Source organism: Exiguobacterium sp. s142 (assembly GCF_018618455.1).
In the GTDB taxonomy this organism is placed as follows: domain Bacteria; phylum Bacillota; class Bacilli; order Exiguobacteriales; family Exiguobacteriaceae; genus Exiguobacterium; species Exiguobacterium aurantiacum_A.
This window is the reverse complement of sequence record NZ_JACSMB010000013.1, coordinates 1-57,671: the sequence shown is the minus strand read 5'-3', so window position 1 is coordinate 57,671 and position 57,671 is coordinate 1. Positions and strand designations below refer to the sequence as shown.

Here is a 57,671-nt window from a genome sequence, read left to right as displayed (position 1 = left end):
CAGTGCCGGGACGCTCTATCCGATCCTGCACGGCATGGAACAAGACGGCCTGCTCACTCGGACGAACGAGTTGGTCGACGGTCATATCCGCAAGAACTATACGACGACCGAAAAAGGGCTCGTCGTCTTGGCCGAAGCCCGTCAAAAAGCGCACGAACTATTCAAAGAGATCAAGGAGTGAAACCAATGGCCAATCAACGTGTGACGTTCAAGACGTTACTGGAGATTTTATTCGTATCGACCCGGCTCGGCTTGACGTCGTTCGGCGGACCGGTCGCCCACCTCGGCTACTTCCACGAGGAATACGTAAGGCGCCGAAAATGGATGGACGAGCGAACGTATGCCGACCTCGTCGCCCTCTGTCAGTTCTTACCTGGCCCTGCGAGCAGTCAAGTCGGGATCGGCATCGGCATCGTCCGTGGCGGTATCCTCGGCGGTATCACCTCGTTCATCGGCTTCACGGCACCGTCCGTCATCGCCCTCATCTTGTTCGCCCTTTTAGTCTCAGGACTCGACGTCTCGGACGCGGGCTGGCTGTACGGCTTGAAAGTCGTCGCCGTCGCCATCGTCGCCCACGCCATTCTCGGTATGGCCGGCAAACTGACACCGGACGCAAAGACGCGGACGATCGCCTTCTTCGCGCTCGCCGGTGTGCTCCTCTGGCAGACGACGTATAGCCAAGTGCTCGTCATCCTCTTCGCCGCGCTCGCCGGATTCTTGCTGTTCAAGCCGCAAAACCTCGACGTCAAGTCGGCCTCGTTCCCGCTCTCGAAACGGCTCGGGGCGACGCTGCTCGGTCTGTTCGGAGCGTTACTCGTCATCTTGCCGCTCTTGCGCGAGACGATAGAAAGCCAGTCGCTCGCCATGTTCGACAGCTTTTACCGGGCCGGTGCCCTCGTCTTCGGTGGTGGTCACGTCGTCTTGCCGCTCCTCGAGCGCGAGCTCGTCCCGGCCGGATTCTTGAGCGAAGAGGCGTTCCTCGTCGGCTACGGGGCGGCCCAAGCCGTCCCGGGTCCGCTGTTCACGTTCGCATCGTACCTCGGGACCGTCATCAACGGTGTCCCGGGCGGACTGCTCGCGACGTTCGCCATCTTCTTGCCGGCGTTCCTGCTCATCCTCGGGGCGTTGCCGTTTTGGGATGCACTCCGGCGCAACCCGAAAGTGGCCGGTGCGCTCATTGGTGTCAATGCGGCCGTCGTCGGGATTTTGATCGCCGCGTTCTATCAGCCGATCTTCACGAGCACGGTGAACGGCGCCGTCGACTTCGTCTTCGCCGCCCTCTTGTTCGTCATGATCGCCTATTGGAAACTGCCGCCTTGGGCACTCGTCATCGCTGGCGTCATCGGCGGGACGATTATCGGAATGTTGTAACGTGACTAGGGACTTCGTGTCCCTTTTTTTGTTCCCTGTTATTCTCCACTTCGCAAGCTAAAATGTTAATCATTTGAAACTTTTTCAAGTCCAGCGCTCGCTATACTGGAGTATGGATCCCTTTACAAAAGAGGGAAACGTTCCGCTCGGACTTGAGAAAGGAAGTGGGGTCATGCAGCCCTTACACCATAAAACAACGTATATGCCAGGTCTCGACGGCCTGCGCACGTTCGCCGTTTTTGCAGTCATACTCTTTCATTTGAACGCACCATACATACCCGGCGGCTTTCTCGGCGTCGACTTATTCTTCGTCCTGTCCGGTTATTTAATCACCGGCATCTTGCTTCGTGAGCAAGCTAAACACGGACGGATCAATTTGAAGCGATTCTATGTCGCCCGGTTCCGGCGCCTGTTGCCGGCGCTCGTCTTCATGCTATCGGTCGTCATGGCGTACGTCACGTTGTTCGAGCGCGGACTGCTTGATACGGTACGCCAAGATACGCTCGCCGCGCTCGCCTACGTGAACAACTGGTGGTATATCTTCCACGACGTCTCGTACTTCGAGAGTTTCGGCAAGCCGTCACCGCTCCAAAACCTGTGGTCGCTCTCGATCGAGGAGCAGTTCTACTTGGTCTGGCCGCTGCTGTTGATCTTTGGGCTGACCGTGAAGAAACGCTTCCTCCAGCTCACCGGCATCGTCTTACTCGCTTCAACCGTTTGGATGGCAATCAGCTTCACACCCGGGACCGACCCGAGCCGTGTCTATTACGGTACCGACACGCGTCTGTTCGCGCTCCTCATCGGGGCGTTGCTCGCGTTCGGTTGGCGTCCGGATGCGTTCAAGCGCGAGATACCAGCGCTCGGTCTTCGTATTTTGAACGTCGGTGGCGCCGGAGCGCTCATAACGCTTGTCACGGTCATGATGACAGCGAACGCTTATGATGCGTTCCTCTATTATGGAGGTTTCTTGCTCGTCGCCGTGGCGTCAGGTGTGTTGATTGCCGCGACGGCCCATCCGTCGACGCTCTGGTCCCGTCTGTTTGGAAGCGCTTGGCTTCGGTTGATCGGGACACGGACGTACGGCATCTACTTATGGCACTATCCGGTCATCATCTTGACAACCCCGCTTGAGCGGATCAGTTCGTTCAATCCCCTTCTCGCACTCGGTCAAGTCATGCTCACGCTGCTCATCGCTGAAGCGTCTTACCGCTACGTCGAGACACCGATTCGCCGCGACGGGTTCCGCCATGTCATCCGCAACCTGATCCCGACTCGCAACATCAAACCGGCTCGACTGTTCGCGATCACAACCGCGACGGTCTTGTCATTCGTCCTCGTCGGGAATTTGACGATCCTCGCGTTCACGGATAACTCGGACCGGCAACACGAGCTCCCGGTCGTCAAAGCACCGAAGCCGAAGCCAAAAGAAACGACGACCGAACGGCCGGTCGAGTCATGTCCGCCCGCCCTTGCCATCGGCGACTCGGTCTTGCTCGGCTTGAACGAGTATCTCGGTACCACGTTCCCGAACATGACGATCGACGCCGAAGTCGGCCGCCAAGTCCGTGACGCGCAAGACGTCGCCGCGGGCTATCGTGAATTTGATGCCCCCGGCCATGTCGTCTTCCTCCATCTCGGGACGAACGGAGCTTTCAAGATGGAACAGCTCGACACGTTGATCGGTATGTTTGAATCAGCCGATCACGTGTACGTCATCAATACGCATGTCCCGCGCCCGTGGGAACGCGAAGTAAACGAGTTGCTCAAGCGCGCGAGCGAGCGGCACGATTTCGTCACGCTCATCGACTGGCATGAAGCGTCCGCCGATAAAGCCGACTACTTTGAGAGTGACGGTGTCCATTTGAACATCGATGGCGCCGAGGCGTTCGGGAAGTTGTTGTCTGAAGAGATCGGCTGTCACGACGAACAAGGACTTAGCAACCGCTAAGTCCTTGTTTTCATGGGCGCCACTTCCAGCGCATATAGTTGATCAACAGCTTGATATAGGCGAGCTGTTCACGGATGACATACTTCGCTTTCGCCGCAGCCGGCGTCGGGGCATAGAGCGCGTCCGTCTTGAGCCCGAAGTAGAGCCTCCCGACGAGCCGAGCCCGGCGCACATGGAAGTCGTTCGTCACGACCGTCAGTCCCGTCTCGCCTGCCCACACGTCGCGGCTGAATAAAAAGTTCTCGTACGTCGACGTCGAGTCAGCTTCGATGTGAATGCGCCCCGGGTCGACGCCACGGTCGATCAATTCCCGGGCAATGACGCGCCCCTCGGCCATCCCTTCGTCCGGACCTTGCCCGCCGGAGGCAATTAGTTTGACGTGCGGATATTGGTGCGCATATGTAGCCGCCACGTCGATTCGGTTTCGGAGCGCCCGTGACGGTGCCGTCCCGTTCACTTTCGCCCCTAAGATGAGGACGTACCGGTACGTACCGTCCGCTTGATGTCGTCGCATAGGGGTCACCTGCCTTGATTTCAAGTATAGCATCAACGGCTTCTTCGATTGACTGATACGTTTTTGTTACAGTAGGTAAAGCAAATATATGGTAGAATGAGTATCGGATTAATTTGAATTTGAAGGAGTCGCAACAATGCAAAACTTGAATCCTACGCCTCGGAGCACACGACAGCGGCACGAGACGCGACATATCGTTACAAAACGAGTATTCCATAGTTTGCTAATCATAGGCTTCTTAGCCTTTCTTATAGGCGGCGCCTATGTGACGCTCTCTTCGGAGAAACGCGAAGTCTCTGCCATGGAGAATCGCCAACTCGCCAAAGCGACCGCCGACCTCACGTTCGAGAACGTCATGTCCGGCGCCTATATGAAGAGCGTCGAGACATATGTCACCGATCACGTTTTTAACCGTGACAGCTGGATCAGCTTACATGCGTTTTTATCGAAAGACTTGTTCCGGCAGACCGTGAAGAATGGGATTTATGTTTCGGCTGACGGGACGATGGAATCTCCCATGAAAGAGACGATCGATACGAACATGCTCCTCGATGATCTGTCGGCGTTCACGACATCGATGCAGTCGTCTGGCGTCGACGTCTACTTCGGGCTTGCCCCGAACAAAGCTTCGATGGTCGAAGTCGAACCGAACATGCCTGACTACATGGGCAACGAGGCACCAACAATCTTTAAAGAAACGCGTGACAGCTTGGCTACGGTCGAGGGAATGACGGTCATGGATTACCGGAAGCCACTGAACACGGCAGACAAATTGAGTGACGTCTTTTATAAGACCGACTACCACTGGAATATAAACGGCGCTTATCTGGCTTACATCCAAACGGTGAAGCAGATTGCTGCCAAACATCCCGAAGTCAGTGATCCGCTCAAGCCAGGCGAACTCCGGACGAAGGCGCACGACCGCCCATACTACGGCTCGTACGCCCGTAGCACAACGCTCCAATACGTCAAAAACGGTGATACGTTCGAATGGATGGAACCAAAGGCCGGATTCACGCCCAGTTCGATTTGTTACAACCGGGCCGAACCGTGTAACGGTAATTTGATCAACAAAAAACCGCTCAAATCAGAAGAAACGTACACGGAGATGTACTCGCTCTTCTTACACCGTAACTGGCCGATCATCACAATGGACCAAGAGGCGCCGAAGAATGATACACGGACACTCATCTTGAAAGATTCGTACGCAAATCCGATGCTAACGCTGTTGCCGGAACATTTTGGTCATCTGTCGGTCATCGATATCCGCCATTTCAATGAGTCATCGATTGAAACTTATGTGAAGGATAACGACATCGACGTCGTCTTGTTCATCCACAACGTCAACCTCGGTGAGTTCATCCCGCTCTATCACGACAAGTTGAATGAGTAAACAAAAGAGAGACGAATCATCCCGAATAGGATGATTCGTCTCTCTTTGTTGTGCGCTCTTCCTAGCCGTTCCTTAGAACAAACAGGAATTAGAACCGGAAATAGATGAACGGGTTGAAACTGCTCGCGATAATATACGACACGGCGAAGATGAAGATTGTCGCCATAAATCCGAGGCGCATGAAACCGGCCATGTAGTTGACCCATAGTTTCTTGCTCTCCTGTTCGAGACGGAGCACTTTTTCCCCAAACACTTTCGGGAGCGGTGTCGCCGCAATCATCGCAATCAGTAAGATGACCCCGTATTGGACGAAGTAGAACATCGCCTCACTATCCCATACCGTCGCTCCATTCAAGTTGAACATAGCCGCCAAGTACGAGATGGCGTACGGGAAGTCATCCGCTCGGAAGAACACCCAACCGATGATGACGACGAACAACGTGAACGCATGGGCGAGCGGTGCCGGGAGTGCTTTGAGCCACGCCCCGAGGAACGCCCGCTCAAGCATGATAAAGATTCCATAGTAGGCACCCCAGGCGATAAATGTCCAACTCGCACCGTGCCAAACCCCGGTCAGAATCCAGACGACGGCGAGGTTACGATAGAGCTTCCACGCACTGCCACGGTTCCCACCAAGCGGGATATAGACATAGTCACGGAACCAACTACCGAGCGAGATGTGCCAGCGGCGCCAAAATTCAGACACCGACTTTGAAATGTACGGATAATTGAAGTTCTCAAGGAAATGGAAACCAAACATCCGTCCTAGCCCGATCGCCATGTCGGAATATCCAGAGAAATCAAAATAAATCTGAAGCGAGTACGCGATAATCCCGATCCAAGCGAGGCCCATCGACATCTCCCCGGCATCTTGCGAGAAAATTTGGTCGGCCACGTAGCCGGCGTTGTTGGCGAGGAGCATTTTCTTAGCGAGGCCGATGACAAACCGTTGCACCCCGCTCGCAAAGTCGTCCATCGTCTCACGGCGATCATTGATCTCGTCAGCGACCGTCTGATAGCGAACGATCGGCCCGGCAATCAGTTGTGGGAAGAGCGAGATGTAGAGCGCGAGATCGAGCGGGTTGCGCTGGACTTTCCCATCTTTTCGATACACATCGATGACGTAACTCATCGCTTGGAACGTGAAGAACGACACCCCGATCGGTAGAGGGATTTTGGGATCGGTCAGCTCGAGACCCGTGATGGCGTTCACGTTCTCGATAATGAAACTCGTATATTTGAAGACGGATAACAGCAACACGTTTCCAGCGACCATCGCCCCGACGAGCCATTTCGCCTTCTTCTTGTCGTCACGGTTGTTGTCGACGAGCAGACCGAACGCATAGTTCATGACGATCGATGCGAGCATGACCGTCGTATAGATCGGTTCTCCCCACGCATAGAACAATAGACTGGCAATCAGGAGCACCGTGTTCTTCAAAAAACGCGGTGCGACATAATAGAGAATAAGAACAATCGGTAAAAACCAGAATAAAAAAATCGTCGAACTGAAGAGCATGAGTTCCCTCCTTTCTCATAAAAAATAAAAGGCTGCCCCGAGGGACAGCCTAAACCCATCAACGCGTGAAGCGTTCGACGATTGCGTCGACGATGCGGCGTGACGCCTCCCCGTCCCCGTATGGGTTAGACGCTTTCGCCATGCTTTGGTGCGCCGCCGCGTCAGACAAGAGTTCGTCAGCGAGGCCGAAGATGACTTCTTCTTCAACGCCTGCGAGTTTGAGCGTTCCGGCTGCGACACCTTCTGGACGTTCCGTCGTGTCACGAAGGACAAGGACCGGTACGCCGAGTGATGGTGCTTCTTCTTGTACGCCACCTGAATCTGTCAAGATCAAGTGTGAGCGTGATGCGAAGTTATGGAAATCGAACACGTCGAGCGGCTCGATCAAGTGGACGCGGTCGAGATCGTTTAAAATCTCACCGGCCAGTTCCCGAACGATCGGGTTCATATGGACCGGATAGACGACTTCGATATCGTCATATTTTTCAATCAAGCGACGGACAGCACGGAACATATTGCGCATCGGTTCACCGAGGTTCTCCCGACGATGTGCCGTCAACAAGACGAGGCGCTTGCCTTGTGACGTGATTGAGTTCAACAGTTCATTGTCGTACCCGTCTTGAACGGTCGTCTTCAACGCATCGATTGCCGTGTTGCCTGTGACGAAGATGTCTGCTTCTGTCTTGTTCTCACGAAGCAAGTTCTCAGCTGACGTCTCAGTCGGTGCGAAGTGTAGATCAGCCATGACGCCAGTCAATTGACGGTTCATCTCTTCCGGATACGGCGAGTACTTGTTGTACGTGCGTAGCCCTGCCTCGACATGACCGATGGCAATCTGGTTGTAGAACGCCGCGAGTGACGCCGCGAACGTCGTCGTCGTGTCCCCATGGACGAGGACGATGTCCGGTTTCGCTTCCTTCATGACTTCATCGAGTCCGTGAAGGACGCGTGTCGTAACGTCGAAGAGCGTTTGATTCTTCTTCATGACGTCTAGGTCATAGTCTGGTGTGATTTTGAACAATTGCAAGACTTGGTCGAGCATCTCCCGATGTTGGGCTGTGACGACGACGATCGGTTCGATCCCTTCACGGTTTTTGAGCTCCAAAACGAGTGGAGCCATTTTGATGGCTTCGGGACGCGTGCCGAACACGGTCATAACTTTAATCATAGTGATTCTCCTTTTCGGGGGTGACGCGGCAAAATGATCGTCTCACCGATATCGTGCTGGTCGACGATCGTTGTGCGTTGCTCCATTTTTTGCTGTTTGAACTCCGATTGACGCTTCGAATCAAGCGTACGGAACCATTTCAAAAACTTCATGTACTCGTCGGCCACATCGTCGACGAGTCCGTACTCACGGATCTCACCGTATTCAAGCCAGATCGCCTGCGTACAAAACTGCCGAACTTGTGACACCGAGTGACTGATGAAGAAGATGGTCTTTCCTTCGTCTTTGAACTCGTTCATCTTGACGAGACATCGGTCGGTGAACGTTTGGTCTCCGACCGAGAGCGCCTCATCGATGACGAGGATGTCAGGGTTGATATTGATCGAGATGGCGAAGCCGAGTCGTGCCTTCATTCCGCTCGAGTACGTCTTGACCGGTTGATCGATAAAGTCGCCAATATCGGCAAACTCGATAATTTCCGGGGTGATCGCTCTGATTTGATGCTTGTCCATGCCGAGCATGAGGCATTTCAGTTCGATGTTCTCCATCCCGGTCAAGTTTCCGTTCAGCCCAGACGAGATGGCGATGAGCGACGGTTTTCCGCGCAGCTCGATCTTGCCGTGCGTCGGCGGGATGACGTCCGACAGAAGGTTCGACATCGTCGATTTCCCCGAACCGTTAATCCCGAGAATCCCGACGACTTCCCCAGGCGGGACTTCGAACGTGACGTTACGGAGCGCATAAAACTGCTTACCGTTCGCCCGGTTGAACAACACTTCTTTCAGCTTATCACTTTGTTTCCGGTACAACGTGTACCGTTTTGATACGTTTTCAAACTTTACTTGGTAGCTCATACGTCACCGCTCCTTAAATATAGTCAATGAAGTAGCGACGGAAACGAACGTGGATCGCCGAACCGATTAAGAACGTCACGAGCGTGAAGCCCCAGAAGTAGAGGCCGTAGCTAAGATTTTGCATGAGCCAATCCGTTCCGAGGAACATCGATCGGTACCCTTCCACCAAGTAGTAGAGCGGGTTGATCATGAGAATCGTTTCAAGCGTTCCGGTCGGTTGCCAAAAGATAGGTAGTAAATAAAGCATCATCCGAATAATTTGTGACAGCAAATTTTGAAAGTCGCGGATAATCGTGGCCAGTGCCGACGTCAAAAGTGAGAACGCATAAAGGAACGCGAGCGCACTGAGAAGCAGGTACGGCAAGAACAGGATGTTCCAGCCTTCACTGATGCCAAACGCCATCATCAAGATGAACGCGATCACGACCATCGCTACGTGTCGGTATAGTTCCGACAAGATGACGTACGCCGGGATTGTGCTGATCGGGAAGCTCATCTTTGAGACGAGTGCAATCTTCGAAAAAACGGATCGAGAACCACTGACGATGGCCGGTCCAAAGAAGAACCATGGCACAATTCCGGAGACGAGCCATGGAAGGAACGGGACATCACCAACGTCTCGACCCGCACGAAGACCGAACCCGAAGACGAGCCAATAGATGCTGATTTGAATGATTGGCGTCAAGATTTCCCACAAGTATCCGAAGTACTGCATCGAATAGCGACTTTTCGTTTCATATAGAGAGAGTCTCACAATTAAATAGAGACTCTCCCATAGTTCGATGAATACTTGCTTCGAGGCTTTGATCATAGTCGACACACAGGTTAAGCCAACGTTACTTTTCCGTTGACGTATTCGTACAAGTTTCCGTAGTTTACAACCGCGAGGTCGCTGTCATCAGCCTTCACGATATTACGTGTATCAAAGATCATCGGGCGACGCATCGCTGCGTTCAACTCGTTGAAGTCGAGCGCTTTGAACTCGTTATGGTCAACGAGGACGAGGACGATGTCCGCATCTTTGATCGCTTCTTCTTTCGAGACGAGATCGAAGTGTTTCGACGATGAGACTTCAACGTGTGAATCGTGGACGGCGACGTTCATGCCTTGCTCGAGCATCAATTCGATGATCTCAACAGCTGGGCTTTCACGCATGTCATCAACGTTCCCTTTATACGTTACGCCGAACGCAGCGATTTTTGCGTCTGTTTGACCTGACACAAGTTTTTGAACGTTTTCGACGACGTATGCCGGCATCGAGACGTTCGTGTCACGTGACAACTTGATGATTTTCGCGAGCTCTGGTTGTTTCGCGACGATGAAGTACGGGTCGACCGCGAGACAGTGTCCACCGACACCTGGTCCTGGGCTGTGAAGATTGACACGCGGGTGTTTGTTCGCCATTTCGATCACGTCGAGGACGTTGATGTCGAGGGCGTTACACACTTTCGCAAGTTCGTTCGCGAGTGCGATGTTGACGTCACGGAACGTGTTTTCCATCAACTTCGACATTTCAGCCGTCTTCGCGTCCGTCTTGATGATTTCACCTTTTACGAACGTACCATATACTTTAGCACCGGCTTCAGCGCATTCTGGCGTGATGCCGCCGACGATACGGTTGTTGTAAACGAGTTCATGCAGAATTTGTCCTGGGAGGACACGTTCTGGGCAGTGCACGAGGAAGATGTCTTCACCTACGATGAAGCCTGCTTCTTCGACAATTGGTTTCACGAAATCATCCATCGTACGCGGCGCGATTGTCGACTCGACGATGATGACGTTGCCTTTTTCAACATATGGCAATACTTTACGTGTTGCATCCAACACGTATGTGAGGTCACAAGACTTATGCTCGTCATCGTTGTTCGGTGTTGGAACGGCGATGATGAATGCATCCGCTTTCTCTGGCTCGAGCGAGGCGCGGAACTTGCCTTTGGCGACGACTTCTTTGACGACGTCTCCGAGGCCCGGTTCTTCGATGTGGATTTCACCACGGTTCAATTTATCGACGACTGACTGATGGATGTCTACGCCGAGTACATCGACACCGTATTGTGCGAAGACTGCAGACGTTGGGAGTCCAATATATCCTAATCCGATTGTACATACTTTCATAGTTGAGCTTACCTCCATAGATGTTAGTGACACTGGTCACTGAATATTGCTTAACATTTCACTTTATTTAAGAATTCATCAAAAATCAAACCCATTATACTCCTGATGTGAATTGAGAAGCAATTACATTTTAATGACAAAACGGGATTACGACGACGCAACCGCTCGCACGGTCGTACTAAGCACATATTCTGTGCTCAAAGAAGCCGCCCGCACATCCCCTAAACTATAACAAACTTCAGGCAACAATGACCAATTCGACACCGAAGCCATGTTAGCGAACGTCAGACGACGGAATACTTCCGGACTGACAGCTTCGGCAAGCTTACCTCGAGTGAACGGACTAAGCAAGTAAACACGGAGAATCGTGTCTTTCGGATATTCCGAGACGAGTCGTTCGACGTTCTCGAGCTTTTCCCCGAGTACTAGTCCAACCGTTGCCGCGTGTTGGTTCAAGATGCTGTATGAAAAGTACGGCAGATCGCTCTCGACGACAAGTTGATGAATGGCCCCGCGCTCCTCAGGATGATCTTTGAAGTACAGGCTCATCATCGATGTTTGGGCATCAATCTTGCGCTCGATGAAACGGCGCGATGCGTCGTTCGCGTTCATAAGCAAATCGCTAAGCGACTTGATGACGGCGAGGCGTTGTCGAATCGAGAACTCGCGGCTCAAACCTTGCCGAGATACTGAATTGTCTCTCACTTGGCGGAAATAGACGGCGTCCGTGCCGCTCGGCAACAGCGTGACGGCCGGTTGATAGGTCGAGAAGAGCGTCGAGAAATACACGACGTCTTCCCCGCTGCGAAGCGACGGCTCGTAACGGACTTGTTTCGCATACACCGCTGGGATGAGCTTGCAGGCGTTCAGCGTCAACAGCTGTGCCATTTGTTCGTACGACCAGTCACCTCCGGCGAGTCGCTCGAACTCACGATGGAGCGGCGAGACGAGTACGTTGCCCTCGGGATCGAAGTCTTGTATATCGGCGATGACGACCCGGTCCGGCAACGCCTCGTTTAATAGTCGTTCCAAGTAGGTCGGGCTGAACGTGTCGTCCTCGTCCAAGAACGTCACGTATTGACGCGTCACCGTCTCGAGTCCTCGATTTCGGGCGATGCTTACGTTCGCTTCGTCTTCAAGCAGACGATGCACGGTCACGTCACGGCCAAACTGCCGACTCGCCTCAAGCAACGTTTCGTTCTTGTCTCCATTGAAGACGAGCACCCATTCGATGAGCGAGGCGTCAAGCGTCTGGGCCTCGAGCGAGGCGAGACATGTCGCGAGCAGCTCTTCCGAGTCATGAGAGGCCACGATGACACTGATTCCCCGTTCGACCGGATCGTCAAACCATGGCGGGAGTTTAACCGGTTCGAACGTTTGCTCGACGAATCGGTTCCACGCTTTCTTCTCGGCTACGATTTCAGCTAACAGCTCATCGTAGTGACTCATGATGGCTTACATTCCTGCTCGAGTTTCGTGACGAGTTTACCCGCGAACGGGATTGATTTCGCCCGATTGACCACACCTTGCAAACGCTCAACTTGACTCGTCAACGATTCAACTTGGCCGGTCAACTCTTCGACTCGCTGCTTCTCCTTCATCGCTTCTTGTTTCCACTTGTCCGTATTCGCTTTCGCTTGGCGGATTTCTCGTTCAAGCTCTTTCATTTTTTGGACGGTGTTCTCTTTGCCGCGAATATGCTTCGCGCCTTCTTCAAGCACGTCTTGCTTCACCGTTTCGATTTGGTCTGTCAGTGCATGTAACTGTTCCCGCAAAAATGCGTTCTCACGTTCTACATATTCAACTTGTTGACGGTCCATGACGATTTCCTCAGCTTTCTATGACCCACGACCCCATCCTCACTTGGACGGTGTGTTGATTGTTTTGGAATTTAATCGCTAACTTGACGAACTTGGCCTCGACTTCTTTCGGCAAACGGTGGCGGAGCGTGTTCGCGCCGGGACGGAGTTCATGGCTGAACGCCGTCTTCTTCAAATTCTTTTTCGCATCGTATTGCATGACGTATAGTTCGATCGGTGTCGTCTCGTCAGACACGAGTTCGATCGTTCCTTCGATGTTTATATAAGGGGCGCTACCGAGTGTCGCATCTTTTTGGAACTCTGTCGATGGCGGCGCACTGAAGCTCTGGTTGAACAATTGTACGTAGCCGTTCTCCCCGCCGAGCGGTTTGACTTCGATATGGGTGGCAAATCCTTCTTCACGCATGTTGAACAGTTCGGCGTTGAACGGGATGAAGTAGTGATAGATGAACGGCTTGATCGTGACACTGCGCGGCTTGTGTGCCTCCGGAATCATCAACTCGACCGTCTCCGGTTCGATTTCCGAACCAGACAGGCGGGCCGACCAGTTTTTAGCCGTCCAGTCGTTCCAAAGTGAGACGTAACCATGGTCTGGCGTCTCGCTCGGTTGGAAAGCCTCAGTCACGCCCGATTCGACACCGAGCAATTCATTCATTCGCTTCACTTGAGTGGATGCGGTCGCCTCAAGCATGAGCCGCCAGTTGAGCGGCGTCTGTACGACCGTCGGCAGCAGCGGTGCATCACTCCAAGCGAACGTCTCCTTGACGAAGTGGAGCGGCTTCGTACCAAATAGCTCCTCGAGCGCAACTTTGACGAGATGACCTTGGCGGCGCAGTTCGTATGGCGCTTCGAGGATGTGACGCAAGACGTCGCGATCGAAGAGCGGTTGCAACAGCGTCATCTCACCCATGAACCCACGCCGTGCGTAAGCATGGAAATGTTCGATTTTCAAATGGAACCAGACCGCTTCGAGCCGGCCGTTCCAATCGCGTTCCGGTTCTGCGTCGAATAGGCGGTCGAGCATACCTTCAACTTGTTCGCGTTCCGCTTCACCAAATCCTTCGAATGCACGAATCGCTTTACGTGATAATTGTTGCTTCGCTTCGTGCTCATCCATGTTGTCTTTCAAAAACACGTGTTTCCCGTACAACCAATCCGTCCCGTGTTTCCCAACCTCGACATAGTCAAGGTCGACGGCTCTACCGGTCGGGATGCTCTCATAGGCAGTCAAGTTGCCGTCTGTCGCCTCATAGGAAGCAGCGATCCGTTTAGAGAGCGACAATGCGAGTGTCGCCTCCGGGGCAGCCGTCTCGGCGAGCTCGATGTCGTCGAACAAGTCGCGTGCGACACGCGCCTCGTTCCCTCCCATGTCAGGTACGTGCAGCGTCACGTTTTTTCCGGCTTCGAGATAAAGTTTTGTGAGCAACACGTCGAGCGCTGACCCGGCGAACGGGATATTGACGGCTTGCATCGGTACGTTGACCGCGTTTCGAAGCGCCGTCATCCACGAGTCGACAAAATCGTCGCGGAGTTGTGGCGTACTTTGCGGAAGTTCGTCCCACGTGTCGATCAATATCGCTCCGTCACGCACCGTCAATCGTTCGCCCGCACCGAGACGTTTGACCCCTTCGAAGCGAGTCCCGTCCCCAAACACATGCCCAATGAGGCGCATCTGAGAGACGGCCTCTGCGCGAACGGCCGTTTTCCCGGCTAGCTGTGCCACTTCTTCAAGTGACGTCCCGACGACGACCGGACTTTCTGAATAGTAGACCGGGATCAAGTTATTGAACGGGACGGCGACGCTGAACTGTTCGTCTAACGTGAACGAGATGTTCATCCCGTTCGGTTCGTCTCGTGACTGATCGTACATACCGAGACGAACGTCGAGCGGCGTCTCCGAGACGATGTGTGTCAGACCGTCGCGGCGCTCGAAATCAAGCGTCTGACCAGTCGATTCATATATAAAATGGCTCATAGCGTATCTCCTCAAAATAATTTCAAAACAAGCAAACCCGGAATGACCGGGCTTGCTTTTAGTGTTTCCGATTCAATTCTATCAAAAGGAGCTGTTCAAGCTTCGGTGCGAGCGTCTCGATGGCGAAATGATGATGTGCGTAAGCCATATAGTCTTGTGTCGCTGCGAGTAGCTTGGCTGAATCATCGCGGAACGATCGGATGATGTCGACGCCGTCTAGCACGTTTTCCATCAGCACGTCGTCCGGATAAATCGTTTCACTCCCCGTCCAATGGCGGATGATCGGGAACGTTCCCGACGTCATCGCCTCTGCTGGCGCAAGATGGAAGCTCTCGAGGTCACTCGTCGATAAGATGAAGCCGATTTTCGTCAGCCATTCCGGAACATCATCACCGTGACCGTCGAAGACGACACTGTCCTTGAACGTCGGTTCCTCAAGTCGTTCGAGCAGACGATCGTAATAGGCGCGCTCGTCTTCCCGTTTGTTGATCCAGTAAATCTCGTTCGGATGATGCCCTTTGATGAACAGCTTGTAGCGCGTGTCTTCCTTGCGGAGCGTCTCGAGCATGTCGAGCGCGAGATCAAGTCGTTTCAACTTCGGATTGACCCCGATCATACCGAGGTGGAACGTCAACTCGTCCAGCTGTTTCGGTTGGATGAGACGCGTCCCGTCGACCGCGTTGTAAATCATCGTCATCTTATGGCGCGGGATCCGGAACAAGCGGTACATCTCTTCGAGCATATACGGCGACACGAGGATGATCCGGTCGATGTTGTGAAGGTTGTACTCCCGCGGGAACGGCGTCTCTTTCTCTTGGCGGTGGATGCGCACGATCATCGTCTGGTGTGGCTTTTTATGGTGCGAATACCAGACCGCGTTACCGAGACCCCACTCACAGAAGATGATATCGGCCTGGTCCAAGCACGCCTTACTGTGATTCACGTCATGGATTTTGTGACCTTCCCACTCGTCAATCAAGACGTTGAAGCGCGGATGGCGCTCAAAGTAGTCCATGAACAGACGCAGGAATTTGAAATCGTGTCCGGCGAAGAGCAAGTTGATCTTCTTCATCCCCCACAGTTCATCGTGGAGACGTTTATACGTGTTCGTGAACGTATAATACTGCGCCATCTCATAGAGGCGACTCGCCGCATCACGATAGACACGTTCATCTGTGAGCGCGAGCTTCGCCTTCTCGATGAACTCGTCTTCCGAATTGACGAATAGCGGATAGTCCGCACCGAGGATGAGTTCGTGCATCGGGTTACGGTTCAACAGCACCGGTTTTCCGAGCGATCCGTACTCGAGAAGTTTCGTCGACAGTTCAAGACTCGCGTCGAGCTCCGGATGACGCCACGACACACCGATCGCACTCGAGTCGATCAACGTCTCGACATCGGCGCGTGGAATCCCTTTCAACCAATGGACGCCGTCATCCGCCTTCAAGCGGGCGAGTACGTTTCGTTTAAAGTTCGGGTTGTTCGGGTCTTGATTAAACTTGTCGCCGGCGACGTGGAGTTCGGCCGGGTAGTCGGCCCGAAGCTTCGCGAACGCGTCGAGAATCTCCGTCGAATACCATAGCGGGGCGAACTTGCCCGTATAGACGAGGCGATCGTTCGGTTTCGTGAACGTCGGCGTCTCGTCTTTCACGTTCGGGATCATCGGGTTCAAGATGAGGAACGGCCGGTCCGTCGGCAGGAACGATTCGAAATACGTCTTCATCGCCTCGGTCTGACAGAGCATGCGCGCCGAACGCGACGCGATCTGCTGCAAGCGGGCGAGTTCTTCTGCCGACGCCTGCGTATGGTCGTGTGTGAAGTCGGTGATATATGTCCACGTCTTCGCCATCGTCCGTTCATACTGTGACAAGTCGTAGGCAAGCTGGAAGCCACGGATGAATGACATGTCGTAGCCGCCTGTCGTCATCAACTCGTCAATCAGCCCGGCCGCTTCGTCGGCTTGGAGTACCCCGCGCTCGTAGTACGGCGCGTCTTGTCTGCCTGAATCTTTGGCGAACACATCGATGAAGCGGACGTTCGGCAACTCACGGATGCCGGCCGTCACTTCCGGTTTTGTGATCGAGCGCTTCAGCAGCACGTCGACTTGAATCGATGGGTCTTGGTTCAACATCGAGACGACGGACGTCAGCCAAATGGCCGACCCGTCGATCAAATTTAAATTGACATCCCCATAGACGAGGACGCGAAGTGGTGTCGTCATAATTGTACCTCCTGAGCGACCGCTTTTGGCATATCGCTCCCTGCTTTCACGTATTGATACGGGTCTGTACTGAAGATCCGTTCTCCGGACTGAGCGAGCTCTTTGAGCGTCTCGTCTTGTTTTAAGACATCGAGCGCTTCAAGGACGCTGTAGAAGCGGAGCACATCCGGCTTCATGATCGAGCGCGACGGGGTCGCGTCGAAGACGTAGCGGTACGTGCCGTCCGAGTCAATTTTTTCGAGTCCGTCTTTCCAGACGAAGTAATCTTCTTTCGTCAAGATGTTCGAGTCCGCGTAACGCGTCGCGAGCATGTAGTCAGACACGTACGCCGGTCCGTAATAGTCACTCGGACGGATGAACGCCATCCAGTCGAAGCCTTCAAGAATCTCAGACAAGGCGTTATATTGCGTCAAGTAACTGAGCATGAACGTCGAGATGTCCTCGGTGTTGTAAGCTTCATACAAGTCAAGATGCCCCTCGAACTTGTCGAGGAAGACGACGAGGTGTTTATGCTCGTAGTCTTGCGCGCGGAACGTCTCGACGGCGCGGTCCATCTCGTCGGCTGAGCGGACGAACGCGACGAGCGCGACTTCCGGGTGATCGACACGATACGGCAGACCGATGTTGCCGACGACTTGGGCGAGACGTTGTGTGTACGTGTGGTACTTGAGCACATGTCGCATGCCGCCCATGGCGACGTCTTCATAGAAGCTGTCGTCCGTGAGCAGTTTGCGGAACGTCTCTTCGAGCATCTCGTCGCCTTCGTCTAGGAAGACGTAATCCCCGAGCATCTGCTTGACGCCGACAGAGCGCGTACTGACGACCGGCGTCGCACAAGCGAGCCCTTCGAACACGCGGCGTGAGAACATCGTCGGTGAATCGTTCACCGAGTTGACGTTCAGCATGACTTTGAAGCCTTTATACGCTTTAGCGATTTGGTTGTACTTCAAGCTGCCGCGGATGGATTTACGGAACTGCTCCGGGAATTGGAGTTGATCCGTCTCACCGCGTTGGTTCATTTCATAGTTCCGGTCATAGATGACAAGGCCATACTTATCAGCCGCCGCGAACAAGCGATCCATATCGATACGGCGCGATTCGTGACGGTTTGCGTAATACGAACCGGCGAACGAGGCGTACGGTTCACGTGTGCCCGGCAGGCGGATCGGATTATGCTCTTTCGGCTGCGCCGCGAACGGCAAAGCGCCGACCCGGTCATGTCCGCAGTCTTCTTTATAGTTATCGAGAATGTTAGCGTCCGTCGTGTAGACAAAGTCGAACCGTTTCGCCGTCTCGATGAAGCGGTCATAGTGAATCGGGTCTTCTTTATTCCAAAACACGGTCGGCACGTTGTTGACGCGGCACCAGTCGAGGAGCGCATCGAGCTCTTCCCACGTGTTCGTGCCATATTTGACGATTTTCTTCTCCCACGTCTTGTCGTTCCCTTTCCAGGCCGATTCGACCATGAGGAAGTCCGGTTGACGGTCGGCGAGAACAGCCGGCCAATCGTCCGGCGAGAACGTGATCAGTTCACATTCAGGGCGATACGAGGCGGTCGTGAACTCATCAAAGATGGCTGCGACTTTCATCTCGTGAAGCTCGCGTGGTTTCGCTTCAAACAGACGGGCCTCGCGTGGGTCGATCCACTCTGGCACTTGCGTCCGGTCCGTGATGATCTCTTCGGTGACGCGGATGTTCGTGACGAGCGTTTCGCCAGTCCCGTCGACGCGGAGTGCGAAGCGCAGGTAGCGCACGTCTTTCCCGAACTCGAAAATCTTCTCGCTGCCGAGTTGTACTTGCTGCATCGACAACCGCTCAGTCAACGAATACGAGATGATGTAGAGGACGACACCGGTGTTCGCATCGAGTTCACCGTCGACCGTCACACGGTAACGATGGTTCGGTCGGACCGTATACGGTTTCTCTTTCGGGAGGACCGTGAAGCGGTTGTTCGTTTCCATATACGACACGTAGCGGCGCACGTCCGGCTCGACATCGAGGACGAGACGGAGACCAGACGGATCTTGTTTTAACTTGATTGATTCCGGTGTCGGGATCGTCCAGAACGTCGGGTCAAGGTCGAACGTCTCGGTACGGCGTACACTGTTCTCACGGATGACGCCGAGCTTCAAGTCTGAGAGTGTACCGTTGCCGTGGAAACGGATGAAATAGCGAACCGAATCATGGCTCGGTGTAAGGCTCAAGACGTTACTGAAGCCGAGCGGGACCTCGATGAGCTGGTCGCGTTCACCGTGGGCATACGTCGCGACGAACAACGTCGCTTTCGCCAGCTCTTCGGCTTCTCCTTTTAAATAGAAACGATAGACGTAATCGTCCATATCAGCGAGCGAAAAATCGATACCGCGTTCGGTGTCGACGTGAGGGAGCGCCGTCTCGAGCACACCGTAGTGCTCGTATTGGTTCCCTTGCCCGCTGACACGAATGAGTCCGCCACCGATCTCAACGATTCGGCTAAGCGGCGAGATGAGTTCGAGCGAATCCACATCTAAAGGAATCATCGCGTCAAAGTCGGCGTCTGCCACCGCACTGCTCATTCCTTCGACGTTCCAAAGCGATTGTCCGTCAATCAGGAGCGATTGAATCAAGACCCGACCTTTTCCTTGCGTTTGAATCACAAAGCGTGTCTTCGTCTCACCGTCTACAAGCGAGACCGTCGTACGGACACCGTCTCCGACGCGAACGACACGTTTGCGTTCTTCGTCGCTATAAATCATGACGAGCAACGTGACTTCGATGTCACCGCTCTTCTCAACGTTTAAACTCGCGTCAAACTCGCGGATTGACGGGTTGAGTTGAAATGAGTTCGCACCAGGTACCGTCCGAAACGACGAGGCGCGCTCACCGTATGATAAAAATTGTTTTTCAGCCATCGTAGAAACGAGCGCCGCACCGTCAACTTCATAGTTCGCAGACGTCCGAGCGTGCCAAGACGGGACGACTTCGACGAACTGTCTCGTCTGCACTTGCGTCTTCGTTCCTTTCATCAACCGACGGCCGATTCGTTTGCCGCGTTGCATGCCTAAATAGACACCACGCTTCACTTTTCGTTTCCAACTCATGGGGGGTTCCTCCAAATTCATAATGGCATCGTTTTCTCTTTAACCGATGCCCTGTTATTTGAAACATCTCGTTTCGACACCCATTGATTATAGCAAACGCTCAATTCAAAAGGCAAAATCATCTGTTTGACAAAACGGAGACAAAAAAAGGACACCCAGTGGATGTCCTTTCGAAAATCATTATTTGACGTCTTTGATACGGTCTTCAACAGTTGGTGTGACTTCGCCTTGCTTCACGAGATAGTCACGCATGATCTCCCAGTCGATGAGACCAAGGTCGTTGACGCGTCCTTCTTCATAAGCCTTCTTGAACTCGAGGTAGTTGTCGCCACCCTTCGCTGCGAAGAAGTTTGTGGCAATCTTGTAAGTTGCTGCCGGGTCGATGTCGACATACGTCTCGCCTTGGAGCACTTGCGCCTTGACGACACGGCTGTTCGCCGGTTTCGAGCTATCGAACTCAAGCTTCATGCCAGACATGTGGAGGAAGCCGCCGCTCTCGATCGGATAGACGCTGACACTACGTTCAAGTGCCGCGAGCAACTCACTGCCTTGAAGCGTCATGACCGCGAGTGTGTTTCCGAATGGAAGCGTCGTGAGCACTTCGCCTGTCGTAATTGGGCCTGCATCGATTTTAGCACGAATACCGCCCGCGTTTTGAATCGCCGCGACGACTTGTGGGTCGGCTTGTTTCGCACGTTCGAGCATGCCGTCCGTGATCAAGTTACCAAGAGCCGTCTCATTTTTACGAACGCTCGGCTTCGTCACGTCACCTGCGTCACGCAAGTTTTCAAACTCGGCAGTCGCTGTCGCGCCGATTTCAGCGTTCTTGATGCCGTCGATTTCAGCCGCGAACGGTGCGAGGAGTCGGGCTGCGCCTGGGTCTGGTGCATACGTCTTCACATCGATGAGCTTACCGGCTTGTGAGACGACTTTTCCGTCTTTATCGAAGACGAGGTCGAGTGTACCGAGGAAGTCACCGTATTGATACGCTTGGACGACGACGGTCGAGTTACCACCTTCTGTGATGACGACCGGTGCGTCAAGACGTGAGTGTGAGTGACCGCCGATGATGACATCGATGCCGTCGACGTTTTTCACGAGTTCGAGGTCGTTGTCGATTGCCGGGTTGTCGTCGTAACCGAGGTGCGAGACAGCGACGATTTGGTCGACGCCCATGTCTTCGAACGCTTTGACGGCTTTTTTCGCTTCGTCGATATAGTTTTGGAATTGAATCGGTCCTGGGCTCGCGATGTTCGCCGTGTCTTCCGTCGTCAAACCGAAGAATCCGACTTTCTTACCGTCGACTTCTTGGATGATCCCTTCATACAAGCGACCGTTGTAAGGCTTCGTCGCGATCTCATCACGGAAGAGCGACTTCACGTATTGATCGTTCGAGTAGTCGACGTTCGAGCTGACGAACGGGAAGTTCGCGTAACGGACGAATTGTGCCAACTCTTTATGGCCTTGCTCTGTGCCGAGGTCGAACTCGTGGTTACCCGGTACCATCATGTCGTACTTCATATAGTTCATGAGCTTAAGATCGACTTGTCCTTTGAATTCGTTGAAGTAGAGCGAGCCTGAGAAGACGTCACCCGCGTCAACTAAGAGGCGGTTCGGGTTAGCGGCACGGAGTTCTTTGACTGCCGAAGCACGGTTCGCCGCAAAGTCGAGCGACGCATGCGTGTCGTTCGTATGCATGAACGAGAGTTCGAAACCTTTTACTTCGTAAGGAACGTCGAGCGTCACCGTGCGGCCTTTGTGCGTGTACGATGCCGTCGCCGTGAATTTCCCAATCTTGTCAGTCGATAAGTTCGTCCACTTCACCGGTTGGCGTAGAACGCGGTCGACGAATTGGATTTGGAGTGTGTTCAATTGCCCAGTCAACTTCTCGCCGTGCTTGAACGTCCACTCACCCTTCGGTGCGATGATCGCTTTCGGATAGTTGATGACGCGTACTTTCTTCTCGAAGTGTTGGTTCTTCCACTTGATGTAGCCTTTTACCGTTTGATATGTACCGAGCTTGTCCATGTTGACTGTCGATTTGTACCAATAGATCTTGTTGCCTTGGTATGTCTTGTCGAGCGCTGCGTCAAGATCCCCGTTCTCAACGAAAGCCGCCTTCAACTTGATCGTTTTTTTGGCCGGGGCTGCCTCTGTCACGACCGCTGGGGCGATCACCGATGCCGTGAGCGTCGCCGCGAGCATCCCTTGATAAAACTTGCGTGTCTTCGAATTCAACATGCACTGTTCCTCCTCTATTATGTATAAGTCGACCGAACCGAAGTCATAACCGCCATTTCGTCGCCACTGCCAGATGTCTGACCTCAAGCCAATGGAAGCGATTACAAAACACGTACAGACTTCACTTTTAAAGATACGCAATCTCATAGAATAACACAATTACTTTTCTGTAAATATTTCGTTATTTCTTTTGAATTTTGAAAAAAAGGACACCTATTGGCATCCTCTCACTCATTCTGATATTTCACCTTCCTCAAGCTCCAACACCGGTCCTTCACCCTTCGGCATCTCAATCGTCCGCGAGCGTCCGTCCGAAAGAGAATACGTGACAACATAACTCGCATCATTCTCAACCACGTTCGAGAACGTAACGTTCGTCCCCGACTTCGACATGTGGAACAACGTGACGAACGATGTCCCTGCACCCGTTTTCGTCGAGACGACTTGGTGACGCGGCACCCACTCGAAGTCACGGTAGGCGATAAAGCTCGACTCTCGTTTCATCGCACCAGACGACGCGACCGGAAGCTGAACGACTTGGAGAGTGCGTCCCTCTTTGTCGCGGAACGTCATCTCACCAGTTTGTTCCGCGACCGGTTCTAACCCGACACCGAGGTGGAAACGTTGGGTGAACGAGGCACGCGAGTCCGACCGAATCGTATCGGCGACAATAACCGTGCCCGCTTGATCATGGGCGATACTGCGCGTATGGTGCATATCCTGCCCAATCAACTCGCTGTACCCAAGTGCTCGTTGTAACCCTTCCGTCTCCTCGACCGAGACGATCCCGCTCTTACCGATCGTACTCGGATGAAGCGTCAATTGCCGGGTGCCAGTGTTCACCGTGTTATGGGCGTTGACGTGCACCGCTGCATTTCTCTGCGGAAGCGTCGTGTACCCGAAGCGTCCCGTCTCGACGATGAAGTCACGGCCGTAGCCGTACAAGTCGATGCTCAAGTCGTCTTGATGCTTGTGCGCCGTATTATGGAAGCCGGCCGTCATCATGAGGGAGATGGCATCAGCGAACGGCTCCTTCTCACCCCAATGTTCACGTAGAATCGCGTATTGGGTATGGAGCTGTTTCGTCCGTTCGAGCGGGCGTTCCCCTTCCTTCCCGCCACTGACCGCATACATGAGATGCGGATAATTGCGCAGCGTCGATATCATCGACATCGTCCGCGGCTCGCCTGTCGTGTCCCCAAACAGCGGCAGCGTCCGGTTCGGCTTGACGAGATGAGTCAGCGTCTCCGGCATCTGTCGGACGGCTTCGAGCCGTGGTGACGTCGTGAAGGCGTTCGCCTCGATCCAGCGATTGAAGCGGTACAGCATCTCATACGTGTACACTTGATAGCCCGGCGAATGCTCGAGATGGACGTTGTCCGGACTCAACGAGTGGTCGAGCTGCTCGGTCAGACGCAACGCGGCGAGGTCGCGCCACTCCGATGACCGTTCGAGTTCCGGGAACGTCTCGGCGATATCGGTAAGCGCCATGTCTTGGAAGATGCCGTGATTATGGCGCGGACGATAAAATGACGGCGTCGATAGGATGTCACCGTGACCTTCGACCGTGCGCAACACGAGCGCGCTGAACGCCGGGTCGTTGTTCAGACGCGACTTTTTAAATTGATTCCAAAAGTTGATCAAGTGGAACGTCCGGATGGCCGTCCCTTGCTGATGGTAGGCATTCGGATAACGCTTATACTGCGCCGTCGGATACTGCTTGATCCACCCTTCGACGAGCTGTTTACCGTATGCCAAATACTTGGCATCTTTCGTGTAATGGTACGCCATAGTCACTTGGTTCAAGACCATCCAGTACTGGGCCTGGAACATGAACGACGTCGAGTCGCCGACTCGAATGTCACGCTCCCAATCGAACGTCGCGATGTCCGGGACGGCTTGTCGACCCGGTGCCGCACCGAGACGCCAACTGCCTTTGAGCGCCGAGTCCGCTTGCGATACCGCCTGCGCCTCGGTCAAGAAACCATAATAATATGGCACTTCGCGCTTCACCGAGCGCGCCGTATAGTTGTGGAGCAGACGGTCGTACTGACTGTCAGCGACGACCGCCTGCGTGAGGAGTGCCGTCTTGAGCGGGATGTCCCGTTTCAATCCGTATGTACGGCGTCCATTGACCTCGACTTGATAGTACCCGCCCGAGACACCGACGACGTCATAGCGCTTGTTCGGCGCGAGCAATGCGATCGGCTTCATCGACTTATCCGGCATGAGCCGATAGACGGTCGTGTCTTTCGCGACTTCTGTGAAGAAGGGACGCGCGCCGGCCTCGGCCCCGACAGACGTCGCCGCCATGACGAGCGCCGTCGTGAGAAGCGTCCCTTTCATTAATGTGTTCATCGAATACCCCATTTATCTTTTTTTACCATCATAACACGTACATAAGGAAACTTTTTCAAAATGAAGGGAACCATTTTTTATTTCCGTTTCCAAATAACTCATTTCCATCTTCTGACAAAAGGGTCTGTTTGCATATCCGGTCGTTGCTATACTGAAAGAAAATGCGTAAAGGAGTCCAGTCCCATGAAACGATTTATCATCTTCACCTTGATCGCTACACTCCTCATCGGCGTATTCCCGCCGGCCGTCTCGGCGAAGGCAACATATGTGACCGTGAAGCAAGTCGCCCTCAAGCAATCGGCGTCGACGAAAGCGAAGACGCTCGTCACCATACCGAAAGGCAAGGTCGTCACCCACTTGTCCGATAAAGGCAGCTGGTCGAACGTCCAATACGGCAAGCAGAAAGGCTACGTCGCCAAGCGCGACATCAAGAAGCAGACCGCCGCGCCGAAACCGGGGGCGGGCACGTTGCCGGCACCAAGTTATGCGTATACACAGTTCGCCTCTTACAAAGGCGGTTCGGTGATCAGCATTTATGGGAAAAGCTATAAAATCGACCCGCCGCTGCTGCCGTTCTTCAAAAAAAACATGGCCACCCTGCAGACAATCTTCGGACTGCCGATCATATCCGGAAATACCGTGACCGGCTATAAAGAGCTGAAATTTGATTTGCGCGGCCCTAAAGCTGCCCAGATTCAGATCGATGCCACGGCGGCGAGCCGCATCCACACGTTCGTCGTCCCGATTGACGCCTTCCCGAACCTGCCCGTCACGATCACGGCGGCCGCCCCGGTTCGCCAGCTCGCGACGTATGGCGCTAGACCGTATGAGAAAGGGTTTTACGGGGAAAGCGATTTGCGCTTGAACGGAACGTTCCGGCAAGTCGACTTGACAGGTCGCGCCACCCTCACCGGTAAAGCGACGATCGACCGCCTCGTCCTGCGGATGGGCGACCTATATCCGTCCGCCCACAGCTACACGGCCGACGTCCAAATCAATGGGACGATCACGCACCTAGAGAGCCTCTACCCGGACGCCCAAGTCACACTCGGAAAAACGACCGTCGTCCGTAACCTTAAAGGTGTGGACGCCAATCAGCTGCTCGACGGTCAATTCGGCCTCATCCGCGGGACAAGACCGCAAGCGACGCTCGTTCGCGGACGGTGGATGAATGACCCTGAGCGGCGAATCAGTTCTTGGACCGAGATGATGGCGAATCGAACCATCGATGACAAGACGCTACGTCAATGGTTCACGCAGCTCGGTTTAAAACACGTCACGGACGACGCCCTCCCCTCATACCGACTCGCATTCGAGACAAACGCGAAAGCGACCAACACACGCATCGAGATGGGGACGCTTGAGTCTTGGCAGCGGCTCATCCTCGACGTGAACGCCTCACTCGGCACAACGACGTATGATCACCCGTTCGTCTTGGCGAACGACAACGACATCCTCGTCCGTCACGATCGCCCGCTTCGTGATTTGAAGACCGACCGAACGGATCTTTATCAATACGAGTTGATCGGGCTCATCGGTCCAACGGGTCAGTTCGAACAGATTGCCTTCAAGCGGACGCATTCCAATCCGAAATTGCATCAGTTCGGCACCCTTGACAGTCAAATGATTCTTGAACCATACGAGGCACCCGGTCTGTACCGTCACGTGTCCATCCAAAACGGAAAGCGGCACATCGTCTCCGTCGAAGTCGCCGATGTCGACGGACGTCTCGGCATCGTCAAAGTGAACGGACAACCGTTGCATGCTTTTCAAAAGCCCGCACCAAAAGTCGAAGTCAAACTGAGCAGCGGGTACATCTTCATCCGCTCGTCGGACCAGGCATGGCTACAACACGCTCAACAGTTCAAGACAGGCGGGACTTATGATGAACCGACCCAACTCGCGGTGGGCAACGTGTCGGATGCCGGCGATTGGAACAAAGGGACATACCTCGCGGCCGGCAGTTACGGATTGAGCAAAGGAAAATCGATTCGAATTCAAGCGTATGGCTACACAGATGTACTCGTCCGAACCCCTTAATTTCTATGCTTTCGAAACGCAATTTCGTAAAATTATTCAATTCCTTGTATTTGGAATTCATAAAAGAGTAAACGTCAATTAATCCAAAATCACAGCCTAAAAAAACAAAAAAAGAAGCGACAAATTATGGATATAAATGTATACTGATGTGGAAGAAACTGATAGAAAGAGGTGCGGTCATGACAACTTTTCTCCCTTGTTCCGAGCGATTCACATATAAACGAAATTTACAACGGCTCGCGGAGATCGATTTGCACCAGTCAGCCACATCTGAATTCTCGTTCACGCTGCGCGTCAGTGAGCAAGCGAAATTGGCCGAGCCATTCCAACAAATCGATTCACTCGACTCGGCAGCGCTTTGGAAATGGTTCCCGAACGTCAAAGCCAAATACGATACGCAGCGCGACTGCCTCAAAGCGGCGACGTCTTGCCTGTCTGTCATGGTCATCAATTAATTTTTCAAACGAGGTGCTTCACGCGCCTCGTTTTTCTTCACAAGAAAACGCCTGCCCGATTTCAATTCGGACAGGCGTTTTTCGGTTTAGCGGACGGTCACATACACCGTCTGCGTACGCCCTTTCGGCGTCGTGAATTTGATGGTCAGGCGTGTGCCTGACTTTTGTGCCGCGATCGCGACCGGTGTCGATTTCGATGTCACCGTCTTCGTCGCGATCAGCGTCGTTCCGCGACGGACCGTGATCGTGCCGTAGTCGACGTTCGAGTTCACCGTAAGCGTGCGCATCGTACTCGTCGGGGCGGCGACCTTCATGACCGGGGTAAGACCCGCCTTCACGTTCACCGTCTGGACGAAGCGATAGACACCGCGTGTGCTGACGAGCGTGATCTTCGCCTTGAGCGGTTGCGGTGCCAAGCTCATGACGACACGGCCCGTCGATGAGCTCTTGCCGCTCGTGATTTGTTTCGTCCCGTTCTGCAACGTGACGCGACTGTTCGGGAGCACCATGCCGACCCACGTCTTCTGTTCATCGTGGAGACGAATGTTGCTGAACGTCACTTGCGGAAGGGCAAGGCGTGTGTCGAGCTTTTGCCCGCCTCGTGTCAAGCGGACGAGGACGATGTCGCCCGGTTTTGCCGGCACCGTGAAGCGTGTCGGTGAGACCGGTGTCGCCGTCGTCAACTTCCCGTTGATGAAGAATTGGAGCACAGCGCGCGTGTCACGGCGAACACTGACGACCGTATGCGTCGCCGTCATCGCGACGTCCGTCACTTGGAGGATGGTCGGACCAACTGCGGCGACACGATGTTCGAGCGTCTTCTCCCGGTCACCGGCTTTGGCGACGACTTTGATGACGTCCCCGTCTTTTAATGGCGTCGTCAACGAGACCGTCTTCCCATTCCCGACGTGTTTTCCGTTGATATAATGTGTGAACGTCGTCAATTTTGCCGTCGAAGATATCGTGAGTGTCGTATCTCCTTCGTTCGGCGTGCCGGCTAGACTGAATACCGGTTCGGCCCGTTCATAGACGACGAGCTTCTTCTCGGCTCCTTCCGTCCCGGCCGGCGCGTACTGGATCTCGACACCCTTGGCGATCGGGTCGACCGTATCGGTCACACGGGCGATACCGTTCGCGTCCGCTTGTATCGTGTCATAGTAGCGGTGCGCATACTCGATGACGTACAAATCGATTTTCCCATTCGGCACCGTCTTGAAGACAACACCTGCCTCCGCTGAATCGCTCACGACCGTGATCGTGTTCGCTTCCGGATTCGGCGTCGGCACGACGAACGGTTTCCGATAAACGTATGTCCCGCTCGAATTCGACGTCACCGTGAGCGGTGTCCCCGGGAGCAGGCGCTCCGTCTGCATACGGAAGACACCCGTCGCGTCAGCACTTGCCGTGTATGTCAACACGTCAGTCTCTGACTTCAACACACGGACGGTGACACTTGCCCGCGGCGACGTCTGTCCGACAATTTCACCAGCAAGACCAAATCGATTTAAACTGACCGTCCCTTCATCTGTCGTATTCAAACTACCGCTAAATACTTTCCCCAGATAAACAAAATCGTAATAGACGGTCGTCGCATAGCTCCGATTGAACGGCGACGTCAACAGCTCATAACGGCCATTTTTCTTCGCTCGTTCAATCGAGATCGACTCGGTCGTCCCGTCCAGGTAAGTCGCGCTCAAATAGACCGGGTAGTCACGCTTCGTATAAATCGTCGTGTCCCCTTCGCGATTTTGGCGCTTGTCGACGACGAGTTCGAGTTTCGTCGGAAGCTTTTTGTAATCCGCCATCGGCATCGTCTGATCCGTGAAACTGAGGACGTCATTATAGACGCGCGGCACGGTGTCCGTTTGGTACGTCTCGGTTTCGCCGGTCGTCACATCGTGCACCGAGTAAGCTTTTTGTCCGGTCCAGTGCAGCGCCCCCATCGACATCGCATATTCAGTCCGTGAGTGGTTTCGTGTCGTCAAGGTGACCGCACCGGTCGTTTCATTGTAAATGTAGTGGGCCTCGTTCGAATAACCTGTCATATAGACAGTCGTCTTTTCGAACGTGAGCACTTTGTTAATCGGGTTCAGTTGGCGAGGCAACGTCCGTGTGAAGAGCGTCGCGCCCGTCTCGACCGACACGTGGTCGACCGTCTCGAGGTGGCTCGACGCGGCGAGCACCGTTTTTCGATCTGTCGACAACGACACGTAACGTGTACCAAGGTCTTTCTCCCAAATCACGTCGCGGTCGAGTGTTGTCATGACGGTCTTGCCGTCTTTGTACCAGAGCAAACGATCATTTTCAACATCCGCCCCGAGCAATTTGTCGTCTTCATCGAACCAGAAAGCGGTGACGCTGCCATCAAAACCGATGAGGTAACTCGTCGTGGAACAACCCGAGCAACTTCTCAAGATGACGACGTGGTCACCATCAATACTTGCGAAGCTATTGACGTCATGGTAACGCATAATGTCTAGCGTCTCCTCGAGCGGGATGCGCTCGCCGGTCGCAGGCTCATATAGCGCCGTCCAGTCGTTTAGTAAGACGTAAGGGCTGTTTGAGATCCGGTGGTGCCCTGGGATCGGCTCATTGGTCGTCTCGGCGTTCGCACTTGGCAAAGCGAAGCCGGAGGCAACCAAGAAGAGAACCAACAAAAAGGTAATTCGTTTCACGTATGTTTTCCTCTTTTCTTAAAATTATGGGAAATGATATTTTTTATTACAAAAAAAGTATAATTGCTTTTTTAGAAAAGGGGAATAGTTTTTTGTGCAAAGCACAGAAAAAACCGGCAGTGCCGAAGCACTACCGGTTTACAAGATGGCTCTGTCCGAAGACTTTGCTCTATTTAACCCTAAGGGAGGGTCAACGATTAACGGACGACTTTTACGTCGAACGATACTGGTGAAGAAAGGAGGTTCCCGTTCTCATCAGTTGTGATTTGTGGTACGACGATTGTAGCTGTACCTGATACGCGGTCGCCTTCGATTGTGAGGAACTGACCATTGTACGTAAGACCAACCAAGTTTGTAACAACTGGTGAGATCTCAAGATCTACTCCGTTTGAAAGAACAGAAAGTTGGTTGTTCGTCAAGTCGTAACCCATTGTCTTACCGAACTGGTCAACGACCGTTACAGCAGGAGCGAAGACAAACTTACCGTTTTCAGCTTTACCGAAGAGAAGGTTATCAACATCCAAAGCACCGAACTCAGATGCGTCGATTGTGCGCATCGCTGTGTTGACTTGTGCTTTCGTTGCTACAGAATCAGTGTTTGTGTAATCCACTGAAATTGTATCAACTTGAACACCGTTCACGATTGCTTTGATTGTCGCTTTACCAGAAGTAGCGAACTTAGTTGCAGCAGCGTCTGTGAATTGAAGCGTTCCTTCAGTTGTAGCATCGAAGAAAGCAGCGTGTGCAGTTGAAGAGTATGTGACTGCATACTCAACGTCAGCAGCGCCAACAGTTGAGATGACGTTGCCATACTTGTCAAGTCCGCGAACAACGTAAGTTACTTCATCGTCTTGATCAGAGATTGCACTAGTGTCTACATCAGCATCGAGTGCTTTGTTAGCTGATGTGAGAACGAGGTCGTAAGAAGCGACTGTTGCATCGAATTCAGATACTTTAACAGCGACCGACTTCGTGAATACAACTTTACCAGCGTTGTCTTTGAACGTGACTGTGACAGTAGCAGAACCGTTGCGACCCTCTTCTTCAACTGACACATCACCGTTAGCGTCGAGTGATACTGTCGCCACGTTAGTGTTGCTCGATTTAACTTCAAGTGTACCAACTTTGTCACCAGCTACGCGAACATCTCCATCTGATTCGATGACTGCAGGGAAGTCTTCTTTGTACTGATCGAGGAAGTCAACTCCAACAGTTTGTGGAGTATCATCTCCTGCTACTGCCCCAGAATCAAAGCTGAGTGATGAACGTGTGAGTGTTGCGTCAGCAATCTTAGAGTCAGCTACAACTGCGAATTCTACGATTGTCTCGAAGTCGCCGCTCTTCACTTTAACTTTAGCTGTTCCAGTTGCATATGCAGTGATAGCTCCTGAGCTAGCTACAGTTGCAATCGCTGGAGTCAAGTTCGTGTACGTTTCGTTGTTAAGAAGTTGGATTTCTCCAGTCACATCTTTCACGAATACATCCAAGAATGCGCCAGTTTCAGAAACTTTGATTGTAGTGTCAAGTTCGCCATCTTTCTTAGCTTGCTTGTAAGCTGTTACTAATGCGCCTTCTGATGCATTAGGGTCTGATGAAAGGTTAACGCCGTCGAATGCTGCGATTTCTTGATCATCAGAGACAGTTACTTTAACAGCGCCAGTAGTCGCGAGAACGTCTGCACCGTCTACTGCTTTAACTTCTACGAAGAATGTGTTTGCAGAAGCAGTATCAGAGAAGTTGAATTCTCCAGTTGTTGTGTTCAAGACAGATGAAGTTGCAGAAAGTTCTACATCATCATTTGACAAGAGTACGCCGTTTTTGTCTTTGACAACGATGAAGTCAAAAATGTCGTCGCCGTCAAGGAAGTTTGTTTTCGTGAGTGTTACTGAAGCAGCAGCAGCAACTTCGAACTCGAAGTCTTTTTCGATCGCAGTTGTCACTTCGCCAGATGGAACTGAGAAGTTGTTAGCTGAAATCGTGTACTCGCCACGGTCAACCAAGTCTTGGTTGAGTGTGAGAAGCAATTTAGACTTATCGTCAGCGTCAACAGTTACTTTAGTTACGTAACGGCCGTTGTTGAGTTTGAAGTCAGCAGCTTCAACGCCTGAAACTTCTTTGTTGAATTTCACTTCAAGTTGGTCAACTTTAACTGGCTTCACTGAGAATTCAGTAGCTTCAACTGTGAAAGCAGTTTCTGCAGTCATTACTTCACCAGACTTGATGACGAATGAGTGAGTTCCTGCAGGAAGAGCTGGAGTCTTAGCAGTCAACTTACCATCCTTGATTGTTGCAGCAACTGGGATTGCTTTAGAAGCGTCTTTGAATGGGTAGATGAGAACATCTGCCTTCGTATCTTCTTTAGCGTTTTCAACGTCAGCAGTTACAGAAAGAACTTCTTTCGCTTGATCGACTGAAGAAGCAACGTTTGAGAATGCAACTTCGCTTGCGACAACTGTGTAAGTCAAGAACGAAGTGATGCGGTTCCCGTTATGGTTGTACGAGATGAGGACTTTTTGTGCGCCTGCATCTTTCGTGTTGTAAGTTGAGCTCATTGTGAAACGCTCAGGAGCTTGTGTGTAAACTTTACCGTCTCGGTACATTACGCGAATCGATGGTTTTTCGAGTTCAGAACCAGCTTTTACTTCGCCAAGGTCTTGATCGAAGATGTAAAGTGGGTAGTTACGAGCGTAAAGTTTCTTGATGTAAGTCTTGCCATCAGAACCTTGGCCTTTAACTGTTTGCCACTTGTTGATTGCTGTTACGAGGTATTTGCCCCATTTGATTTCTACACCTTTAGGCGTGTTAAGCGCGAGCGCTTCTTTGAACTTGCCACCGAGTACGACCTCTGCTTTAAGTTCTACTGTTGAAGTTGAAGCTTCTGCTGCCATTACCGGAGTAAGAGCTGCTGCCGTCACAGCAAGTGCTGCTGACGCTTTGACTAGCTTGAATGATTTCTTTGCCATCTTGTGTAAATCCTCCCTTTGGTATGTTGCGATTTTGCTCTACCAGCTTGCAAGCTACGCTCCCCCCACTAAACGATTCCATATGTATACGCCATTCGTTCGAACGACTTATGCAACCTGATCCTTTAGGTCTTGAGTTTCACTTAAACTGATAGGTATTTTTCAAGATGTGAATCTTGAACAATTTACCAAGTATGAACTTGGAAAACCTTACATCCATAATATACATAACGCTTCCAATCAGCACAAGCGTTTTTTTTCGCAAAAATGGGAATGATTTTGAATTTTGGAGTTTTAAAGATAATTCAATATCAGTTTTACCTTATTTACAAATGTCGAAAATCGTCGAAAAACGCCGATATAACGCCATTTCGACATTTTTCGATATGATTAACCCTTTAAATGTATTTAATTTTACTTTTATTACCTTCTCATATAATTACCATGTCTAATTTTAGATTGTATCAAAATAAGGAATAATTTAACCCTTATTTTTACATTGACCAAACTTTTAAAACTGATTCAATAAGACTAGTTTGAAATTTGGGGAATACATTTTGACTAGTCCAGTTGCAAATTATACACAAAAAAAGCTACGAACCGGTTTGGTCCGTAGCTTATGAAAAACGTCTTTCTTCTATATTAGTAACCCGCGTATTGGAGCGATTGAATGAAGGCCCGTTTCTCGCCCCCGAGGAGCGCCCATTCGAATTCATACTCGTAGCCTTCGATGGTGATGACGATCCGGTTCTCTGGACGGACGTGTTGCTTGATGAACGCAATCATCTTCGCATCCGGAATGAACCAATACGTCTCGTCGACGGTTCCATCGTCGTACTCTATATAGTCGACATCGAACGGATCGATCGTATGGACGTACGATGCCGAACCGACACGGATACGGAGCTTCTCGAATTCGAGCGGCTCACCGTCTTCCGCATAGTATTGCAAGAGGAAGCCCATGCTCGCTTTCGTCGGACGTTCGAAGAAGAACGGTGCGAACGTCTCGTTGTAACGAGTCGACCCATCAGCCGCGAACACTTCCTTATGAACGACGATACGATTTCCCTCTTCGTCACTGACACGGTGGAAGTTGTTGAAGAGCGCGTGTTGGACCGTGAGCGTCTCTGATGCGCTACGGTTGCCGGCACCGTCACGGACGACGAGCGACATCTTCTTGCCGAGCGGTTGTTTCGGGATCGGGAGAACGAACTTCCCTGTCGACATGACCGGGGCCGTGTACGCTTTCCCGTCGACCGTCACGATGACCGTCGCGAGCGGCTCTGCCGTTCCGGCAATCCCGTTCGAAAGCGTCGTGACCGCTTGCGTGAGGCGCGCCTTGCTCGGTGCGACCTTATCCGCTACGACCGTCGACTTGACGAGTTCGCTGATCGCACCGTTCGCCGTCTTCGCCTGCGCCGTCAAGACGGTACCGACTTTTTGAAGCGCGATGACACGGCGGTAGTTCCCGTTCGCGTCGAACGAGCCGTTGAACGTGCTGCCCCCGACCGTCACAGTGACGGCGAGTCCTGGTGTACCTGTCACTTCGATCGCACGAGCCGAGTTATCGACTGGGTTGATGACCGGTGCCGCCGGACGTGCCGCCGGGTCTTCCGCGACGATGACGCGTGTCACAGCGCTTGCGTTCCCGCTCGCATCGACTAAACGGACATCGATGACGCGGCCGACTGGTTGTGGGGACATCGTGAACACGGCTTCACCGTTCGTACGGATGACGCGCTCGTATGTTTTCCCAGCGACAAGGATTTCAGCTTTTGCACCGATTTCCCCTTGAATCGTGAGTGACGTCGACGTATGGAACGGTGCCGCTACGACCGGCGCAGCAGGTGCCGTCACGTCGGCGACAGTCGTCGTGTCTCCTTCAGCCGCAACGAACGTCGGTGTAAAGCCACCGATGACGAGTGTCCCGGCGAGGAAAAGCGCTAAGTATTTCGGTTGTTTCATTTTATGAATTCCTCCTAAATAATGTATCGAATTAGACAACAGCTTTATTTTAATGGATTTTTTTAAAAATAGGTACATAATTTTCTATTTTAGGTGCACATTTCTCTTCAGTACACAAAAAAACATCTCCATCGCTGGAGATGCCTGATCACGTCTCGTGAATCATTGTCGCTTGTCCGCCTTGCCAGAGCCACGTGTCCTGGTCTTTCACGTACAAGTGCAGTGCCCAGAATCGGCCCTCGTAAGCGTTCGTCCCAAGGATAAACCGCTCCTCGAGCAACAGTTGCACGACAGCGAGCTCACCTTTGATCGTCTCGTCGAACGTGACCGTCTCTTGGGCGATCCATTGGACGGCGGCCGGGTCGACGAACTGGTCTAAAAATGTCTCTTTATCGAACTGACGCCCGCTCGAGTCGACATAGCGGAATTCATCGTGCATGATGCCCCGCATCGCGTCAAGGTCGCCCGCCGTTTGAAGCGATGCCCGGTCGTCAGAAAGTTGTTTCATGTTGAGTGTTTCCATAGCTGTACCTTCCTTTCACCGTACATCATAGCATACATTTCCTGCTTAGACCGCCCAATCTGACACTACCTCATCCACCCAAAGTACCTCTGCGATTGTCTATAGAAAAGACCGTATCGACAAGCTCCGCAAGATGAACGGCAATTTGAAAGTGTCTTGAGCATCAAAATCCTTTGACGCATACGAAAACCGGCCCTCTATGGAGAGCCGGTTTTCGTTCGTTCATTTGACGGTGACGGTCGTGATTTTACTGACTTTCTTCGTCACGTCTTCAACGTGGACAGACAAGCGCTCACCTTTTTTCAAGGCTCGCGTCTTCGCCACGTATGTGCCGTTCAATGCTATTTTCGACTTGCCGATGACACGTTTGTTCTGATCACGCACGACGACGGTCATCCCGGCTTGCGCTTTCCCGGTCACTTGTTTCGCGTTTGCACGAGGTGCTGTGACGCTCGGGGCACTCGGTCGAAGCCCTTTGGCGACGACGACGCGTTCTCCCGTGAAGAGTGGCCCGTTCGTATACGTGACACGAAGTACCGTTCCCGCTTTTTGTGGGGCGAGCGACATCGTCAACTTGCCGTTTTTGACCGTTCCCCAGCCGATCCGTTTCGTTTTATTATACACGTTGACGACCGTTCCCGATTTTGCGGAAACGTTGAAGACCGGCGCGTTATCAAATATGCGCTCCGGCTTCGGCGCGAGTTGAAGCATCGACTCGGCCCGGTAGACGTTCACTTTCCCGTAACCGCTCACGACGTCATAATACGGGAGAAGCGGAGTATTCAAACCATCTAACACGTCTTGCATACCATCATATTCACGCGGGTCTTTCGGTGCGTCTCCACCCGTGAAGGCGAGCGGCTCCGACGAACGGCGTAAGATCGTCCGGACGCCTTCGACTGTCACACGCGGGTGTTGCGAGACGAGAAGTGCCACAGCGGATGCGACGTGTGGCGTCGCCATGCTCGTCCCGTCCATATAGACGACGTTACCGTCCGGAACAAGACTCGCGACTTTTGAACCTGGTGCGACGACATCGACGTTAATTCCGTAGTTCGAATAGTCCGTGACGAGACCGAACGTGTTCGTCGCGCCGACCGAAATCGTGTACTTCGAAGACGCCGGATACGAGACGCGCGACTGGCCGTCGTTCCCCGTTGCTGCAACGATAATGACACCGCGGTCATGCGCATACTTCAACATATAACCGATCGTGCGGCTTTCCGTTCCGCCGAGGCTCATATTGATGACTTTCGCTCCGGCGTCGACGGCATACTTGATACCGAGTGCGATTTGATCCGTCTCCCCATATCCGCCGGCATCAAGTACTTTTACCGGTAAGATGGACACGTTCGGGACAATCCCCCGCATCGACGTGCCGTTGTTTTGAGCGGCCGCGATGACACCGGCGACGTGCGTCCCGTGACCGTGGTCATCGATTGCGTCGCCTTCCCCGTTCGGGTCGACGAAGTTCTTCCCATTTCGGACATCAACTTTCCCTTTCAAATCGAGAAGGCGGTGGTCGACACCGGTATCGAGAACGGCAACTTTGACGGTACGGGCTTTCAAGTTGAGCGCCTCGTACTTATCAAGGCTGATGCCCGCGTCCCCGAACGGTTTCAACACAGAGCGGCTGTTGACCGACCATTGATAGCTATAGCTCGGGTCCGCCATAAATGCAGAGTACGTCTCGATCGGCTCGATATAGTCGACGTTCGGGTCTGACTCGAGCACCGCTTGTGCCGACGCTTTCGTCTTCGCTGACGCCGTTTCGACATCGACGAGCGCGAAATGGTCACCCGGTGAACCGATGGCGAGACGTTCGGCCGAGACATCACGCATCGCGTTCATCTTGCCAATCGATCGGTTCGGTGACGACTTGTATTTGACGATATAACGCGGGGCGTCCGTCACGTTGACGGTGACGCCGATGCGGTCGAACACGTCCGTGAGCGGTGTTCCCGCAAGTTCATCCATCCCGGCAAGACCTGCGACAGACGCGATGTCCGCCTTCAATCCTTCCGGCACGCTTTGACTGACGAGGGCGTGCATCCGGTTGATGGCCGCTGACTCTTTCGACGACACTGTATGCTGTTTTCGCTCGACGAGAGCTGTCAAAAGCGGTTTGAGTGTCACCAGGTCGTTATACGCCGCCTGACGCTTCGTCTTGTCGAACGTGATCGCCTTGATGATGTAAGGCGAGGCACGGTAGTAGAGTGCCGCGAGTTCCCGCCCTTCTTCTGATTGGTTGAGCACGTCCGTCTGGACACGTCGAATCAGCTCGAGCATCGTCTTTTGATCACTTGCCGGCATTAAAATCGATTCGACGGCACACATATCGCCGCTTGCCTGTTCATATTTCACCGGCAATTTGACCGGGTTGTAGACGAGGTTGATCTCTGAAGCGAACTCCGACGGGTCCGGTTCGCTTGGCGGTTCTGTTCCGTCCTCACTCGGTTCTGTTCCTTCTTCACTCGGCTCTTCTCCTTCTTCAAGTGAGAAGATCTCCTCTTCCGGTGGATACATGTCCGGCGTCTCCATCGGCATGTACTCGACTTTGACGTAGTATGGTCCTTCCCATGCATATGGGAGATGGATTGTCGCTTTGCCGTCCTCTTTCGAGGCGCTCGCACGGTAAGGATAGAACGTATCGTCTTTCCCGGCCATATCGGCGCTCGGATAGACCGAGACGTTGGCGAGTTTCGTCGCCTCCATGACGATTTCCATATGGGTCATCTGGCTCGGAGCTCCTCGCTCCATCTTGAACCAGTATGTATTGACCGGGTCGACGCCCGTCGTGAACGTGACAGCCTCCCCTGCTTCCAGTAGTGTCGCTTGCTTCATTCCGGCCCCGGCATCAGCGTGGATGCGCGGCGGGACGAGCGAGACGATAAGTAGGACCGCGAGCAATGTCGCAACAGTCCGTTGCACCAATCGTTTCATTTGTTTTCCTCTTTTCCAAGTATTAGGTGGATCACCTTGGATATAGTATACGAGATCTGTTAGAAAATGTTTCAATCGTGTTACGAAAATATTTCGACAATGAAACACGTCAAAGATTGACATCATCACGTCATCCCGTTAAAGTAACGATAACATCATACGAACTCGCGATGAGAAAGAAGAGTAGCGCGAAGGGACGTCTCCAGAAAGCCGGTGATCGATGCGAACCGGTGACGTGTCTTGCGTGAATGGGCTTTTGAGCGTTCAGACCGATACGTAGGCTCTGACGGGTCCTCCCGTTACCGAGGACAGCGAATGATCGTTCGCGATGAGTGGAGAGACACGAAGTTTCTCAACGAAGGTGGCAACACGGGGAAATCTCCTCGTCCTTCATGTCCGATTGGGCATGAAGGGCGGGGAGATTTTTTGTTTTAAGGCTTCAAGGTGTTCGGGTGATGTCCCGCGGATATAAGCACCACGGTCATCATAAATAAACAGCACATGGTTTTTCGTTTGATGAATGAACTGAATGGAAGGACACGTCCAACGGTGACGGCAGAGCCTTGGCGAGAAGTGGAAGTCTTGATGACAAATTGCTTCTAACAAGGCATGGAGTCGAAGCTGTGACCTGCCTGAAATCGCTACCGTATAGGTTCGAATCGTTTCTTCATGTAGGACGGAACGCGTTAACGTCGTCTTAAATCGGGCGTTTCGGTCACGAATGAAGCGAAAGAGGTGCGTGGGCGTAAATGCGGTCCCATACACGTGATACACGAGAAGGATGGCATCCCCTTCATCGAACAAGGCGTCAAACAGGTCGTGCGCCTTCTGTAAGACCGCCTGAAAATAGGCCGGATTGTACACGTCCGACTCGATGTAAGGTGACATTGTTTCTTCAAGTTCGATATGAGCCGTCAACGGGTCACCTGAAAACTGGTCTGGTCTTAGAATCTGCACGTGCTTCTCCCCTTTCTGTCTATATTATAAGGAGGTCAATCCTATGAAACAACTAATCATCAACGGCGACGAACTGACCCCGGTAGCAATCTTCCATCGGTTACAAGGAGAGCGAAAAGTATTGCTCGAGAGCCGGGCTGAAGGCAAACACGGACGTTACTCGATCATCGCGGCGAACCCGGTCGAGACGATCCGTGTCGACGGCAACACCGTGACCGATGCAACGGGTACGACCCAAACGGACGACCCGCTCGCCGTCTTATCCACATTGATCGCACGTGACACGGAAGACGCGCCCTACCCGTTCATCGGCGGCGCCGTCGGGTATATCGGCTACGACCTGCTGCGGACGTATGAGCCGATCCCGAACACGCCGACCGAGACACGCGACTTGCCGGACGCGTTGTTCCAACGCTATGAGACGGTCGTCTTATACGACCATCTCGAGGAGCGCGTCATCTTGATCGACACCGGCGACAGCGACGGCGACGGAGCGGCCCGGCTCGAACAGTTGAAAGCCGAGCTCGAGACGGCGAAGACGCATGAACTCGCGCCGGTCGTCCGGACGAGCGAACGGCTCTTGACCGACAAGGACACATTTATCGAGCGTGTCTTGAAAGCGAAAGAAGCGATCCTTGCCGGAGAGGTGTTCCAGCTCGTGTTGTCGCAACGGATTGACGCGACGTTCACCGGTGACCCGTTCCACTTCTACCGGACGCTGCGAAAACTTAATCCGAGCCCGTACTTATTCTACATCGACCTCGGCGAAGCGATCGTCCTCGGGGCGTCGCCTGAGAGTCTCGTCCGTGTCGAAGGGAACTGCGTCTCGACGAACCCGATCGCCGGTACGCGCCCGCGCGGCAAGACCGTCGAAGAAGACATGCGCCACGCTGCCGACTTGATTGAAGACGAGAAAGAGCTGGCCGAACATCGGATGCTACTTGACCTTGGCCGGAACGACATCGGCCGCGTCGCCAAAGTCGGAACGGTCACGATTCCGAAACAGATGGAAGTCGAGCGTTTCAAAAACGTCATGCATCTCGTCTCCGAAGTCGAAGGCGAACTACGTGACGACTTGAACCCGATCGACGCGCTACGGGCCTGTCTCCCGGCCGGCACCGTCTCCGGGGCACCGAAGATTCGGGCGATGCAGTTGATCGATGAGCTCGAGACGGTGAAACGTGAAGTATACGCCGGGGCCGTCGGCTATCTCGACGTCCGGGGCGGCTTCGACTTCGCCCTCGCCATTCGGACGATGGTCGTCCAAAATGATACGGCGTACGTCCAAGCCGGGGCCGGCATTGTCTTTGACTCGGATCCGGTATCGGAATATGAAGAGACGCTGCATAAAGCCAAATCCCTGTTGGAGGTGTTCGCATGATTTTACTGATTGATAACTACGACTCGTTCACATATAACGTCTATCAAGACGTCGCCCGGTTCAGCGATGTCTTGGTCGTCCGTAACGACGAGCTGACGGTCGATGAAATTCGCGCCCTTAACCCGTCCGGTATCATCATTTCACCTGGTCCAGGTGGTCCAGGTGACGCCGGTGTCTCTCTCGACGTCGTCCGACAGCTGTCGGGACAAATCCCAATCCTCGGTGTCTGTCTCGGTCATCAAGTCATCGCCGAAGCGTTCGGCGGCACGGTCGGCCGGGCCAAACAGGTCATGCACGGCAAGACGTCTGTGATCGAGACGACGACCGGTGCCTTGTTCGACGGAGAGCCGATGGACGTCATGCGGTACCACTCGCTCGTCGTCCAAGCGACGGAACTCAACGTGACGGCAACGACTGCGGACGGCGTCATCATGGCGCTCGAACATCCGACACATCCGACGTACGGCGTCCAGTTCCACCCCGAGTCGATCGGGACACCGGACGGACGTGACCTGTTCGAACGATTCGTCGCGATTTGTCATACAAAAAGACCGAGGAACGTATCCCCGGTCTAAGTACTGATTTTATCGATTCGCGAACACTTTGACTTCGTCCCCTTCTGACACGATAAACAATTTTCTTGGTTCGACTTCCGCCTTGAAGTCAAGATTGATTGCACGAGCCGCTGATTGATCGATAACCGCCATATGCTCGTTTGCGATCAGCTGGATTTGATTCCGTTCACGGCTCGCCAAGGCGAAGCGAACCTTGAATTCTTTCTCGTAGCTTTCAAGCCCTTGATGGAATGCATGACGCTTCGATTCGAACTCTTGGCTAATTGTGTTCACTTGTTTTGTGGCTTGATCAATCGCCTCTTCAGGGTCCCCCAACAGGCGCATCGCGTGAATTTCTCCTTGCAAGCTTAATAGGAACATATAGATGAGTTCTTCATACTCTTGGAACTCGCCGATGACTTCCTTCATCGTTTGGATTTTGTCAGCCTCTTTGAAAACAAAAGCACGTTTCTTCAGTTCATTCATTTTCCCGAGTGGGGAATCGATATGTTTGAGCAAGGCATAGATGGTATCGATGTCTGCTTTATAGTTGTTCTCAAGCTGGTGTGTGACCTTGCTGTCCACAGTATTTTGTTTTAAAAATACGTAGACGCGATCTAAATAGTTAAACGAACTCCGGGCTTGACCGTGATATTCATTCAATTTCATCGTGACTAACTTGTTTACAATCGTCTCAATCTTGTCGAGCGACTGTTTGATTTCTCTTAAGTGTTCTTGGGCAACGACCGTTGTTGCCAAATCTAGCGCAATCCGCCGAACTTGGAGCGGGTTAACTTTCTTCAAATTCGCTTGGGCTTTAATTGTATTTTTTCCGTCCACCAAGATGGCTCGCCAATAACCGTCTTCTTTTGATTTCCTTAAAGAATAGACACCACTTTTCAAGGCGGCTTCTACTTTCGGCGAAAAAACGAGTTGGTACGTAGGCTTTTGGCCGAGCGATTGTATTGCCGCCGGGATGCCGACAGATTGCACGACATGTTTTAACAGTTGCGCCATATCCGCCCCGACCGTAATCTCTTCTTTATTAGACACGTCCTCTAAAACAACCGGCAAAACGGTTGCCGAGTGCTCTTGTTTGACCAATTCATGCGCTGCGCTAGACTGGATCACTTGATTGTCTTCTGAGTTGAGCGGAATTGATGTTTCAGTCGGTTTCTGACGCTTCTTCCAAATCAGGACAACGATTGCAACGAACAAAACACCAAGGAATATGTACAGGTATTCCATTTGAACTCCCCCCTTTATCGTTGTATCTAGTATAAAGGGAAATCAGTTTTTATGTGCAACACTATTTCGATTCCATAAGAAAGACCGAGGAACGCGTCCCCGGTCTTAGCCTCATCTTAAAAAGTCTTCAAGTTGGAAGTCATGTTTGTCGAGTACGATCTGTTCCGGCATGATGCCGCTTCGGCGCAACACGTCGATCGTCTGATGCAGGAAGTCGTCGCTACCGACGAGATAGAATAAGCCGTCTCGGTCCGTCGCGAGCGTCTCGACCGCTGTATAGTAGTCGACACGATTGGCGACAAACTCTGCCGTGAAGCTGTTTGATGACGTAAATACGTCGTTGAATAGATAGTTCGCTGACGTGTCGACGTTCAGCGAGTGGAGATGCGACACACCTTCCCCGTTCTCCAAGTATTCGAGTACGATCGGACGGAACGTCGCGAGCCCGACGCCAGCCGACAACAAGTACACATTCTTCCCCTCACGCTTCAATGGGACGTTCGAATGTGTCTTGAAGATGGCGACTTGTTCGCCAATCTCCATATCACGCAAGATCGACTTGAACTCGGAGCACTCTCGCTTGATCCGTGTCGTGATACCGATCGCGCCTTCACGCGGCAGCGTCGAGATCGACATGTGGCGAATCAAGCTCCGGTTCGGTTTGTCTTCTTTGTTGAACCCTTCTAACGCGAAGTGGGTATGCGCCCCCTCGTCCCACGTGAAGCCGTCCGGGAGCTCGAGTTGGAACGTGTATGTATCTGGCGCTTCCTGTACAACTCGTTGAATCGGTGTCCAGTAAATTTGCATCGTCGTCACTCCTTCCTTCTATTAATAGACCGCAATCGGTCCGTATGGTCCTTGAATGATTTCAAGCTTCGTCTCAAAGATGTCGGATAGCGTCTCGGCGACCATGATCTCATCAACCGTACCGAAGGCGGCGATCTTGCCGTCTTTCATCGCACAAATCCGGTCCGAGTACTTGGCCGCGAAGTTGATGTCGTGGAGCACGGTGACGATCGTCCGGCCGAACTCGTCGGCGACGTGGCGCAAGTATTCCATCATCTGGACCGAGCGAGCGATGTCCAAGTTATTGAGCGGCTCATCGAGCAACACGTATTCCGTCTCCTGGCAGAGCACCATCGCGACGTACGCCCGCTGGCGCTGCCCGCCCGACAGTTCATCGAGATAACGATGCTCGAGCTCCGTCAAATCAAGGAAGTCGATATACTTCGAGATGATGCGTTCATCTTCTTGCGTCAACCGTCCTTTCGAATATGGGAAGCGACCGAACCCGGCGAGCTGACGGACGGTGAGACGCGTCACGAAATGGTTTTCTTGTCGTAAAATCGTGATGATTTTCGCCAAGTCTTTCGATTTCGTGCTCGACACGTCCATCCCCGCGACTTGAATTTGACCCGCGTCTAAATCGAGCAGGCGGCCAATCATCATGAGCGTCGTCGACTTGCCGGCCCCGTTCGGCCCAATCAACGACGTGAACCCGGCTTTCGGGATGTCGAGATTGATCGGTCCGATTCGGACGTCATCCGTATACGATTTTTGTACTTGTTCAAGTTGAATCATAGCGATTTTCTCCTTAAGATGATTGCCAAGAAAACGATTCCGCCGAACAATTCGATAATGACGGACACGACACTCGGTGTATTGAGAATGTGATACATAAAGAAATACGCGCTCGTCAACACGAAGAAACCGAGCGCGAACGCCATCGGGAACATATACTTATGGTCATACGTCGAAGCAACCTGATAGCTGAGCGTCGCCACCAAGAATCCAAAGAACGTCAGCGGTCCGATGAGCGCTGTCGATACCGACATCAATAGCGAGATGAGAATGAGCGTAAAGATGACGCTCCCCCGATGGTTCACCCCGAACGATGTCGCTACATCTTTCCCGAGTGCGACGACGTTCAAGCGATTTGAGAAGCTATACAACATGATTCCGACGACAATCACAATCGGAATGACGATTGGGAAGTACGCGGCATCAGCATGCATGACCGATCCGAACAGACGGGCCTGAAGGATATCAAAATCCGACGGCGCGAGCATACGGCGCATGAACGAGGACACCGAATTCAAACCGGTCCCGATGATGATCCCGACGAGAAGCATGAGTTGCAGATTCCCGTATTTCCCGGACAAGAGCCAGCCATACAAGAGCAGGCTCATGAGCACCATGAGGCCGACCTGGGTCAAAAAGGCACCGGTTCCCGAAAAACCGATTAACGCACCCGCACCGAAGAAGAAGATCATGCTCGTCTGAATCGTCGAATAAAGCGCATCGAACCCGAGCAAGGATGGCGTGATGATGCGGTTGTTCGTCACCGAATGAAACGCGACCGTCGCCAAGCTTTGACAGAGCGCGGCGATCGCCATCGTAACGACGGCGACGACCCGACGCTCGACGACGGGGATGAACGACGGTGAATCGAACGGAACCGGGTTGTTATAGACGAGTAACCCGAACGCACAGAGCAATCCGCCGACGATAAAGAAGGCTAGGAACAGCCAATAACGCCGTTCTTCCCGCTTCGAACGGAACGCCGTCGCACACCGCTCTTCCGTATGCACGGATCGACCATCGACGTCATACGCTTCCCGTTGCTTCGTCTTGTTTTCGATGAGTGTGCTCATCGTACCCCTCCCGTCTTCCGTTGTCTCAAGAGAATCGCGATAAACACGACCGACCCGACCGTCCCAAGAATGAGCGATACCGGTAATTCAAACGGCATGATGATCGTCCGCGAAATCAAGTCGCTGACGAGAACCGTGCCCATCCCGATGACGCATACCCACGGCAAGTTGCTACGGAGATCGTCTCCACGAAACATCGAGACGATGTTCGGGACGATTAGTCCGAGGAACGGCAGATTACCGATGACCGTCGCCACGACCCCGACCGCGAGTGCAATCAGTCCTGTCGCAATCAAGATGAGACTGTTGTAGTTGACGCCCAAGCTCGTCGCGATGTCTTCGCCGAGTCCGGCGAGCGTCAACCGGTTCGCGAGGATAAAGATGAAGAATGTGACAAGGATGATAAGCCACAAGTATTCATAACGTCCGACCTGCACCGATGCGAACGACCCGACGAACCAGCCTTCAATAGTCTGACTCGCTTGAAAGAACAAGCCGAGAAACGTCGACACGGCCGATACGACCGCCCCGAGCATGAGCCCGATAATCGGGACGATCAACGATGAGCGAAGTTTGACCGAGCGCAGGAACCAGAAGAAGACCATCGTTCCGATGAACGAGAAGACGATCGCTCCCGTCATGCGCATCATGAGCGTCGGCGCCGGAACGAGCAGATACACAGTGAGCAGACCGAGCCCCGCCCATTCGAGCGTTCCGGTCGTCGTCGGTTCGACGAGACGGTTTTGCGTGATCAGTTGCATGACGAGTCCCGACATTGCCATGGCGGCACCGGTCAACATGATGGCAATCGTCCGTGGGACACGGGTGATCCAAAACATGTCCGACCCACCCTCCTGACGAATGTCATAGACGCCGGTCACGAGCGAGAGGCATGCCAACATGAAGACAACGAGAACTGCTACGACAAAGGACTTTGTCCATATGTTAGAAAAGGAGGGCTGAGACAATGTCTCAACCCTTGCTGTCATTGGTTTTTGCACAACGTGACTCCCTTACTTCGAAAGCGCGGCTGCGATATCGTTGAATAGCTCAGAATAAGTTTGAATCGACTCGTTGATGTACGTGTCGTTCGGTGCATAAACGATTTTTGCATCTGTCACGGCTTTTGTTTTTTGAAGTGCCGGTGCGTTATCAATCACGTCTGCTGCAGGTACAGCGTCTTCCATGCTTGTAATCGCCGCGTCACGGTCGAGGACGAACAACCAGTCCGGGTCACTCTCAGCAATCGCTTCAACCGAGACCTCATCCCCTTGGTGGTCACCTGTCGTTTTCTCTACTTCGAGGGCAGGTGTCCAGTCAAAGATGTCATACATCGGTCCGAAGACACGACCTGTATTCGGTGCCGAGAATCCGATATCGCCGCCTGAGACGATGACTGACATCACTTTGTCTTCACCGTTGTATGAAGCTTTTACACTGTCGATCGATGCTTCAAAGCTGTTGATGAGTTCATCTGCTTCCGTTTCTTTTTCAAAGATTTGGCCGAGTGAACGCGTCGTCGACTCAAAGCCTTCTACCAAGATTTCACCTGGCGTGCCCGCATCTTCTGGGAGCTCAATGTTCAAATCGATGACGGCTGCTTCCGGAACTAATTTTTTAATGTCGTCGTAGTAGTCGGCGAATCGTTGACCGACGATGACGACGTCCGGATCCACACCGGCGATCGCTTCTAAGTTCGGCTCATTGTGCATCCCGACGTCCACGATGTCTTTATCATTTTTATAAGGCAAGTCCGCTGGAATCAATCCGATTGGAGCCGCGACCAAGTCGATGTCCCAATCCGAGAGCGTCTCGAACGTCCGGTTGTCGAGCGCGACGACCTTCTCCGGGTTGACCGGTACTTCGATCGTGCCATGTGCGTCCGTGATTTCCACCGTCTTCGGTTTCGCTTCCGCTTCCGCGTTACCCGTATCTTTTGCTTCATTCTCGTTCCCGCACGCCGCAAGTAATAAGACGAGCGATGTCGCCATGATTGATGCTTTTAATTTCCCCACTTTTTCCATCTCCCTATATGTATTGATTACGCCGACAACCTTCTCAATCGAACGGCATCCCTGTTGTTGATCTTGTCTATGTAAGCAACAGGAATGCTTTATCGCTGATAATGATTATCATTGTCGTTTTCATTGAGAAGCATAGCAAACAAAAAAAGGATGCGCAATGCCAAAATTTCAAAAAGAGATTGGAAATATTTTTCCTACTATTAATGCAAAATAAAAAGAAAGTGGTACGAGACCACTTTCTAAAGAGTTAAAGTTCAATTTCGGCTGTCTCGTTTTCGTTTGAGAATGCTGTAGGTGAGAAACCATACGAACGTGTACGTGAACGAGAAGAGGATGATTTGTAGGAGACCGTCCGGAAGCAGTTTAACGATGAAAAACAGTAAAAAGATGACCGCAAAAATTAGATAAGGACCGCGAACCTCGTCCGACGAGTCACGCCAGTAGATGACGACAAGTACTAACGCGAGCGGTCCGCATAGCGCAGCCAAGAGGAAAAATGGGACTGCGCGCATCAGAAATGGCCGTCTCGGTATTTGTTTCTCCATACGACTCCTCCTTCCTAGGCTTCTGAAATCCCGACAAAAAAGAGCACGAGCATCAGACAGAGTGCTGCGTATTGACGTTGATTCCTACAGTCCCCCTATTTTTTGTCGAACCATGTCACGGCAACGAATGACGCACGTATCGACGTATCCCTCGAATTGATGAGGTAAAAACATCGTGTATGTTCCTTCAGTCGTTGCTTGTGCATCCTGCTCGACTTTCTTTATCAGTTCGAATAGTTCATCTGTCGCATCGGTCTTCAACACTTCGAAATCAAAGTTGCCAAGACGTTTCGCTAACGGCGCGTTATAGGCATCAAAGTCGGAATAGTAAGCCGCTTGCTTTGACCGATTTTGTGTGATGACTTGTTTCAACCAGCTCTTATAAAAACCTTGCAGCCAAATCTCATCTGCGACAAGGTGACAATAGTACCCTAGTCTAAAAGACGAGTCCTCTCTAGCACTGTCCGTCCAGTATTGCTCGAGATCGAGCCGACGCGTCAAATCGTTGTGATTTCCTGCGTAATAATGTGTATTCTGTTTCGCCAGCGTCGCGTCTGGTGCGAGATTTCCTAACAAGAAAGCCGTCTGATTAATCTCAGCCAAATGAGGCCATACCTCATTCGCGATGACAAGATGCATCAAGTGTGATCCCATCCATCCTCACTCCCCTTTTTTCCCTAATTATCCCATTCGCTTATTCTGTCGACAACCCACACATATTTTGCTACATTCACAGCAACGTACATGAAGTAATGACATTATTGGAGATCACGGTTATATGGGTTTTGCTTATCCCGTTGCCGCGATTATCGCGGAAGTGTTATCGACCCTCAATAGCATCGGACTCATCGTCATGAATTTCGGGAAAATGAATACGGTACACGGCTAACGTTTTTAGAAAGGAGTGACGCGAATGCTCGCACCATTGATCGAAGAGAAAGAACGCCTGTTGTTGACAATGGAAGTGCGGACGTCGCCCGAGCGATTGCGTGAACTGTTGACCGAAGATTTTTTTGAAATCGGGAGCTCAGGTCGCGTCTTATACAAAGAAGACGACACGAATACGATGGACCTTGGAGAGATTGACATCACACTGTCCGACTTCAACCTCGAAGTCATCCGCGACGATGTCGTGCTCGCTACGTATCGAACCGAGAATCACGCGACTGAGAAGACCGCTCTCCGCAGCTCGATTTGGGTCAGGATTGACGGCGTATGGAAAATGCGATTCCATCAAGGGACACCTGCACAATAACGATAGATAGGGCGCGCCGATTTAAGCGCCCCCTTTTTTCTATTCACCCTGCCATTTATTTTGCTCACCCGCCTTGTCCGGATGTCCTATAATTCACGTATGAATGACACCAAAAGAGAGGGTCGACAAAATTGAATACATATAGCACACACAACCACCTTGAACCGGTCATGCGACGACCGAGAGCCACGTTAGAAGAGAAGTTAGCGCTTATGGAGTCACGCCGAAAGAAATTGATGTTCGAGCCGACGATCCCGCTCGATGCCATCCGTAAAAAGAAACCGTCCATCACCGTCACGTTCTCCGTCGGTGGCTTCGGTGTCCACAACGAGTCCACGTTGACGTTCTTTGAAGACGGGTCGGTCAAACGAGAAGTGATTTGGCGCGAAGATTACGACTTGAGCGTAGCAATCCCAAGCTCAGGTTGGTACGAAAAGGAGGATGCGACACGCGTCCACGAACGATTCGTCGCCCTCTCCTCACATCGTTGGCCTGAAGTGTTTGAAGAAAAAGGATATTACACCACCGATGGGACGCAGTGGAGCCTTGTTGTAAAACGTCTCGGGAAACTGATCCATCAGCATTCTGGCAGCAACGCCTATCCATCGAGCTGGAAAGCCGTCACGGAACTGTTCGGCATCTCGTGAACCGACAAAGGGAGCACCCACTTGGGCGCTCCCTTTCCTCATATCGCCTGAATCATCTCGACCCGATTGCCGAACGGGTCACGGAACTCGAAGCGATCGAAGCCAGGGATTGGAATCCCTTCAATCCGCTCGATTCCTTCTGCTTCGAGTTTCCGTCCCCATTCTGCTAGATCGGTCACCGTATAGGCGACATGCGCTTTCGTTTTCAGCCGGTCGACCCCGTCCTCGGTGCCGACATGGACGCTTTGGTCGCCGACTTGAAGCCAAAACCCGCCTCGATCTTGAAGCGACTCCGGTTTGTCGATTTCATTCAAGCCGAGCACATCGCAATAAAACGCGCGTGCTGTCGCTTCTTCACCTTTCGGGATCGTGACTTGGACGTGATGGATGCCTCTGATCATGTCGTTTTCCCCTTCCGATACGTCAATCCGATAAACTGCAGTTTTTGGTTAAACAGACGCGGATACGCCATATAGCCGACCATGACGGCCGAAATCGTCGCCGTCGTCAAAATGAGGAACAAGATGAGCAGTTGGTACAACACCGCCTCCATCGGGTCGGCGCCGCCGATGATAAGGCCGCTCATCATGCCCGGAAGCTGGACGAGCCCCATCGTCTTTTGCGCCTCGACGGTCGGGATCATACTCGTCCGGATGGCGTTCTTCAAGCTCCGCTCGATTGCGATTTTCGGTGCCCCGCCCATCGACAGGATGAGCTCGATGACCTCGTCGCTTCGTTCGACCTCGTCTTTGAACTTGTTCAAAAACAGGAGTGACAACACCATACAGTTGCCAATGACCATACCGCTGATCGGAATGATTTTCTCCGGCTCGAACGGGATGATGCCGAGCCCGAGCATGAGCCCCATCGTCAGCGATTCAACCGTGACGAGCGTGAGGACGATCATCCAGGTGATGCCAGGGATGCCGTCCCCTTTTTTGATGATGTTTTGCGTCGCCGCGCCAATCATGAGGAGGATCATGAGCAGCATGAACACCGGGGTATCGCTCTCGAAGACGAACGTCAAAATGTAGCCGATCAACAACAGTTGAATGATCGAGCGTACCGTCGCGATGACGATGTCACGCTCGAGACCGAGCTTCAAAAACAACGCCAACCCGAGCGGGATCGCCACGAAAATCAAGGAAGTCATCAGTTCGATGAACGTCATAGCTCTTCCCCCCTGACGAACCGCCCGATCATCGGATTGTCCGACTCGTCGATGAACGAAGCGTCTCCGAACTCAATCAATTCCCCGTTCCGTAAAAACCACATGTCATCACTGACCCGTCTCGCTTGATCGAGGTCGTGGGTGATCCAAATGACGGTGACCCCGAAATCTTTTTGAAGTCGCACGATCAAATGCTCGATCTCTTTCACCGTCCGGTAGTCGAGGCTCGACGTGATCTCATCTAACAGCAAGACGTCCGGTTTATTGACGAGCGTCCGGGCGATGGCGACCCGGCTCCGCTCCCCGCCCGACAACGTCTTGATCGGTTGGTCGAGCGAGATGCCGTCCAAGTCGACTTTTCCGAGCAGCTCTGTCGCTTTATCCCGGTCGAGCGTCTCCCCGAAAATCGCTTTCGGTAAATTCAAGTTGTCGTACACCGTCCCGTCGATCATCGGGGCGCTTTGGAACGCCATGCCGATCTGTTTCCGGAGCGCGATGACATCGATATCGCGGATGTTCTCGCCTTTGAAATAAATGTCGCCCGCGTCCGGCGATAGTAGCCCGTTAATATGCTTCAGGCACGTCGTCTTGCCGGCGCCGCTCGGTCCGACGAACGTCGTGATCCGGCCTTCGCGGAAGTAGCCGGTGATGTTATGTAGGATGTCGTTATGACTGACCCCAATGAATTCGATAATGTGCATGTGTCTTCAATCCTTTCTCGATCCGATCCCTATTTACTGAAATTTAGACACGTCGTCGACCACGACGTCACCGTTTGAATCAAGTAACGGCGTGATGCCACCACCCGTCCCGACCCATGTCTGGATGTAGTTGACACCGGTCGCTGTGTCGACGAGTATCATAACTTGGCCAAGTTCCGGCAACTGTTCCGTCAATTTGACTTGGAAACGCGTCGCCCCTGTCACTTCGTCGTCTGTTTTTTTCTTGAATAACATGACATCCCGCCTTCCTACTGTTAACTGTACGCAACATGACCCTTGGTTTCAATGAATGCGATATCTCCAAGGCTGACAAATCCTTAACCCGTTCATTTTTGTTTAATATGACTACAAAAAAACACGCCAGGTTTCGGCGTGTTTTCAAGCGTAGCTCCGTTCGATGACAAAACTTGTCTTGTCCCCTCGGAAATATGAACGTGAGTACTCGATCGTTTTTCCTGACGCGTCCTCGGTCACCGTCTCGATATAAAAGCACGGCGTCCCGAGCGGACAGTCGAGAAGATCGCTTATCCGTTCGTCGGCGAGCGCGATCTCGAGCGCCTCGGTCGTCTTGGCGACGTGGACGTCGTGGACTTCCGCTAGCGTTTGGAACAGCGAATGCTCGGCCTGGTCTTTCGTGATACCCGGCGCGATCTGCCACGGGATGAACGAGACCTCGTATTGCGTCGGCTCCCCGTCGGCGTGACGGATCCGTTCGATCTTTTGGATCGGTGCTTGTTCGTCGACCGTGAATACGTCGGCGAGCTGGGCGTTCGCCGAGACGACCGACAAGTCGATGAGCGACACTTGGCCGCGCTTGCCTTGAACGGCGAGCTGGGCCGCGTAATTGTTCGGTGTATGCGATAACGTCTGACGGACTTTCTTCCCGGCGACGAACGTGCCGCGCCCTTGCTGGCGGACGAGATAGCCTTCCGTCGTCAACTGGTTGAGCGCGCCGCGGACCGTCGTCCGGCTGACGTCGAACTCTTCGCATAACGCGTACTCGGTCGGGAATTTCTCGCCTTCTGTATAATGTCCGCTCTTGATGCGGGACAATAACTCTTCTTTGATGGCTGTTTGAAGCGTCGACTGCGACATTCTGTCACCCCTTTGTGTCATCCTTCTTTCCTTTATTCTGATACAGCAAACATACAAATGCAAATACAAAAAACAATTTGTATTATTTGTACTTTTTATATTGCGACAAGTTGTACTATTTGTTATATTTGTTACAACAAAAAGAAATCGCTTTCACAAGGAGGAGTTGGCACTATGGCAGTCAAGGTCGTCATCATCGGTGGAGGTTCGAGTTATACCCCCGAAATCATTGAAGGTTTGATCCAGCGACAAGCGACGTTTCCGGTTCGGGAGATCGTTCTTGTCGACATCGAGGAAGGGAGAGACAAATTAGACATCGTCGGCCGTCTCGCCGAACGGATGATTCAAAAGGCAGGCGCTGACATCAGACTCAGTTGGACGCTCGACCGGAAAGCAGCACTTGTTGGCGCCGACTTCGTCTCGACGCAGATCCGCGTCGGTGGCCTGAAAGCCCGCGCCTTGGATGAACGCATCCCGCTCAAGCACGGCTTCATCGGTCAAGAGACGAACGGTGCTGGCGGCTTGTTCAAAGCGTTCCGGACAATCCCGGTCCTCGTCGAGCTCGCTAATGAGGTGGCGGAGATTTGCCCGGACGCGTGGCTCGTCAACTTCACGAACCCGGCCGGTATCGTCACCGAGGCCGTCTTGCAACACTCGGCCCACAAAAAAGTCATCGGCGTCTGTAACATCCCGTTCAACATGCGCAACTCGGTCGCTGAGATTTTAGACACCCCGGTCGAACGTGTCGCCATCGAATTCATCGGACTCAACCATTTCGTGTTCGGCCGCCACGTCTGGGTCGACGGCGTCGATCGCACGGACGACGTGCTCGCGTCACTGAACGCCGGCACCGACTACTCGCCGGCGAACATCGTCGGGCTCGGTTGGAGCGAATCGTTCTTGAAATCGCTCCGCATGTTGCCGAACCCGTACCATCAATACTATTTCCAAACGGCGGACGTACTCGCGAAAGATTTAGCGGCGTATGAACAGAACGGCACGCGCGCCGAGGTCGTCCAGCAAGTCGAGGCGCAACTGTTCGAGAAATACAAAGACGTCGAACTCGACGTGAAACCTGTTGAGCTCGAACAGCGCGGCGGCGCCTATTATTCCGACGCCGCCTGCAATTTGATGGACTCGATCTACAACGATCGCGGCGATATCCAGACGGTGAACACACTGAACCGCGGCACGATTCGCGATTTACCGGACGACGCCGTCATCGAAGTGAACGCCGTCATCACGAAGGCTGGTCCACGTCCGATTTCAATCGGTGCGTTACCGCTCCCGATCAAAGGACTCATCACTAATTTGAAGACGTTTGAACAGCTCGCCATCCGCGCAGCGATGTCCGGCTCATACAACGATGCCTACCTCGCCTGCCTGATGAACCCGCTCATCCAAGATGAGAAGAAAATCGATCCGCTCCTCCGTGAGCTATTCGACGCGCATGAAGCGTACTTACCACAATTTAAGAAGGAGGTTTACTCATGAACAAGTTTATCGAAATCGCTGGGCGCATCGGTTCCCAGCGACACTTAGTCGCCATCCGTGATGGATTCGTCTCGGTCATGCCGCTCATCATCGTCGGTTCGCTCGCTGTCCTCATTAACAACTTCCCGGCCATCAATTTAGGTGGCCTCTCGCTCGACTTCGTCGGCATGATGAACAATGCGTTCGGCGAAGGGAACTGGCAAGGACTCGGCGGCAACATTTGGACGGCCTCGTTCGCCATATTAGGTCTTTTGGTCGCTTTCTCGATCGGGTATAACTTGGCCCGGTCATATGGAGTCGATGGGCTCGCCGCCGGTATTTTATCAGTCGCGTCATACATCATGCTCGTGCCGGTCACAGAAGACTGGGGGCTTAACTTCGCTTGGCTCGGTGCCCAAGGATTATTCGTTGCCATCATCGTCTCGATCGCAGTCACCGAACTGTTCCGTTACCTCATCAACACGAAATTGACGATCAAGATGCCGGAAGGCGTACCGGGTGGGGTCACCCGTTCGTTCCAAGCACTCATCCCGTCGATGCTCATCTTGACGCTCGTCGCCGGAGTTCAACTGTTCATGACACTCCAAGTCGAGCTCAGCATTTTTGAAGTCATCTTTAAAGTCATCCAGCAACCGCTTCAGGGGTTCGGCGACTCGCTCGCGGCCGGTCTCGTCATCGCTTTCTTGAACCACATCCTTTGGTTCTTCGGACTGCACGGCACGAACATCATCGGTTCGGTCATCGAGCCGATCTATCTCCCGCTCATCGAGCAAAACTTGGCCGCGTTCCAAGCAGGTGTGTCGGCTTACGACGTGCCGTACACGGTGACTAAACCGTTCCTCGATTCATTCGTCTTCATGGGCGGATCAGGTACGACGTTCGCCCTGCTTCTCGCCATCTTCATCGTCGTCCGCAAGCAGCGCAACCACCCGTATCACCAAGTCGCGAAACTGTCGGCGCCGGCCGGACTGTTCAACATTAACGAACCGGTCATCTTCGGTCTCCCGATCGTGTTGAACCCGGTCATGTTGATCCCGTTCATCTTGGTACCGGTCACGCTCACGATCGTGTCGTACGTCGCCCTCTCTACGGGCATGGTACCGAAGACGGTCGCCATCGTGCCATGGACGACGCCACCGATCATCAGCGGTTACCTCGTCACCGGCGGTAGCGTCCGCGGCGTCTTGCTCCAAATCGTCAACTTGACGATCGCGACGGCGATGTATATCCCGTTCGTCATGGCAGGAGCGAAAGCGATGACGGCCGACATCAATAAAAATAAAGCAGAAGTCAACGAAGGAGAGAAAATCAGTTGAAGACAGAAAGCATTCAACAATTATCGTTCATGATCATCTTACACGCCGGCAACGCCCGCTCATCGGCGTTCGAGGCGATTGCCGCCGCCAAACGCGGCGAAGGTGAACTTGCTGAAGCGAAAATGAAAGAAGCGGATGAGGCGTTTTTAGAAGCCCACAAGCTTCAAACCGAACTGTTGCAAGAAGAGGCACGCGGGGCGACGAGCGACATGAGCGTTTTGCTCGTCCACGCCCAAGATCACTTGATGACGGCAATGACCGTCAAAGAACTTGCGATCGAGATGGTCGATATGATCACTCGACTCAACCAATTGGAGGAACTGAAATGAACATCTTACTCGTCTGCTCGGCCGGTATGTCGACATCAATCCTTGTTGAAAAAATGCGCACCGAGGCTGCCTCACGTGGCTTGGACGCGACAATCGAAGCCATCCCGGAATCACGCTTGAAAGAACAAACGAACGTCGACGTCATCTTGATCGGACCACAAGTCCGCTACCTCGAAGGTAAGATCAAAGCATCCGTCACGGTACCGGTCGCTGTCATCGACAATATGGCTTACGGGCTCATGAAAGGCGATCAAGTGCTCGACCAAGCGCTCGGTCTCGTGCAAAATGCATAAAACGCACGTCTTGATCAACGCCGACGACTTCGGATTGACGACCGGTGTGAACCGGGGCATCATCGACAGTCACGTCCACGGCATCGTCAATTCGGCGACACTTATGATGAACGGCTATGCCGTCGATGAGGCCGTCGCGCTCGCAAAACTTCATCCCGCCTTACACGTCGGCGTGCATCTCGCCTTGACGTGGGGACGGCCGCTCGCAAAGACGAGCACACCGCTCACGAAAGAAGACGGGACGTTCCGCTACACGAACCGGTTTCTGACGGAAGCGGCACCCGACCCTGAGCTCGTCTACCTCGAGTGGAAAGCGCAAATTGAGGCGTTCCGCGCGACGGGACTGTCGCTCCATCACCTCGACAGCCACCATCACGTCCATGGCTGGCCGGCGATCCAAGACGTCATCGTCCGTCTCGCCGAAGAATACGACACGACGTTTCGGGCCTTAACGACACTCGATGCACGACGGGACTTGTGGGTGACCGAGCGGTTCAGTGACCAGTTCTACGGCGATGGCGTGTCCCGGGCAACGCTCGACGCAATTCAACCAGGCGACTCGATCGAAGTCATGGTCCACCCGGCCGATATCGATGAGATTTTACCAAGCGTCACGTCTTACCTCGTGCAACGCTTACTGGAAAAGCAGCTATTGATCGACTATGAGCGCCCTGATTGGTGGGTGTAGAAAAAGAGAGTTGTTCACCGTTTACCGGCGAACAACTCTCTTTTCTGTTCGTAGATTAACCAGGTAGACCTCTTTCTTGTCTACTCATGTCTTCGATCACAATATCGTAAATCTCACCTAGCGACGCACAATATTTAACGAGATCCCACGGTTCATTCGTGTGAAAATGAATCTTGATTAGATTTTCGTCCCCGACTGCCAACAAACAATCTCCCGCGAAGCTTGTGTTGATGTACTCAAATATCGCATCTTCGGACAGTTGCTCCCCTTCGATCAACAGTTGTGTATCATATTTGAATTCTATCATCTTGTTCACCTCCAATTTCAAAGGATAGACTAGACAGAGTGTAATGATTACCATCTAGTGCTAGATTATCTCTTTTCGTCCCGCTTGGCAAATCAGCCATAAATCTTTAAACTTCTAAAGGTTGAACTGGCGTTGGATCTGCCTAGCGACCGTTGCCGCGTCAAGATGCGTGTTATTAATCCGCAAATAGTTGTCGACATCGATCTCTCCGTCACGCGAGTTCAAACGGTACAGCGTCGCCGTCTGCTTCAATTCGGCCTCGGACCAAGCGATATCCCGTTTCGTCGGCTTATGTGCCAGCCGGTTCTCGGTCGTGTTGCGGGCGAGCCGCTCCTCGATGTCGGCTTCGAGTTCGACGTAGTAGACGTCCGCCCCGTGCGACTCGAACAGTTCCGCCACTCCTTCGATGTAGGTCCGGTCTTCTTCCATATCAAACGCCCAGACGAACGTGAAGATCAAGCCGGGCTGATCGCTTTTCGCGACCGCTTCGAATAACTCGTGCCGAAACAGTTGGACGAGCCGGCGCCCCTCGTCCGTCCCGTAATCAAAGAACGGGCTGACGAGATCGATCGTCATATGGTTATGCAGTAACTTCAATCCTGTCTGTTTCGCTAGCTCCTGGCCGACCGTCATCTTGCCGACGGCTTGTGGACCAATCAGTATGACAAGCTTCATTCTTCCCCCGTCCTTTATCCATTTCTTGCTAGCATACCATACGGCTCGAGTCCTCGAGTAGGAAGAGCGAAAAGCGAGCGACATGATGAACTGCACCCTGTCAAGTAGACAGTCGAAATAATAAAAATCGTTTAGACGGCTTCAGCCCTGAATTCTAATGGGCTGAGGCCGTTTA

The 57,671-nt window shown here is 52.8% G+C and carries 49 protein-coding genes and 1 other annotated feature (1 of these 50 running past the window's edge); of the genes, 15 read left to right on the top strand and 34 right to left on the bottom strand.

What is annotated here, in order from left to right:
* The 3 genes from KNP77_RS11710 to KNP77_RS11700 all read left to right on the top strand — a co-directional run.
* On the top strand, positions 1-181 hold the 3' portion of the coding sequence (locus KNP77_RS11710; protein ID WP_131490335.1) for a PadR family transcriptional regulator. Its footprint begins 128 nt before the window's first position; 181 of the gene's 309 nt are visible here — the last part of the coding sequence; the start codon falls outside the window, past its left edge; its stop codon occupies positions 179-181.
* 5 nt (positions 182-186) lie between these two features.
* A complete protein-coding gene (chrA, locus tag KNP77_RS11705; protein ID WP_214890947.1) occupies positions 187-1,371 on the top strand; it encodes a chromate efflux transporter in 1,185 nt (394 codons plus the stop codon).
* Between the two features lie 172 nt (positions 1,372-1,543).
* Positions 1,544-3,319: an acyltransferase family protein gene (locus tag KNP77_RS11700; protein ID WP_214890945.1), complete on the top strand. Its 1,776-nt coding sequence runs from the start codon at positions 1,544-1,546 to the stop codon at positions 3,317-3,319.
* 10 nt (positions 3,320-3,329) lie between these two features.
* On the opposite strand, the gene KNP77_RS11695 is transcribed toward KNP77_RS11700, so the two are convergent.
* Positions 3,330-3,833 (bottom strand): YdcF family protein, encoded by a 504-nt coding sequence (locus KNP77_RS11695; protein ID WP_131464196.1) that lies wholly within the window; start codon positions 3,831-3,833, stop codon positions 3,330-3,332.
* 301 nt (positions 3,834-4,134) lie between these two features.
* Here KNP77_RS11695 and KNP77_RS11690 point away from each other — a divergent pair, with 301 nt between their 5' ends.
* The gene (locus KNP77_RS11690; RefSeq protein ID WP_214890943.1) at positions 4,135-5,226 is read left to right on the top strand and encodes an alginate O-acetyltransferase AlgX-related protein; all 1,092 of its coding nucleotides are present in this window, start codon (positions 4,135-4,137) and stop codon (positions 5,224-5,226) included.
* A gap of 88 nt (positions 5,227-5,314) precedes the next feature.
* On the opposite strand, the gene KNP77_RS11685 is transcribed toward KNP77_RS11690, so the two are convergent.
* The 12 genes from KNP77_RS11685 to KNP77_RS11630 all read right to left on the bottom strand — a co-directional run bounded on the left by KNP77_RS11685 (position 5,315) and on the right by KNP77_RS11630 (position 24,577).
* Positions 5,315-6,745, bottom strand: a complete 1,431-nt coding sequence (locus KNP77_RS11685; protein ID WP_214890941.1) for an MBOAT family O-acyltransferase — start codon at positions 6,743-6,745, stop codon at positions 5,315-5,317.
* A gap of 58 nt (positions 6,746-6,803) precedes the next feature.
* On the bottom strand, positions 6,804-7,913 hold the full coding sequence (gene wecB, locus KNP77_RS11680) for a non-hydrolyzing UDP-N-acetylglucosamine 2-epimerase (protein ID WP_070328536.1): 1,110 nt from the start codon (positions 7,911-7,913) through the stop codon (positions 6,804-6,806).
* Positions 7,910-8,767 carry a teichoic acids export ABC transporter ATP-binding subunit TagH gene (gene tagH / locus KNP77_RS11675; protein WP_131438859.1) on the bottom strand — a complete coding sequence of 286 codons (858 nt, stop codon included), beginning with the start codon at positions 8,765-8,767 and terminating at the stop codon, positions 7,910-7,912. Before tagH ends, wecB begins: the two co-directional genes overlap by 4 nt.
* 13 nt (positions 8,768-8,780) lie before the next feature.
* Positions 8,781-9,578 carry an ABC transporter permease gene (locus KNP77_RS11670; RefSeq protein WP_070328534.1) on the bottom strand — a complete coding sequence of 266 codons (798 nt, stop codon included), beginning with the start codon at positions 9,576-9,578 and terminating at the stop codon, positions 8,781-8,783.
* 14 nt (positions 9,579-9,592) lie between these two features.
* Positions 9,593-10,882 (bottom strand): nucleotide sugar dehydrogenase, encoded by a 1,290-nt coding sequence (locus tag KNP77_RS11665; RefSeq protein ID WP_214890939.1) that lies wholly within the window; start codon positions 10,880-10,882, stop codon positions 9,593-9,595.
* A 147-nt stretch (positions 10,883-11,029) separates the two neighbouring features.
* The gene (locus tag KNP77_RS11660) at positions 11,030-12,331 is read right to left on the bottom strand and encodes a glycosyltransferase (protein ID WP_214890937.1); all 1,302 of its coding nucleotides are present in this window, start codon (positions 12,329-12,331) and stop codon (positions 11,030-11,032) included.
* A complete protein-coding gene (locus tag KNP77_RS11655) occupies positions 12,328-12,702 on the bottom strand; it encodes a hypothetical protein (protein WP_214890935.1) in 375 nt (124 codons plus the stop codon). The genes KNP77_RS11660 and KNP77_RS11655 overlap by 4 nt, the downstream gene beginning before the upstream one ends.
* A gap of 10 nt (positions 12,703-12,712) precedes the next feature.
* Complete coding sequence (locus KNP77_RS11650) at positions 12,713-14,677, bottom strand: hypothetical protein (protein ID WP_131464204.1); 1,965 nt, start codon at positions 14,675-14,677, stop codon at positions 12,713-12,715.
* A 58-nt stretch (positions 14,678-14,735) separates the two neighbouring features.
* On the bottom strand, positions 14,736-16,898 hold the full coding sequence (locus KNP77_RS11645) for a glycosyltransferase (protein WP_214890933.1): 2,163 nt from the start codon (positions 16,896-16,898) through the stop codon (positions 14,736-14,738).
* Positions 16,895-19,978, bottom strand: coding sequence for a CgeB family protein (locus KNP77_RS11640; RefSeq protein ID WP_214890930.1), 3,084 nt, complete (start codon positions 19,976-19,978; stop codon positions 16,895-16,897). Before KNP77_RS11640 ends, KNP77_RS11645 begins: the two co-directional genes overlap by 4 nt.
* 180 nt (positions 19,979-20,158) lie before the next feature.
* A complete protein-coding gene (locus KNP77_RS11635; protein WP_236633334.1) occupies positions 20,159-22,219 on the bottom strand; it encodes a bifunctional metallophosphatase/5'-nucleotidase in 2,061 nt (686 codons plus the stop codon).
* A 231-nt stretch (positions 22,220-22,450) separates the two neighbouring features.
* Entirely contained in the window at positions 22,451-24,577 is a 2,127-nt protein-coding gene (locus KNP77_RS11630; protein WP_214890928.1) for a heparinase II/III family protein, read from the bottom strand.
* A gap of 183 nt (positions 24,578-24,760) precedes the next feature.
* Between KNP77_RS11630 and KNP77_RS11625 the strand changes: the two genes are divergently transcribed.
* Both KNP77_RS11625 and KNP77_RS11620 read left to right on the top strand, forming a co-directional pair.
* Complete coding sequence (locus KNP77_RS11625; RefSeq protein WP_214890926.1) at positions 24,761-26,617, top strand: SH3 domain-containing protein; 1,857 nt, start codon at positions 24,761-24,763, stop codon at positions 26,615-26,617.
* A 179-nt stretch (positions 26,618-26,796) separates the two neighbouring features.
* A complete protein-coding gene (locus tag KNP77_RS11620) occupies positions 26,797-27,072 on the top strand; it encodes a hypothetical protein (protein WP_131464210.1) in 276 nt (91 codons plus the stop codon).
* Between the two features lie 86 nt (positions 27,073-27,158).
* On the opposite strand, the gene KNP77_RS11615 is transcribed toward KNP77_RS11620, so the two are convergent.
* The 6 genes from KNP77_RS11615 to KNP77_RS11590 form a co-directional block, all read right to left on the bottom strand.
* Positions 27,159-29,747 (bottom strand): hypothetical protein, encoded by a 2,589-nt coding sequence (locus tag KNP77_RS11615; protein ID WP_214890924.1) that lies wholly within the window; start codon positions 29,745-29,747, stop codon positions 27,159-27,161.
* 197 nt (positions 29,748-29,944) lie between these two features.
* A complete protein-coding gene (locus KNP77_RS11610) occupies positions 29,945-32,710 on the bottom strand; it encodes a hypothetical protein (RefSeq protein WP_214890921.1) in 2,766 nt (921 codons plus the stop codon).
* Positions 32,711-33,352: 642 nt separating this feature from the next.
* A complete protein-coding gene (locus KNP77_RS11605) occupies positions 33,353-34,675 on the bottom strand; it encodes an Ig-like domain-containing protein (RefSeq protein WP_214890919.1) in 1,323 nt (440 codons plus the stop codon).
* Between the two features lie 148 nt (positions 34,676-34,823).
* On the bottom strand, positions 34,824-35,198 hold the full coding sequence (locus KNP77_RS11600) for a nuclear transport factor 2 family protein (RefSeq protein WP_070328521.1): 375 nt from the start codon (positions 35,196-35,198) through the stop codon (positions 34,824-34,826).
* A gap of 222 nt (positions 35,199-35,420) precedes the next feature.
* A complete protein-coding gene (locus KNP77_RS11595; RefSeq protein ID WP_214890916.1) occupies positions 35,421-38,141 on the bottom strand; it encodes a S8 family peptidase in 2,721 nt (906 codons plus the stop codon).
* Positions 38,142-38,302: 161 nt separating this feature from the next.
* Positions 38,303-38,535: a binding site (T-box leader), on the top strand.
* Positions 38,532-39,098: a DUF3885 domain-containing protein gene (locus KNP77_RS11590; RefSeq protein ID WP_131464220.1), complete on the bottom strand. Its 567-nt coding sequence runs from the start codon at positions 39,096-39,098 to the stop codon at positions 38,532-38,534. (Overlaps the previous feature by 4 nt.)
* Positions 39,099-39,141: 43 nt before the next feature.
* Here KNP77_RS11590 and trpE point away from each other — a divergent pair, with 43 nt between their 5' ends.
* Complete coding sequence (gene trpE / locus KNP77_RS11585) at positions 39,142-40,479, top strand: anthranilate synthase component I (protein ID WP_214890914.1); 1,338 nt, start codon at positions 39,142-39,144, stop codon at positions 40,477-40,479.
* Entirely contained in the window at positions 40,476-41,054 is a 579-nt protein-coding gene (locus KNP77_RS11580; protein ID WP_131490104.1) for an anthranilate synthase component II, read from the top strand. The genes trpE and KNP77_RS11580 overlap by 4 nt, the downstream gene beginning before the upstream one ends.
* A 9-nt stretch (positions 41,055-41,063) precedes the next feature.
* Here the strand turns inward: KNP77_RS11580 and KNP77_RS11575 are convergent, their stop codons facing one another.
* The 8 genes from KNP77_RS11575 to KNP77_RS11540 all read right to left on the bottom strand — a co-directional run bounded on the left by KNP77_RS11575 (position 41,064) and on the right by KNP77_RS11540 (position 48,158).
* On the bottom strand, positions 41,064-42,281 hold the full coding sequence (locus KNP77_RS11575; RefSeq protein ID WP_131464226.1) for a hypothetical protein: 1,218 nt from the start codon (positions 42,279-42,281) through the stop codon (positions 41,064-41,066).
* A gap of 111 nt (positions 42,282-42,392) precedes the next feature.
* Positions 42,393-43,088: a dihydropteridine reductase gene (locus KNP77_RS11570; RefSeq protein ID WP_214890912.1), complete on the bottom strand. Its 696-nt coding sequence runs from the start codon at positions 43,086-43,088 to the stop codon at positions 42,393-42,395.
* 21 nt (positions 43,089-43,109) lie between these two features.
* Positions 43,110-43,862 (bottom strand): iron ABC transporter ATP-binding protein, encoded by a 753-nt coding sequence (locus tag KNP77_RS11565; RefSeq protein ID WP_070328510.1) that lies wholly within the window; start codon positions 43,860-43,862, stop codon positions 43,110-43,112.
* On the bottom strand, positions 43,859-44,935 hold the full coding sequence (locus KNP77_RS11560) for an iron chelate uptake ABC transporter family permease subunit (protein ID WP_214890910.1): 1,077 nt from the start codon (positions 44,933-44,935) through the stop codon (positions 43,859-43,861). Before KNP77_RS11560 ends, KNP77_RS11565 begins: the two co-directional genes overlap by 4 nt.
* Positions 44,932-45,924: an ABC transporter permease gene (locus KNP77_RS11555; protein ID WP_251139054.1), complete on the bottom strand. Its 993-nt coding sequence runs from the start codon at positions 45,922-45,924 to the stop codon at positions 44,932-44,934. The genes KNP77_RS11560 and KNP77_RS11555 overlap by 4 nt, the downstream gene beginning before the upstream one ends.
* Before the next feature lie 24 nt (positions 45,925-45,948).
* Positions 45,949-46,950, bottom strand: a complete 1,002-nt coding sequence (locus KNP77_RS11550; RefSeq protein ID WP_483297953.1) for a siderophore ABC transporter substrate-binding protein — start codon at positions 46,948-46,950, stop codon at positions 45,949-45,951.
* 263 nt (positions 46,951-47,213) lie between these two features.
* The gene (locus tag KNP77_RS11545; protein ID WP_214890904.1) at positions 47,214-47,504 is read right to left on the bottom strand and encodes a hypothetical protein; all 291 of its coding nucleotides are present in this window, start codon (positions 47,502-47,504) and stop codon (positions 47,214-47,216) included.
* Between the two features lie 84 nt (positions 47,505-47,588).
* The gene (locus tag KNP77_RS11540) at positions 47,589-48,158 is read right to left on the bottom strand and encodes a zinc dependent phospholipase C family protein (protein WP_214890902.1); all 570 of its coding nucleotides are present in this window, start codon (positions 48,156-48,158) and stop codon (positions 47,589-47,591) included.
* Positions 48,159-48,417: 259 nt separating this feature from the next.
* Between KNP77_RS11540 and KNP77_RS11535 the strand changes: the two genes are divergently transcribed.
* Both KNP77_RS11535 and KNP77_RS11530 read left to right on the top strand, forming a co-directional pair.
* Positions 48,418-48,759: a nuclear transport factor 2 family protein gene (locus KNP77_RS11535; protein ID WP_214890900.1), complete on the top strand. Its 342-nt coding sequence runs from the start codon at positions 48,418-48,420 to the stop codon at positions 48,757-48,759.
* 131 nt (positions 48,760-48,890) lie between these two features.
* A complete protein-coding gene (locus tag KNP77_RS11530) occupies positions 48,891-49,406 on the top strand; it encodes a hypothetical protein (RefSeq protein ID WP_214890898.1) in 516 nt (171 codons plus the stop codon).
* Positions 49,407-49,444: 38 nt separating this feature from the next.
* Here the strand turns inward: KNP77_RS11530 and KNP77_RS11525 are convergent, their stop codons facing one another.
* The 5 genes from KNP77_RS11525 to KNP77_RS11505 form a co-directional block, all read right to left on the bottom strand.
* Positions 49,445-49,807 carry a VOC family protein gene (locus tag KNP77_RS11525; protein ID WP_214890896.1) on the bottom strand — a complete coding sequence of 121 codons (363 nt, stop codon included), beginning with the start codon at positions 49,805-49,807 and terminating at the stop codon, positions 49,445-49,447.
* Entirely contained in the window at positions 49,804-50,577 is a 774-nt protein-coding gene (locus KNP77_RS11520; protein ID WP_214890893.1) for an ABC transporter permease, read from the bottom strand. Before KNP77_RS11520 ends, KNP77_RS11525 begins: the two co-directional genes overlap by 4 nt.
* Positions 50,574-51,278, bottom strand: a complete 705-nt coding sequence (locus tag KNP77_RS11515; protein WP_071398172.1) for an ABC transporter ATP-binding protein — start codon at positions 51,276-51,278, stop codon at positions 50,574-50,576. Before KNP77_RS11515 ends, KNP77_RS11520 begins: the two co-directional genes overlap by 4 nt.
* 33 nt (positions 51,279-51,311) lie before the next feature.
* Positions 51,312-51,533, bottom strand: coding sequence for a DUF6440 family protein (locus KNP77_RS11510; RefSeq protein ID WP_214890891.1), 222 nt, complete (start codon positions 51,531-51,533; stop codon positions 51,312-51,314).
* Positions 51,534-51,677: 144 nt separating this feature from the next.
* Positions 51,678-52,394 (bottom strand): GntR family transcriptional regulator, encoded by a 717-nt coding sequence (locus KNP77_RS11505; RefSeq protein ID WP_131456437.1) that lies wholly within the window; start codon positions 52,392-52,394, stop codon positions 51,678-51,680.
* A 174-nt stretch (positions 52,395-52,568) separates the two neighbouring features.
* On the opposite strand from KNP77_RS11505, the gene KNP77_RS11500 reads away from it, so the two are divergent.
* The 5 genes from KNP77_RS11500 to KNP77_RS11480 are packed head-to-tail and all read left to right on the top strand — an operon-like array spanning position 52,569 to position 56,514.
* Positions 52,569-53,888 (top strand): 6-phospho-beta-glucosidase, encoded by a 1,320-nt coding sequence (locus KNP77_RS11500; protein WP_214890889.1) that lies wholly within the window; start codon positions 52,569-52,571, stop codon positions 53,886-53,888.
* Positions 53,885-55,204 carry a PTS cellobiose transporter subunit IIC gene (celB, locus tag KNP77_RS11495; RefSeq protein WP_214890888.1) on the top strand — a complete coding sequence of 440 codons (1,320 nt, stop codon included), beginning with the start codon at positions 53,885-53,887 and terminating at the stop codon, positions 55,202-55,204. Before KNP77_RS11500 ends, celB begins: the two co-directional genes overlap by 4 nt.
* 29 nt (positions 55,205-55,233) lie before the next feature.
* Positions 55,234-55,533, top strand: coding sequence for a PTS sugar transporter subunit IIA (locus KNP77_RS11490; RefSeq protein ID WP_035386318.1), 300 nt, complete (start codon positions 55,234-55,236; stop codon positions 55,531-55,533).
* Positions 55,530-55,826: a PTS sugar transporter subunit IIB gene (locus tag KNP77_RS11485; RefSeq protein WP_071398177.1), complete on the top strand. Its 297-nt coding sequence runs from the start codon at positions 55,530-55,532 to the stop codon at positions 55,824-55,826. Before KNP77_RS11490 ends, KNP77_RS11485 begins: the two co-directional genes overlap by 4 nt.
* Positions 55,819-56,514, top strand: coding sequence for a carbohydrate deacetylase (locus tag KNP77_RS11480; RefSeq protein WP_214890886.1), 696 nt, complete (start codon positions 55,819-55,821; stop codon positions 56,512-56,514). The genes KNP77_RS11485 and KNP77_RS11480 overlap by 8 nt, the downstream gene beginning before the upstream one ends.
* 55 nt (positions 56,515-56,569) lie before the next feature.
* On the opposite strand, the gene KNP77_RS11475 is transcribed toward KNP77_RS11480, so the two are convergent.
* Positions 56,570-56,821, bottom strand: a complete 252-nt coding sequence (locus tag KNP77_RS11475; RefSeq protein WP_035386313.1) for a dihydroxyacetone kinase — start codon at positions 56,819-56,821, stop codon at positions 56,570-56,572.
* A 114-nt stretch (positions 56,822-56,935) separates the two neighbouring features.
* Positions 56,936-57,496 (bottom strand): AAA family ATPase, encoded by a 561-nt coding sequence (locus KNP77_RS11470; RefSeq protein ID WP_214890884.1) that lies wholly within the window; start codon positions 57,494-57,496, stop codon positions 56,936-56,938.
* Between the last annotated feature and the right edge of the window lie 175 nt (positions 57,497-57,671).

Excerpts from the sequence above, each read along its gene's own strand:
- chrA (WP_214890947.1), top strand. The coding sequence starts at position 187 with ATGGCCAATCAACGTGTGACGTTCAAGACGTTACTGGAGATTTTATTC.
- KNP77_RS11700 (WP_214890945.1), top strand. The coding sequence starts at position 1,544 with ATGCAGCCCTTACACCATAAAACAACGTATATGCCAGGTCTCGACGGC.
- KNP77_RS11695 (WP_131464196.1), bottom strand. The coding sequence starts at position 3,833 with ATGCGACGACATCAAGCGGACGGTACGTACCGGTACGTCCTCATCTTA.
- KNP77_RS11690 (WP_214890943.1), top strand. The coding sequence starts at position 4,135 with ATGGAGAATCGCCAACTCGCCAAAGCGACCGCCGACCTCACGTTCGAG.
- KNP77_RS11685 (WP_214890941.1), bottom strand. The coding sequence starts at position 6,745 with ATGCTCTTCAGTTCGACGATTTTTTTATTCTGGTTTTTACCGATTGTT.
- wecB (WP_070328536.1), bottom strand. The coding sequence starts at position 7,913 with ATGATTAAAGTTATGACCGTGTTCGGCACGCGTCCCGAAGCCATCAAA.
- tagH (WP_131438859.1), bottom strand. The coding sequence starts at position 8,767 with ATGAGCTACCAAGTAAAGTTTGAAAACGTATCAAAACGGTACACGTTG.
- KNP77_RS11670 (WP_070328534.1), bottom strand. The coding sequence starts at position 9,578 with ATGATCAAAGCCTCGAAGCAAGTATTCATCGAACTATGGGAGAGTCTC.
- KNP77_RS11665 (WP_214890939.1), bottom strand. The coding sequence starts at position 10,882 with ATGAAAGTATGTACAATCGGATTAGGATATATTGGACTCCCAACGTCT.
- KNP77_RS11660 (WP_214890937.1), bottom strand. The coding sequence starts at position 12,331 with ATGAGTCACTACGATGAGCTGTTAGCTGAAATCGTAGCCGAGAAGAAA.
- KNP77_RS11655 (WP_214890935.1), bottom strand. The coding sequence starts at position 12,702 with ATGGACCGTCAACAAGTTGAATATGTAGAACGTGAGAACGCATTTTTG.
- KNP77_RS11650 (WP_131464204.1), bottom strand. The coding sequence starts at position 14,677 with ATGAGCCATTTTATATATGAATCGACTGGTCAGACGCTTGATTTCGAG.
- KNP77_RS11645 (WP_214890933.1), bottom strand. The coding sequence starts at position 16,898 with ATGACGACACCACTTCGCGTCCTCGTCTATGGGGATGTCAATTTAAAT.
- KNP77_RS11640 (WP_214890930.1), bottom strand. The coding sequence starts at position 19,978 with ATGAGTTGGAAACGAAAAGTGAAGCGTGGTGTCTATTTAGGCATGCAA.
- KNP77_RS11635 (WP_236633334.1), bottom strand. The coding sequence starts at position 22,219 with ATGTTGAATTCGAAGACACGCAAGTTTTATCAAGGGATGCTCGCGGCG.
- KNP77_RS11630 (WP_214890928.1), bottom strand. The coding sequence starts at position 24,577 with ATGAACACATTAATGAAAGGGACGCTTCTCACGACGGCGCTCGTCATG.
- KNP77_RS11625 (WP_214890926.1), top strand. The coding sequence starts at position 24,761 with ATGAAACGATTTATCATCTTCACCTTGATCGCTACACTCCTCATCGGC.
- KNP77_RS11620 (WP_131464210.1), top strand. The coding sequence starts at position 26,797 with ATGACAACTTTTCTCCCTTGTTCCGAGCGATTCACATATAAACGAAAT.
- KNP77_RS11610 (WP_214890921.1), bottom strand. The coding sequence starts at position 32,710 with ATGGCAAAGAAATCATTCAAGCTAGTCAAAGCGTCAGCAGCACTTGCT.
- KNP77_RS11605 (WP_214890919.1), bottom strand. The coding sequence starts at position 34,675 with ATGAAACAACCGAAATACTTAGCGCTTTTCCTCGCCGGGACACTCGTC.
- KNP77_RS11600 (WP_070328521.1), bottom strand. The coding sequence starts at position 35,198 with ATGGAAACACTCAACATGAAACAACTTTCTGACGACCGGGCATCGCTT.
- KNP77_RS11595 (WP_214890916.1), bottom strand. The coding sequence starts at position 38,141 with ATGAAACGATTGGTGCAACGGACTGTTGCGACATTGCTCGCGGTCCTA.
- trpE (WP_214890914.1), top strand. The coding sequence starts at position 39,142 with ATGAAACAACTAATCATCAACGGCGACGAACTGACCCCGGTAGCAATC.
- KNP77_RS11580 (WP_131490104.1), top strand. The coding sequence starts at position 40,476 with ATGATTTTACTGATTGATAACTACGACTCGTTCACATATAACGTCTAT.
- KNP77_RS11575 (WP_131464226.1), bottom strand. The coding sequence starts at position 42,281 with ATGGAATACCTGTACATATTCCTTGGTGTTTTGTTCGTTGCAATCGTT.
- KNP77_RS11570 (WP_214890912.1), bottom strand. The coding sequence starts at position 43,088 with ATGCAAATTTACTGGACACCGATTCAACGAGTTGTACAGGAAGCGCCA.
- KNP77_RS11565 (WP_070328510.1), bottom strand. The coding sequence starts at position 43,862 with ATGATTCAACTTGAACAAGTACAAAAATCGTATACGGATGACGTCCGA.
- KNP77_RS11560 (WP_214890910.1), bottom strand. The coding sequence starts at position 44,935 with ATGAGCACACTCATCGAAAACAAGACGAAGCAACGGGAAGCGTATGAC.
- KNP77_RS11555 (WP_251139054.1), bottom strand. The coding sequence starts at position 45,924 with ATGACAGCAAGGGTTGAGACATTGTCTCAGCCCTCCTTTTCTAACATA.
- KNP77_RS11545 (WP_214890904.1), bottom strand. The coding sequence starts at position 47,504 with ATGGAGAAACAAATACCGAGACGGCCATTTCTGATGCGCGCAGTCCCA.
- KNP77_RS11540 (WP_214890902.1), bottom strand. The coding sequence starts at position 48,158 with ATGGGATCACACTTGATGCATCTTGTCATCGCGAATGAGGTATGGCCT.
- KNP77_RS11535 (WP_214890900.1), top strand. The coding sequence starts at position 48,418 with ATGCTCGCACCATTGATCGAAGAGAAAGAACGCCTGTTGTTGACAATG.
- KNP77_RS11525 (WP_214890896.1), bottom strand. The coding sequence starts at position 49,807 with ATGATCAGAGGCATCCATCACGTCCAAGTCACGATCCCGAAAGGTGAA.
- KNP77_RS11520 (WP_214890893.1), bottom strand. The coding sequence starts at position 50,577 with ATGACGTTCATCGAACTGATGACTTCCTTGATTTTCGTGGCGATCCCG.
- KNP77_RS11515 (WP_071398172.1), bottom strand. The coding sequence starts at position 51,278 with ATGCACATTATCGAATTCATTGGGGTCAGTCATAACGACATCCTACAT.
- KNP77_RS11510 (WP_214890891.1), bottom strand. The coding sequence starts at position 51,533 with ATGTTATTCAAGAAAAAAACAGACGACGAAGTGACAGGGGCGACGCGT.
- KNP77_RS11505 (WP_131456437.1), bottom strand. The coding sequence starts at position 52,394 with ATGTCGCAGTCGACGCTTCAAACAGCCATCAAAGAAGAGTTATTGTCC.
- KNP77_RS11500 (WP_214890889.1), top strand. The coding sequence starts at position 52,569 with ATGGCAGTCAAGGTCGTCATCATCGGTGGAGGTTCGAGTTATACCCCC.
- celB (WP_214890888.1), top strand. The coding sequence starts at position 53,885 with ATGAACAAGTTTATCGAAATCGCTGGGCGCATCGGTTCCCAGCGACAC.
- KNP77_RS11490 (WP_035386318.1), top strand. The coding sequence starts at position 55,234 with ATGATCATCTTACACGCCGGCAACGCCCGCTCATCGGCGTTCGAGGCG.
- KNP77_RS11485 (WP_071398177.1), top strand. The coding sequence starts at position 55,530 with ATGAACATCTTACTCGTCTGCTCGGCCGGTATGTCGACATCAATCCTT.
- KNP77_RS11480 (WP_214890886.1), top strand. The coding sequence starts at position 55,819 with ATGCATAAAACGCACGTCTTGATCAACGCCGACGACTTCGGATTGACG.
- KNP77_RS11475 (WP_035386313.1), bottom strand. The coding sequence starts at position 56,821 with ATGATAGAATTCAAATATGATACACAACTGTTGATCGAAGGGGAGCAA.
- KNP77_RS11470 (WP_214890884.1), bottom strand. The coding sequence starts at position 57,496 with ATGAAGCTTGTCATACTGATTGGTCCACAAGCCGTCGGCAAGATGACG.